At 52.0% G+C, this 55,149-nt stretch carries 60 protein-coding genes (1 of these 60 cut by a window edge); 31 read left to right on the top strand and 29 right to left on the bottom strand.

Features of this window, described 5'->3' with window-relative positions:
* Positions 1-53 precede the first annotated feature (53 nt).
* The 3 genes from purD to L3K52_00595 all read left to right on the top strand — a co-directional run bounded on the left by purD (position 54) and on the right by L3K52_00595 (position 2,150).
* Complete coding sequence (purD, locus tag L3K52_00605) at positions 54-1,343, top strand: phosphoribosylamine--glycine ligase (protein ID UOG92249.1); 1,290 nt, start codon at positions 54-56, stop codon at positions 1,341-1,343.
* Positions 1,344-1,446: 103 nt separating this feature from the next.
* Positions 1,447-1,995 carry a GTP cyclohydrolase I FolE gene (gene folE / locus L3K52_00600; protein ID UOG92248.1) on the top strand — a complete coding sequence of 183 codons (549 nt, stop codon included), beginning with the start codon at positions 1,447-1,449 and terminating at the stop codon, positions 1,993-1,995.
* Positions 1,992-2,150, top strand: coding sequence for a hypothetical protein (locus L3K52_00595; GenBank protein UOG92247.1), 159 nt, complete (start codon positions 1,992-1,994; stop codon positions 2,148-2,150). The genes folE and L3K52_00595 overlap by 4 nt, the downstream gene beginning before the upstream one ends.
* Positions 2,151-2,219: 69 nt before the next feature.
* Here the strand turns inward: L3K52_00595 and L3K52_00590 are convergent, their stop codons facing one another.
* Positions 2,220-2,942 (bottom strand): DUF4214 domain-containing protein, encoded by a 723-nt coding sequence (locus tag L3K52_00590; protein ID UOG92246.1) that lies wholly within the window; start codon positions 2,940-2,942, stop codon positions 2,220-2,222.
* A 108-nt stretch (positions 2,943-3,050) separates the two neighbouring features.
* Complete coding sequence (gene typA, locus L3K52_00585) at positions 3,051-4,901, bottom strand: translational GTPase TypA (protein ID UOG93949.1); 1,851 nt, start codon at positions 4,899-4,901, stop codon at positions 3,051-3,053.
* Positions 4,902-5,045: 144 nt separating this feature from the next.
* On the opposite strand from typA, the gene L3K52_00580 reads away from it, so the two are divergent.
* Together L3K52_00580 and L3K52_00575 are read left to right on the top strand one after the other, a co-directional pair.
* Positions 5,046-5,438, top strand: a complete 393-nt coding sequence (locus tag L3K52_00580) for a group II truncated hemoglobin (GenBank protein UOG92245.1) — start codon at positions 5,046-5,048, stop codon at positions 5,436-5,438.
* Positions 5,439-5,528: 90 nt separating this feature from the next.
* Positions 5,529-6,152, top strand: coding sequence for a porin family protein (locus L3K52_00575; GenBank protein ID UOG92244.1), 624 nt, complete (start codon positions 5,529-5,531; stop codon positions 6,150-6,152).
* An 89-nt stretch (positions 6,153-6,241) separates the two neighbouring features.
* Here the strand turns inward: L3K52_00575 and L3K52_00570 are convergent, their stop codons facing one another.
* The 5 genes from L3K52_00570 to rph form a co-directional block, all read right to left on the bottom strand.
* Entirely contained in the window at positions 6,242-6,565 is a 324-nt protein-coding gene (locus tag L3K52_00570; protein UOG92243.1) for a hypothetical protein, read from the bottom strand.
* A gap of 145 nt (positions 6,566-6,710) precedes the next feature.
* Positions 6,711-7,460 carry a 1-acyl-sn-glycerol-3-phosphate acyltransferase gene (locus tag L3K52_00565; protein UOG92242.1) on the bottom strand — a complete coding sequence of 250 codons (750 nt, stop codon included), beginning with the start codon at positions 7,458-7,460 and terminating at the stop codon, positions 6,711-6,713.
* Entirely contained in the window at positions 7,457-8,002 is a 546-nt protein-coding gene (gmhB, locus tag L3K52_00560) for a D-glycero-beta-D-manno-heptose 1,7-bisphosphate 7-phosphatase (GenBank protein UOG92241.1), read from the bottom strand. Before gmhB ends, L3K52_00565 begins: the two co-directional genes overlap by 4 nt.
* A complete protein-coding gene (gene rdgB, locus L3K52_00555) occupies positions 7,999-8,601 on the bottom strand; it encodes an RdgB/HAM1 family non-canonical purine NTP pyrophosphatase (protein ID UOG92240.1) in 603 nt (200 codons plus the stop codon). Before rdgB ends, gmhB begins: the two co-directional genes overlap by 4 nt.
* Complete coding sequence (gene rph, locus L3K52_00550; GenBank protein ID UOG92239.1) at positions 8,598-9,314, bottom strand: ribonuclease PH; 717 nt, start codon at positions 9,312-9,314, stop codon at positions 8,598-8,600. Before rph ends, rdgB begins: the two co-directional genes overlap by 4 nt.
* A gap of 342 nt (positions 9,315-9,656) precedes the next feature.
* On the opposite strand from rph, the gene L3K52_00545 reads away from it, so the two are divergent.
* On the top strand, positions 9,657-10,424 hold the full coding sequence (locus tag L3K52_00545; GenBank protein UOG92238.1) for a hypothetical protein: 768 nt from the start codon (positions 9,657-9,659) through the stop codon (positions 10,422-10,424).
* 92 nt (positions 10,425-10,516) lie between these two features.
* Here L3K52_00545 and L3K52_00540 read toward each other — a convergent pair whose 3' ends face one another.
* From L3K52_00540 to L3K52_00525, 4 genes are all read right to left on the bottom strand, one after another.
* Positions 10,517-10,819: a hypothetical protein gene (locus L3K52_00540; protein ID UOG92237.1), complete on the bottom strand. Its 303-nt coding sequence runs from the start codon at positions 10,817-10,819 to the stop codon at positions 10,517-10,519.
* A 129-nt stretch (positions 10,820-10,948) separates the two neighbouring features.
* Positions 10,949-11,284, bottom strand: a complete 336-nt coding sequence (locus L3K52_00535; GenBank protein ID UOG92236.1) for a hypothetical protein — start codon at positions 11,282-11,284, stop codon at positions 10,949-10,951.
* Positions 11,281-11,997 (bottom strand): response regulator transcription factor, encoded by a 717-nt coding sequence (locus L3K52_00530; protein UOG92235.1) that lies wholly within the window; start codon positions 11,995-11,997, stop codon positions 11,281-11,283. Before L3K52_00530 ends, L3K52_00535 begins: the two co-directional genes overlap by 4 nt.
* Before the next feature lie 121 nt (positions 11,998-12,118).
* Complete coding sequence (locus tag L3K52_00525) at positions 12,119-12,805, bottom strand: DUF3108 domain-containing protein (protein ID UOG92234.1); 687 nt, start codon at positions 12,803-12,805, stop codon at positions 12,119-12,121.
* A gap of 144 nt (positions 12,806-12,949) precedes the next feature.
* On the opposite strand from L3K52_00525, the gene trxA reads away from it, so the two are divergent.
* Together trxA and rho are read left to right on the top strand one after the other, a co-directional pair.
* Positions 12,950-13,276, top strand: coding sequence for a thioredoxin TrxA (gene trxA, locus L3K52_00520; protein ID UOG92233.1), 327 nt, complete (start codon positions 12,950-12,952; stop codon positions 13,274-13,276).
* Positions 13,277-13,577: 301 nt separating this feature from the next.
* Positions 13,578-14,837, top strand: coding sequence for a transcription termination factor Rho (gene rho, locus L3K52_00515; protein UOG92232.1), 1,260 nt, complete (start codon positions 13,578-13,580; stop codon positions 14,835-14,837).
* A 55-nt stretch (positions 14,838-14,892) separates the two neighbouring features.
* On the opposite strand, the gene hflX is transcribed toward rho, so the two are convergent.
* The 5 genes from hflX to L3K52_00490 all read right to left on the bottom strand — a co-directional run bounded on the left by hflX (position 14,893) and on the right by L3K52_00490 (position 21,239).
* Positions 14,893-16,173 (bottom strand): GTPase HflX, encoded by a 1,281-nt coding sequence (gene hflX / locus L3K52_00510; GenBank protein UOG92231.1) that lies wholly within the window; start codon positions 16,171-16,173, stop codon positions 14,893-14,895.
* A gap of 34 nt (positions 16,174-16,207) precedes the next feature.
* Positions 16,208-16,438 (bottom strand): RNA chaperone Hfq, encoded by a 231-nt coding sequence (hfq, locus tag L3K52_00505; GenBank protein ID UOG92230.1) that lies wholly within the window; start codon positions 16,436-16,438, stop codon positions 16,208-16,210.
* Positions 16,439-16,594: 156 nt separating this feature from the next.
* Positions 16,595-17,521, bottom strand: a complete 927-nt coding sequence (gene miaA, locus L3K52_00500) for a tRNA (adenosine(37)-N6)-dimethylallyltransferase MiaA (GenBank protein ID UOG92229.1) — start codon at positions 17,519-17,521, stop codon at positions 16,595-16,597.
* Entirely contained in the window at positions 17,521-19,359 is a 1,839-nt protein-coding gene (gene mutL / locus L3K52_00495; GenBank protein ID UOG92228.1) for a DNA mismatch repair endonuclease MutL, read from the bottom strand. The genes miaA and mutL overlap by 1 nt, the downstream gene beginning before the upstream one ends.
* The gene (locus tag L3K52_00490; GenBank protein ID UOG92227.1) at positions 19,359-21,239 is read right to left on the bottom strand and encodes a trypsin-like peptidase domain-containing protein; all 1,881 of its coding nucleotides are present in this window, start codon (positions 21,237-21,239) and stop codon (positions 19,359-19,361) included. The genes mutL and L3K52_00490 overlap by 1 nt, the downstream gene beginning before the upstream one ends.
* A 194-nt stretch (positions 21,240-21,433) precedes the next feature.
* Between L3K52_00490 and ileS the strand changes: the two genes are divergently transcribed.
* Positions 21,434-24,253 (top strand): isoleucine--tRNA ligase, encoded by a 2,820-nt coding sequence (gene ileS / locus L3K52_00485; GenBank protein UOG92226.1) that lies wholly within the window; start codon positions 21,434-21,436, stop codon positions 24,251-24,253.
* Entirely contained in the window at positions 24,246-24,767 is a 522-nt protein-coding gene (gene lspA, locus L3K52_00480; GenBank protein UOG92225.1) for a signal peptidase II, read from the top strand. Before ileS ends, lspA begins: the two co-directional genes overlap by 8 nt.
* 44 nt (positions 24,768-24,811) lie before the next feature.
* Here the strand turns inward: lspA and argH are convergent, their stop codons facing one another.
* The gene (gene argH / locus L3K52_00475) at positions 24,812-26,212 is read right to left on the bottom strand and encodes an argininosuccinate lyase (GenBank protein ID UOG92224.1); all 1,401 of its coding nucleotides are present in this window, start codon (positions 26,210-26,212) and stop codon (positions 24,812-24,814) included.
* A gap of 249 nt (positions 26,213-26,461) precedes the next feature.
* Here argH and L3K52_00470 point away from each other — a divergent pair, with 249 nt between their 5' ends.
* Positions 26,462-27,496: a histidine kinase gene (locus L3K52_00470; protein UOG92223.1), complete on the top strand. Its 1,035-nt coding sequence runs from the start codon at positions 26,462-26,464 to the stop codon at positions 27,494-27,496.
* A gap of 7 nt (positions 27,497-27,503) precedes the next feature.
* Entirely contained in the window at positions 27,504-28,250 is a 747-nt protein-coding gene (locus L3K52_00465; protein UOG92222.1) for a LytTR family DNA-binding domain-containing protein, read from the top strand.
* A 44-nt stretch (positions 28,251-28,294) separates the two neighbouring features.
* Here L3K52_00465 and L3K52_00460 read toward each other — a convergent pair whose 3' ends face one another.
* Positions 28,295-28,786 carry a thioredoxin fold domain-containing protein gene (locus tag L3K52_00460; GenBank protein ID UOG92221.1) on the bottom strand — a complete coding sequence of 164 codons (492 nt, stop codon included), beginning with the start codon at positions 28,784-28,786 and terminating at the stop codon, positions 28,295-28,297.
* A gap of 217 nt (positions 28,787-29,003) precedes the next feature.
* On the opposite strand from L3K52_00460, the gene L3K52_00455 reads away from it, so the two are divergent.
* From L3K52_00455 to L3K52_00415, 9 genes are all read left to right on the top strand, one after another.
* Positions 29,004-29,345: an ATP synthase subunit I gene (locus tag L3K52_00455; GenBank protein UOG92220.1), complete on the top strand. Its 342-nt coding sequence runs from the start codon at positions 29,004-29,006 to the stop codon at positions 29,343-29,345.
* Positions 29,346-29,407: 62 nt separating this feature from the next.
* Complete coding sequence (gene atpB / locus L3K52_00450) at positions 29,408-30,283, top strand: F0F1 ATP synthase subunit A (GenBank protein ID UOG92219.1); 876 nt, start codon at positions 29,408-29,410, stop codon at positions 30,281-30,283.
* Positions 30,284-30,342: 59 nt separating this feature from the next.
* On the top strand, positions 30,343-30,627 hold the full coding sequence (atpE, locus tag L3K52_00445; protein ID UOG92218.1) for a F0F1 ATP synthase subunit C: 285 nt from the start codon (positions 30,343-30,345) through the stop codon (positions 30,625-30,627).
* 34 nt (positions 30,628-30,661) lie between these two features.
* Positions 30,662-31,132, top strand: coding sequence for a F0F1 ATP synthase subunit B (locus tag L3K52_00440; GenBank protein UOG92217.1), 471 nt, complete (start codon positions 30,662-30,664; stop codon positions 31,130-31,132).
* Between the two features lie 11 nt (positions 31,133-31,143).
* Complete coding sequence (locus tag L3K52_00435) at positions 31,144-31,680, top strand: F0F1 ATP synthase subunit delta (protein UOG92216.1); 537 nt, start codon at positions 31,144-31,146, stop codon at positions 31,678-31,680.
* Between the two features lie 27 nt (positions 31,681-31,707).
* On the top strand, positions 31,708-33,249 hold the full coding sequence (gene atpA, locus L3K52_00430; GenBank protein UOG92215.1) for a F0F1 ATP synthase subunit alpha: 1,542 nt from the start codon (positions 31,708-31,710) through the stop codon (positions 33,247-33,249).
* A gap of 15 nt (positions 33,250-33,264) precedes the next feature.
* Positions 33,265-34,122, top strand: a complete 858-nt coding sequence (gene atpG, locus L3K52_00425) for a F0F1 ATP synthase subunit gamma (GenBank protein UOG92214.1) — start codon at positions 33,265-33,267, stop codon at positions 34,120-34,122.
* 40 nt (positions 34,123-34,162) lie between these two features.
* A complete protein-coding gene (atpD, locus tag L3K52_00420) occupies positions 34,163-35,539 on the top strand; it encodes a F0F1 ATP synthase subunit beta (protein UOG92213.1) in 1,377 nt (458 codons plus the stop codon).
* A gap of 9 nt (positions 35,540-35,548) precedes the next feature.
* The gene (locus L3K52_00415) at positions 35,549-35,974 is read left to right on the top strand and encodes a F0F1 ATP synthase subunit epsilon (protein ID UOG92212.1); all 426 of its coding nucleotides are present in this window, start codon (positions 35,549-35,551) and stop codon (positions 35,972-35,974) included.
* 256 nt (positions 35,975-36,230) lie between these two features.
* Here the strand turns inward: L3K52_00415 and L3K52_00410 are convergent, their stop codons facing one another.
* Together L3K52_00410 and L3K52_00405 are read right to left on the bottom strand one after the other, a co-directional pair.
* Complete coding sequence (locus L3K52_00410; GenBank protein UOG92211.1) at positions 36,231-39,017, bottom strand: S8 family serine peptidase; 2,787 nt, start codon at positions 39,015-39,017, stop codon at positions 36,231-36,233.
* Positions 39,018-39,153: 136 nt separating this feature from the next.
* Positions 39,154-39,474 (bottom strand): DUF1840 domain-containing protein, encoded by a 321-nt coding sequence (locus tag L3K52_00405; GenBank protein UOG92210.1) that lies wholly within the window; start codon positions 39,472-39,474, stop codon positions 39,154-39,156.
* A gap of 423 nt (positions 39,475-39,897) precedes the next feature.
* Here L3K52_00405 and speA point away from each other — a divergent pair, with 423 nt between their 5' ends.
* The 4 genes from speA to L3K52_00385 are packed head-to-tail and all read left to right on the top strand — an operon-like array spanning position 39,898 to position 44,035.
* Positions 39,898-41,799 carry a biosynthetic arginine decarboxylase gene (gene speA, locus L3K52_00400; GenBank protein UOG92209.1) on the top strand — a complete coding sequence of 634 codons (1,902 nt, stop codon included), beginning with the start codon at positions 39,898-39,900 and terminating at the stop codon, positions 41,797-41,799.
* A gap of 22 nt (positions 41,800-41,821) precedes the next feature.
* Positions 41,822-42,535 carry a hypothetical protein gene (locus L3K52_00395; GenBank protein UOG92208.1) on the top strand — a complete coding sequence of 238 codons (714 nt, stop codon included), beginning with the start codon at positions 41,822-41,824 and terminating at the stop codon, positions 42,533-42,535.
* 4 nt (positions 42,536-42,539) lie between these two features.
* Positions 42,540-42,788 (top strand): YcgL domain-containing protein, encoded by a 249-nt coding sequence (locus tag L3K52_00390; protein UOG92207.1) that lies wholly within the window; start codon positions 42,540-42,542, stop codon positions 42,786-42,788.
* A complete protein-coding gene (locus L3K52_00385) occupies positions 42,788-44,035 on the top strand; it encodes a type II toxin-antitoxin system HipA family toxin (protein ID UOG93948.1) in 1,248 nt (415 codons plus the stop codon). Before L3K52_00390 ends, L3K52_00385 begins: the two co-directional genes overlap by 1 nt.
* Before the next feature lie 19 nt (positions 44,036-44,054).
* Here L3K52_00385 and L3K52_00380 read toward each other — a convergent pair whose 3' ends face one another.
* From L3K52_00380 to L3K52_00370, 3 genes are all read right to left on the bottom strand, one after another.
* Positions 44,055-44,264 (bottom strand): BrnA antitoxin family protein, encoded by a 210-nt coding sequence (locus tag L3K52_00380; GenBank protein ID UOG92206.1) that lies wholly within the window; start codon positions 44,262-44,264, stop codon positions 44,055-44,057.
* Positions 44,257-44,553 (bottom strand): BrnT family toxin, encoded by a 297-nt coding sequence (locus L3K52_00375; GenBank protein UOG92205.1) that lies wholly within the window; start codon positions 44,551-44,553, stop codon positions 44,257-44,259. The genes L3K52_00380 and L3K52_00375 overlap by 8 nt, the downstream gene beginning before the upstream one ends.
* Positions 44,554-44,693: 140 nt before the next feature.
* Positions 44,694-45,680: an HNH endonuclease gene (locus L3K52_00370; protein UOG92204.1), complete on the bottom strand. Its 987-nt coding sequence runs from the start codon at positions 45,678-45,680 to the stop codon at positions 44,694-44,696.
* 259 nt (positions 45,681-45,939) lie between these two features.
* Between L3K52_00370 and L3K52_00365 the strand changes: the two genes are divergently transcribed.
* From L3K52_00365 to cobS, 6 genes are all read left to right on the top strand, one after another.
* Positions 45,940-46,521, top strand: a complete 582-nt coding sequence (locus L3K52_00365; protein ID UOG92203.1) for an NUDIX domain-containing protein — start codon at positions 45,940-45,942, stop codon at positions 46,519-46,521.
* Between the two features lie 514 nt (positions 46,522-47,035).
* Positions 47,036-47,560 carry a DUF4143 domain-containing protein gene (locus L3K52_00360; protein UOG92202.1) on the top strand — a complete coding sequence of 175 codons (525 nt, stop codon included), beginning with the start codon at positions 47,036-47,038 and terminating at the stop codon, positions 47,558-47,560.
* Complete coding sequence (locus L3K52_00355; GenBank protein ID UOG92201.1) at positions 47,557-48,093, top strand: gamma carbonic anhydrase family protein; 537 nt, start codon at positions 47,557-47,559, stop codon at positions 48,091-48,093. The genes L3K52_00360 and L3K52_00355 overlap by 4 nt, the downstream gene beginning before the upstream one ends.
* Positions 48,094-48,100: 7 nt before the next feature.
* Positions 48,101-48,634 (top strand): bifunctional adenosylcobinamide kinase/adenosylcobinamide-phosphate guanylyltransferase, encoded by a 534-nt coding sequence (gene cobU, locus L3K52_00350; protein UOG92200.1) that lies wholly within the window; start codon positions 48,101-48,103, stop codon positions 48,632-48,634.
* A complete protein-coding gene (cobT, locus tag L3K52_00345) occupies positions 48,618-49,673 on the top strand; it encodes a nicotinate-nucleotide--dimethylbenzimidazole phosphoribosyltransferase (GenBank protein UOG92199.1) in 1,056 nt (351 codons plus the stop codon). The genes cobU and cobT overlap by 17 nt, the downstream gene beginning before the upstream one ends.
* Complete coding sequence (gene cobS / locus L3K52_00340) at positions 49,673-50,413, top strand: adenosylcobinamide-GDP ribazoletransferase (protein UOG92198.1); 741 nt, start codon at positions 49,673-49,675, stop codon at positions 50,411-50,413. The genes cobT and cobS overlap by 1 nt, the downstream gene beginning before the upstream one ends.
* Positions 50,414-50,418: 5 nt before the next feature.
* On the opposite strand, the gene L3K52_00335 is transcribed toward cobS, so the two are convergent.
* The 6 genes in view from L3K52_00335 to L3K52_00310 are tightly spaced (at most 1 nt apart) and all read right to left on the bottom strand, a layout consistent with a single transcriptional unit that may run on beyond the window.
* Positions 50,419-51,966 carry a cobyric acid synthase gene (locus L3K52_00335; GenBank protein ID UOG92197.1) on the bottom strand — a complete coding sequence of 516 codons (1,548 nt, stop codon included), beginning with the start codon at positions 51,964-51,966 and terminating at the stop codon, positions 50,419-50,421.
* Positions 51,954-52,949, bottom strand: a complete 996-nt coding sequence (cobD, locus tag L3K52_00330; GenBank protein UOG92196.1) for a threonine-phosphate decarboxylase CobD — start codon at positions 52,947-52,949, stop codon at positions 51,954-51,956. Before cobD ends, L3K52_00335 begins: the two co-directional genes overlap by 13 nt.
* Positions 52,933-53,838 carry an adenosylcobinamide-phosphate synthase CbiB gene (gene cbiB, locus L3K52_00325; protein ID UOG92195.1) on the bottom strand — a complete coding sequence of 302 codons (906 nt, stop codon included), beginning with the start codon at positions 53,836-53,838 and terminating at the stop codon, positions 52,933-52,935. The genes cobD and cbiB overlap by 17 nt, the downstream gene beginning before the upstream one ends.
* Positions 53,835-54,485: a 5,6-dimethylbenzimidazole synthase gene (gene bluB / locus L3K52_00320; GenBank protein ID UOG92194.1), complete on the bottom strand. Its 651-nt coding sequence runs from the start codon at positions 54,483-54,485 to the stop codon at positions 53,835-53,837. The genes cbiB and bluB overlap by 4 nt, the downstream gene beginning before the upstream one ends.
* Positions 54,482-55,135: a diphthine--ammonia ligase gene (locus L3K52_00315; protein ID UOG92193.1), complete on the bottom strand. Its 654-nt coding sequence runs from the start codon at positions 55,133-55,135 to the stop codon at positions 54,482-54,484. Before L3K52_00315 ends, bluB begins: the two co-directional genes overlap by 4 nt.
* Before the next feature lies 1 nt (position 55,136).
* Positions 55,137-55,149 carry the final stretch of a hypothetical protein gene (locus tag L3K52_00310; GenBank protein ID UOG92192.1) on the bottom strand. Its footprint extends 551 nt past the window's final position, so 13 of the gene's 564 nt are visible here — the last part of the coding sequence; the start codon falls outside the window, past its right edge; its stop codon occupies positions 55,137-55,139.

Raw genomic sequence — 55,149 nt, 5'->3', positions numbered from 1 at the left:
CTACCTAATCCCGCTTTAATGGTGCGTTTTTCAGGATGCAACGGGAGTAACACATGAAAGTGCTGGTAGTAGGTGGCGGTGGGCGTGAACATGCGCTGGCATGGAAAATTGCACAGTCTGGGCGGGTAAGCGAGGTGTTGGTTGCTCCCGGTAACGCGGGCACGGCGTTAGAACCCAATATGCGCAATGTGCCGATTGCGGCGGAAGACGTGGATGCTTTGCTGGCATACGCGCAGCAACACGCGATTGAGCTGACGGTGGTTGGCCCCGAAGCACCGCTTTCCAAAGGCATTGTGGATAAATTCCGGGCGGCAGGTTTGCGTTGTTTTGGCCCGACTCAGCAAGCGGCGCAATTGGAATCGTCGAAAGCCTTTGCCAAGGATTTTCTGGCGCGGCATCACATTGCCACTGCCGAATACGCGAATTTCACCGAGGTTGAACCGGCGATTGCCTACATCCGCAAAATGGGTGCGCCGATTGTGGTGAAAGCCGACGGTTTGGCGGCGGGCAAGGGCGTGATTCTGGCGCAAACCGAGGACGAGGCGATTGCAGCGGTACAGGATATGCTGGCAGGCAATGCCTTTGGTGCGGCGGGTAGTCGCGTGGTGATTGAAGAGTTTTTGCTGGGTGAAGAAGCCAGTTTCATTGTGATGGTGGATGGCGAACACGTGTTGGCAATGGCAAGTTCGCAAGACCACAAAGCCCGTGATAACGGCGATAAAGGCCCGAATACTGGCGGTATGGGGGCGTATTCCCCCGCGCCCGTTGTTACCCCGGCGATGCACGAACGCATTATGCAGGAAGTGATTTACCCCACCGTACGCGGCATGGCGGCAGATGGCATTCCCTACACCGGCTTTTTGTACGCGGGCGTGATGATCAATGCGCAAGGCGTGCCGAAAGTGCTGGAATTCAATTGCCGTTTTGGTGATCCCGAAACCCAGCCGATTATGGTGCGCTTGCAGTCTGATTTCGTCGGTTTGCTGGAAGCAGCGTTGGATGCGCGTTTGGATAAAGTGACCGCCGAGTGGGATAGCCGTGCGGCATTGGGCGTGGTGTTGGCGGCGGGTGGCTACCCGGATGCTTACCGCAAGGGTGACGTGATTGCGGGCTTGGAAGTGGCGGCAATCCTCGATGGCAAGGTGTTTCATGCGGGTACGGCGTTTCAAGATGGCAAGGTTGTGACCAGCGGTGGGCGGGTGTTGTGCGCGGTGGGTTTGGGCAGTAATGTCACCGAAGCGCAGAAAAATGCTTACAAACTGGTTGAGGCGATTGACTGGCAGGGTGTGTATTACCGGCAGGATATTGGGCATCGGGCGATTGCCCGTGAGCGCAATGCTTGATTGCAACGGCTGTCAAACCTCAGCATTTCCTGCCCTACTTGTCATCGGTGGGTAATCAGCTTAACGTTGTTGTCACACTTAATTACCCAGCAGGACAATAACAATGACAGATGCCAGCCAACTCTATGCCGAGCTGATTACCAGCATAGGTGAAGACATTACCCGTGACGGGCTGCAAAAAACCCCGGAACGCGCCGCCAAAGCCTTCGGTTTTTTGACTCAAGGCTATCAGCAATCGCTAGAAATCATCGTGAATGGCGCGGTGTTCGATTCTGACAACGATGAAATGGTGGTGGTGAAGGACATCGAATTCTATTCCTTGTGCGAACACCATTTGCTGCCCTTCGTGGGCAAAGCACACATTGCGTACTTGCCTAAAGGCAAAGTGCTGGGGCTGTCGAAAATTGCCCGCATTACCGATATGTATGCCAGACGCTTGCAGATTCAGGAAAACATGACCAAGCAGATTGCCGACGCGATTCAGCAAGTAACGGGCGCGGCAGGGGTTGGCGTGGTGCTAGAAGCGCAGCATTTCTGCATGATGATGCGTGGGGTGCAAAAGCAGCATTCATCCACAGTGACGTCGATGATGTTGGGGGAATTCCGCGATAACAGCCGCACGCGGCAGGAATTCCTGCACTTAATTAAGTGAGTGGTTTAGTTGCCGCTGACCACATCAACGACAGCGCCGCCGACTTGGAATGGCACTTTCGCTACGCCAATTGCCGTGCCAGCCACGACGCCCACGGCAGAACTTGCCATTTGTACGGCACAGCCTTGCAGAAGTCCAGCTACTATCAGAGTTAAAAATATTTTGTTCATGCTTACCATCTTGTTCGTTTGTGTAGATTTTCTAGAATTGCCGATGTGATTTTATCAAAAACTATTAACAATATTTATGCGATTATATTCATCACTGGCCTGCAAGTTTTTTAGAACGGATTCACGAGGAATCTTGTCTTTCTGAATTAAATCAAGATAATACTCCAAACCTTCAGGATCAGCTTGCCTTTTTAAAATCGAGATAAATGCGTGATTAATAAAAATCTCATCATCTTCTATGCGCAATATTTCATCGGGTGGATAATGATGAACCTTAATTGATGTGGCTTCCAACATCCATTCATCAATTATTTTTATTTCAATGGCTTTAAATCCAGCCTGTTCTAAATGAGATTTTAGCGTGGTTTTTGTGAAGCCATTAAGATGGAAATCACCATTATAATGTTGCGTACCAAAAAGATTCTGTATAAGAATTTCTTGTTTTTCAAATGGTTGAAAGTCAGGTTGGTTGAGGAGGTTTAATAAATGAATCAAACTGGGTACTCGAATAATCAATTTTCCATCAGGCATCATTATCCGATTCCATTCTCTCAGAGCCGTTTGACATTGATCTCTTGATATATGTTCAAGGACATCTTGAGCAATGATTTCTATAGCAATTTTATCTTCTAGCGGTTTTAGCCAAGTAACATCCGATACAATATCAACTTTATGTGAAGAATTAAAATCAATGTTGATATATCCTTCTTTATAATCGTGACCGCAACCTAAATTTAGTTTTTTTTCAAACTTATTCTTCGCTTCGTTTGTTACCATCGGTGTATACCTCGAATGGTCAGCATATGATATGCAGTAAGGTTATTAGATCACCAGATTGCTTGTCGTAAAAAACCCGCCGATTGTGGCGGGTTTTTTACGCGCGATTTACGACGCCAGATCTTTCTTCGCCGCGCCCGCCCGTTTGCGGTCGTTTTCCATCAGGAAACGCTTGCGGATACGGATGTTTTTCGGCGTGATTTCAACCAATTCGTCGTCGTCGATGAACTCCATCGCCTGTTCCAGCGTCATGCGGATAGCAGGGACAAGGATCAGGTTTTCATCTGTACCGGAAGCACGAATATTGGTCAATTGCTTGGCTTTCAGCGGGTTGACCACCAAGTCGTTGTCACGGGTATGGATGCCGATGACCTGACCTTCGTACACTTCTTCGGTGTGGCTGACGAACAATTTGCCGCGTTCTTGCAAGCTGAACAGGGCGTAAGCCAAGGCTTTGCCGGTGCCGTTGGAGATCAATACGCCGTTGTGACGGTTGCCAATCGCGCCCGCTTTGAACGGTGCGTAGCTGTCAAATACGTGGTAAATCAAGCCAGTACCAGAGGTCATGGTCATGAAGTCAGTTTGGAAACCGATCAAACCACGCGCAGGCATCAGGTATTCTAAACGCACGCGACCTTTGCCATCCGGTGCCATGTCTTTCAGTTCCGCGCGGCGTTCGCCCAGCGCTTCCATGACTTTACCTTGGCTGGACTCTTCGATGTCAACGGTCACGTTTTCAAACGGTTCCATTTTTACGCCGTCGACTTCACGGATGATAACTTCAGGGCGGGAAACCGCGAGTTCGTAGCCTTCACGACGCATGTTTTCGATCAGAATGCCTAAGTGCAATTCGCCACGACCGGAGACTTTGAATTTCTCAGGGTCATCGGTTTCTTCGACGCGCAAGGCGACGTTACTGAGCAATTCTTGATGCAAACGCTCGTTCAAGCGGCGTGACGAGGTGCCGGTTTTAACTTCTTTGCCCGCAAACGGTGACGTATTAACTTGGAACGTCATGGTGACGGTCGGTTCATCAATGGTCAACGCTGGCAGTGCAACCACGCTTTCTGGATCACACACGGTGTCGGAAATGTGCAGCTCGTCCATGCCGGAGAACGCGATAATGTCGCCCGCTTGCGCTTCGTTGACTTCGACGCGATCCAAGCCGTTGAAGCCGAGGATTTTCAGCACGCGCCCGTTGCGGATTTTACCGTCGATGTCGATGACTTTGACTTGGGTATTGGTTTTGACGCGACCTTGTTTGATACGCCCGATCCCGATAATGCCGAGGTAGGAGTTGTAGTCCAATTGGCTGATTTGCAATTGGAACGGTGCATTCGGGTCAACGTCAGGTGCGCTGACTGAACCAATGATGGTCTGGAACAATGGCGTCATATCGCCGCTGTTGACGGTTTCTTCCAAACCTGCGTAGCCGTTGATAGCTGACGCGTAAACGACGGGGAAGTCGAGTTGTTCGTCAGTCGCACCGAGATTATCGAACAGTTCAAACACCTGATCCATGACGCGGGTGGGGTTTGCGCCCGGGCGGTCGATTTTATTGATGACCAGAATCGGTTTTAAACCGTGGGAAAACGCTTTTTGGGTCACGAAACGGGTTTGTGGCATCGGGCCATCTACCGCGTCAACCAGCAGCAATACGGAGTCAACCATGGACAGCACGCGCTCAACTTCGCCGCCGAAGTCCGCGTGCCCTGGGGTGTCGACGATGTTGATGCGGTATTCGATACCATCAGCGGGGTTAGTCCAACGCAGAGCGGTGTTTTTCGCCAAGATGGTAATGCCGCGCTCTTTCTCCAGCGCGTTAGAGTCCATCATCCGTTCGGACACTTCAGCGCGTTCGCCTAAAGTGCCGGATTGTTGTAGCAGTTTGTCAACCAAGGTGGTTTTTCCGTGGTCAACGTGGGCGATGATGGCGATGTTTCGCAGGTTCTGGATCACAGCTAAGGTACTCAAATGAATTCATGAAAGACGCGATTATACTGACAATGTGTTAATTTTCTAATGTATTTGCGAAATTACATGCGAATCGGTTTAAAAACGCCTTAGACTTTCAGCTTTATCGCTTGAAACACAAGGTTACGTATGGAATTACCGATCACAACCCACTATGACATGCTCGGCGGCGAAGCCGGTATTTCGCGCTTAGTGAACCGCTTTTACGACATTATGGATGAATTGCCGGAAGCGTGGGAGTTGCGCAAAATCCACCCGCAAGATTCGCAACCCGCCCGCGATAAATTGTTTAAGTTTTTGTCGGGCTGGCTAGGCGGGCCGGGTTTGTATGAAGCAGAATACGGACACCCGCGTTTGCGGATGCGGCACGCGCCATTTCCGGTGGATACCCAAATGCGTGATCAGTGGTTGCTGTGCATGAATATGGCATTGGATGAGCAAGTGACCGACGAATTATTGAAAATGCAGTTAAAGGCTTCCTTTGCGAATGTGGCTGACCACATGCGGAATCGGGCGGGCTGATAAATATTCAATCTCATAAAAACAATAAATAACGATTTCTTTCATTTCTGCTAAATTCATTAGAGCATAAACACAAATGAGGAAACGTAGATGAATAAATATTTGCCTTTGGTGAGTGTCGCGGTTGTATTGTTCAGTGGTGTAGCAATGGCAGGCTCGCCAAAAGCGCCTTATGTGGGCGTGGGGTATGGCATTAATACGTCGATTGATGATAACGATCTGAGTTCAGATTGTGGGGTTGGGGGCGTTGCGTGCCGTGAAGTGTGTGACACTGACCGCGCTGTCAATGGGTATGCTGGGTATCCGCTTAGCCCTAATTTGGCCGTGGAAGCAGGTTACACCGATATGGATTATACCGCCCGTATTGAGCAAGACGGCGGTGCAGTGCGCGGCGATCAACAGTCCAAAGCGTTGACGTTGAGCGCGGTCGGGCGTAAGCCCTTGAGTGCTAATGCGGGTTTGTTCGGCAAAGTCGGTGCGGCCTATTGGGACAGCGAAGTAGAAACCACCGCAGGTAACACCGATGACTCCGGTTTCACCCCCGTTGTTGGCGTGGGTGCAGAATACAACTTCAGCGAACACATGGGCGTGCGGGCTGGCATTGACCATTTCGTGAGCATGGGTGAGCAGTCTAAAATCATTGAATCGGGCGTGGTTGGCACGGCGGACACCGGTGTTACCACCGCAACGGTTGGGTTGCACTACAACTTCTAAGCGCTCTAGTTGCGTTGATTTTAGTCTTTAATGTTGAGCCGGATAATGGATGTTATCCGGCTATTTTTATGCCTTTACAATTGCCAATCTTAATGACCGGCACACTCAATCACCACGTTATGGAAGGGCGTTACTATATCAAACGGTCGTTCGTAATTCCTGCCGTCACAGGTGAGCTTAGCGATGTATTTACCCGGCGGCAGTTCAGCGGTAAACGTATGGCGTTTATCGTGTTGTAAGCTGTGGCTATCCAGCCCGACAATTTCCCATTTGACTTCACGCAAAATAGCCTTGCCATTATCGACAGCACTAAACAGCACTTCGCCATTGACGGCGTATGCGTAATGGCTGCTTAAGATGAGGGTGGTAACAAACGTTGTGACGGCGTTACGTATTAGCTTCCTTGCTGACATGGGCGCACTCCTTGGGTAATCTGAGACTGTGAACAAAACCTACTCTATAGATTAAATAGTAGTCTAGTTTTGACAGAAGTGAACCCTGAATGCACGATTAATGTTGATGAAATTATTTATAATAGGTCATAAATAATTCAGCACGTTATGGGGTGGTCGCAATCGCAGGCAAACGCGCCTTTTCAGCTTCAATCCAGCGTTGCGCCTGTTGGTTAATGGCATCGGTTTTTAAGCCTTGGGTGGCAAATGCCGGGCCGATGCTGACGGTAATCGTGCCGGGTTTTTTGATCCACGCATGGCGTTGCCAGCTTAACCCCGCATTGTGTGCCACAGGAACCACCGGAAAGCCGGAGTGAGAGGCGAGGATTGCGCCGCCAATTTTAAACGGTACGTTGGCATCCGGTGCGACGCGAGTGCCTTCGGGGAAAATAACCACGCTGATACCTTCCTGTAACAAAGCTTTACCTTGGTGAGAGATTTGTTTGACGGCCGCTTTCCCAGCATTGCGGTCAATCGCAATCGGGCGAATCAGCCGCAAACCCCAGCCAAAAAACGGAATCTTCAACAGTTCGCGTTTCATCACCCAGCTTAATTGTTGCGGAAAAATACAGGGGATAGCGAAGGTTTCCCACGTTGATTGATGATTAGCCATAATGATGAAAGCGCTATCGGTGGGGATGTTTTCACGCCCGATCACTTGGTATTTCACCCCGCAAGTTACCTCCAGCCACCAACGGTTGAAACAGTTCCACAAAGTAGTCGCGGGGTAACGGTATTTGAGCGGAAACAACCAAGCCAACGGGGTTAGCAAGCCTGCCAAGAGGGTGCTGATCGCAAAGCCTACCCAGAAAATCGCGGCACGAGTGCCAAGCCAAAGCGTGTTAAGTGCATTCATGCTGAAGTGGTTCCCAAAAGTGAATCGGCATAATCTGCCAAATTATCAAACACAGGTAGTGCGGCGGGAAGCTTGCCCTCTGCCAGCGTGCGCAAGCCTTTGCCGGTACGGACTTGGGCATAGCTTGCACCCACCGCAGCGGCGGCTTGCCAGTCGCGTAGCGAATCACCGACGACGTGGGCTTGCGCGGGATTTGTGCCGAAATGTTCTGCAATGGTGAGCAGCATCCCCGGTTTCGGTTTGCGGCACTCACAATGATCGCTGCTAAGGTGCGGGCAATAGGCGATGTAAGCGACTTCACCGCCGTGCGCGGCTAATAAGTGGCGCAGTTTGGCGTGCATCGCATCCAAGGTCGCAACGTCGTAATAGCCACGCGCAATGCCCGATTGGTTGGTGGCAATCGCCAGCGTGTATCCGGCGTGATAGAGCCGCGCCATCGCTGCAATGCTACCGGGGATGGGAATCCATTCGTCCACCGTTTTGATGAACGCATCGGAATCTTCGTTAATCACGCCGTCACGGTCGAGGATGATGAGTTTCACCCGGCGTTCTCCAGTAGCAATTCATGCAATTTACGCAAGGCTTGCCCGCGATGGCTGATGCGATTTTTTTCATCTGCTGGCAGTTCGGCGGACGAGCAGCCGTGGGTTGGTACGTAAAACAAGGGGTCGTAACCAAAGCCGTTCACCCCGCTCAAGCTGTGCAGAATACGACCTTTCCAACTGGCTTCGGCAATGATCGGCAATTGGTCTTCGGCATGGCGCAAGTAAACAATGCAGCAATAGAAACGTGCGGTGCGTTGCGCGTCCGGCACGTCTTTGAGCGCTTCCAGCAATTTAGCGTTATTGGCAGCATCGTCGCCGTGTTCGCCAGAATAACGGGCGGAATACAGCCCCGGTGCGCCGCCGAGAGCATCGACCACAATGCCGGAATCGTCTGCCATCGCGGGCATTCCGGTGTGTTGAGCGGCGTGACGCGCTTTGATTAAGGCATTTTCGACGAAGGTTAAGCCGGTTTCATCGGCATCTTGCACCCCCAATTCGCTTTGGCGTACAAATTCAATGCCTAAATCCGCCAGCATTGCGTTGAATTCGCGCAGTTTTCCAGCATTGCCAGAGGCTAACACCATGCGTTGACTCATGATTCCAATGCCTGTTGTTGTGCTTGCATGATTTCCCGAATGCCTTTTTCTGCCAATACCAGCATGGCGTCGAGTTCGTCGCGGCGGAAGGCGTGACCTTCGGCAGTGCCTTGCAATTCGATGAATTGTCCGGCTTCGTTCATCACCACGTTCATGTCGGTTTCAGCCGTGGAATCTTCGGTGTAATCCAGATCCAGTACCGGCACGCCTGCAAAAATGCCGACGGAAACCGCTGCGATTTGCCCGTGCAAGGGGTTTTTCTTCAGGCGGCGATTTTGTTGCAGCCAAGTAATCGCGTCACACAAGGCGACGTAAGCGCCGCTGATTGAAGCCGTGCGCGTGCCGCCATCGGCTTGAATCACGTCGCAGTCGATGGTGATTTGGAATTCGCCGAGGGCTTCGAGATCGACTACCGCTCGCAGGGAACGCCCGATCAAGCGCTGGATTTCCATGGTACGCCCGCCTTGTTTGCCTTTGGCGGCTTCGCGAGCGGTGCGTGAACCCGTGGCACGCGGCAACATGCCGTATTCCGCCGTGACCCAACCTTGACCTTTGCCTTTGAGCCAGCCGGGTAAACGGTCTTCGACGGTGGCGGTACACAGCACTTTGGTCTTGCCGAACTCCACTAATACTGAGCCTTCCGCGTGGCAGGTGTAATGGCGGGTAAATGTAACCGTTCGCATTTGCTCAGGAGCGCGTTCGCTGGGTCTCATGGGGAATCCTTTTATCGCTTAGAGGGGAGAGCGGGGATTATACCCATGATTGGCGTGGGTTTCACGGTTATGGTGCGGCAATGTGTGGTAGCCAGCGTTCCAGCATCACCTGCATCGTGGCGGGTAGCGCCTGAGCCGCTAAACTGATGAGCATACCGCCAATTAGCAATAAAATAGTGCGAAACAAGCGTGCAGGATTCCTTGATGATTAAAATTCACATTTACATGCCGTGTAACTGTGTGAATATAATGTATTTTATTTGAACACTCCGTATCTTTTTTGCGTCATTCAGTGGGATAATTTACGCCGTTTTTTGTCTGTTTTTCCATTGCGAGGGTGTTATGTTAAAAGGATTTTTGCCGGGTTCATGCGGCATTTGTGCGTTAATGTTTGCGATGCAACCGGCTGGAGCCGGTACCGCGACCACGGGTATGCCCTTGAAAGCACGCGGTGTGGGTGTCGAGCTGTATACGCAAAACCAAGATGTTAAAATTACTGACATTGTGATTAAAAATCCAATGGTAGCGGCGTTATTGCCTGCGAATGCCAAAGATTTAGTCACGATTAATAATGATCTGAAAATGGTAGGCGCTAAGCTGGATTATCAGGTGAACCCGCACCTGACGGTATTCGGGGGTATTTCACAAGTCAGTGGGGAATCGACGGCTAATTTGTCAGCGCTTCCGGGCTTAGGCTTAAGCGATTTGGTGTTTGATGCCGACGGCACTTTATACAACGCGGGGGCAACGGTCGCGCAGCAGCAGGGGCGTTATTTTGGCGCATTGACTTACATTTACACCCATGCAGACGGGGATGCAGGCATTAAAGATGGTGCGGTGAATACGCTGATACCGAGTGTGGGCGTGCTGACTGGCGTCGGTGCATTCAATGCGGGGTTGATTTATCAGCAGGCGGATGTTGATTACGCCGGAACGCTGGTATTGCCGGGGTTGGGCGAGGTGGCAACCGAGGTGCGCGGCGAAACGGCTGACACTTTGGCGTATCGTGTCGGTTATCAAACCCAAGTAGGCAAGGATTTGTATCTGGATGCGAGTACCGGATTCGGCGGTTGGGAAGATGCGCGGTTGGAATTGAACCAACGTTTTTGAGCCAAAAAAACAGCCCTAACTACAGGGGAGTAAGTAGGGCTGTCAAAAACTCACCAATTTTGGCGCAGTTTGGTGAGATGAGTAAGGCGGTTCTACGATTTTTTTATCATGTGTTCTTCCCACAGCGCTTCTATCACGCCCTGCAAGGTGATGAATTGATCCGATTGCAATAAATACAAATACAACGACGAACCCATTAATTCAGGCAAAAAATTATTCAAGCTGGCCGAATGCGTTGATAAATCAGCAGCCTCCTGTGCTTCGTCGGTGGTGATATTGTGATCGAGCTGTTTTAGAGCGCTAGTGGCTTTAGTCGACAGCGCCATCACTGGCTGCGCCACTAAGCAGCCCAGCAGCAAACATAGCCCTGCCGCGCCATGTGTTCTTTTCATCATTTGCCTTATCCTTCATAAGTTTTTATTGGCTTGAACAAGCTTGATCAATTCACCGAACCCAACCTTAACGAACATCAGCAGATTTGTAACGCTAAAAATTGTAAAAAAATGTAACAACAGCGAATTTTATCAATGTTTATCCGCAACAAACTGTTGGATATTGGCCTGAATCTGTTGAAATGTTTGCCTGAGGGTGGCGATGAAAGCGGGGTGTTGCAAGGCTACTGAATCTTGCGCGTTTATCGTGGCAAGTGCGTGTTCCAAGGCAGCGGAATCATACAAATGCGCGGTGGCCGAGAGTTTGTGCGCCAGCAGTGCCGCTGCTTGGTAGTCTTGCTGTTGCAAGCTATTGAGTAATGCTTGTTGGGAGCATTGCAGTTCTGATACCGCCAAATTCAGAAAGCGCTGTGTGGCTTCTTTGCCTAAGATATTGGTCAATGTGACAAATAAAACAGTCTGTGTCATAAGGGGAGTGTCAAACGGTAGCCTTTGCGCCAAATGGTGCGCAAGTGTTGGGGGGCTTGCGCATCATCGCCCAGTTTCTTGCGTAAGCGGTTAATGGTCATGTCGATGCTGCGGTTGAGGGGTTGGTGTTCGTTGCCGTTAAGCGCGTGGGAGATGGCGTCGCGGGTTAATACTTGTCCGGCATTCTGACAAAAAAACTGCAATAAGCGGGCTTCCTGCGTGGTGAGTTTTACCGTGGTACCGCCACGCGTCAACGTTTCATGCTCAACATCGAACAGATTATCACCAATCAGGAGCGTATCAGCGGGTTTGGATGGGGTGTGACGAATGATCTTTTGAATACGGATAAGCAATTCTTTGGGGTGAAACGGCTTGGTTAGATAATCATCAGCTCCCGTTTCCAGCCCAACCAAGCGTTCGTCTGCGGATTTTTTTGCAGATAAAAGCATCACTGGCAAGTCTGGATGGTGTTTTTTTATCCATTTCAGCCAGTGCAAGCCGTCTTTGCCGGGCAACATAATGTCAAGCAAAATCAAATCGGGCTGACAGTTTTGGCAAAAACCATCAATCTCTTCGCCATTGAACAGGCTATGAAGGCCATAGTTATGCGCCGTTAAATACGCTTGTAACAATGCGTGCAATACAACATCATCATCGACGAACAAGATTTGATGACCAAGTGTGCTGTGGTGTTCATGGTGATTAGCGCTCATTTTTCCAGACAATACAGGGTTGGAATACGGGTATGCCGATATTCTAGTGAGTCTGGCTGTAAAAATCTAAAGAATGTCGGTGATTGCCTGTATTATTAAGAAAATCAATGAATTTACTCCACTATTGATATTGGTTTAAACGGGTTTCGATCACATCCCCGCCTTCTTGATGGCGCACCTGCACAATGGCGTAATTCAACTGCGGTGCTAACCACAAGGTGGTTTGACGTGCATTGCTGTCGTGTATGACTTCCAGTTTTTCGCATTCGTAGCTGCCAGCGGGTACCTCAACGGTTTCTTTGCCGAGTTTACGCAAGCGGTAATCTTGAACTTTGCCTTTGCTGACCACGCGGTAATTGAGGGCTTGGTCGGTTGCCAAAGCTTCCATCAAATACAATTCCAGCACTGCCATGTCCAAAGTGCCATTGGGCACACGCAATTGATAGGCGTTATTGTCAACGCTACCTTCCACTTGCGTGGGAGTGGTGAAGCGAAATTCGTCTTTTTTATCCTTGCGCTTATTGTGGTGGTGGTGCAAATAGTTGTCGGGAACCAATTGCGCCGCTTGTTTTTTGCCAGTACTGCGTTCGGTCAGGGTGTCGCCACTGAGCAAAGCAGCCAAGCCGTTGGCTTCGGTGATTTTTTGGTAGGTATAGTTTGCCCCTTCGTAGCGCAAGCTGGCCTTCATGACCCCCATGTCTAGCCCTTTGGCGCTGACGGTATAACTGGCTTGAAACGCATCGGGTGCCGCCGCACCGGGTGACGCGGCTAATGCCAAGGCTGCTGAGACGATCCATAACAGCTTCATGAGTATTTCCTTCTGGTTAAACACTATCGACCTGATTAGACTACACCAAGCCGTATTGGTTCTTACAACGCTATACTACAAAGATGGCGCAAAATAGTAGAGAATGGCGGTCGTGAAACCTCAAAAATCAGGGAGAACCCTTCTGTGAGCAACAACATTACTTACCTTTCCGATGCAACTTTCGAGCAAGAAGTGCTGAAATCCACCGTACCTGTGCTGGTTGACTACTGGGCGGAATGGTGCGGGCCGTGCAAAATGATTGCCCCGCTGCTGGATGAAATTGCCAGCGAATTCGACGGCAAGCTGAAAGTGGCTAAATTGAACATTGATGAAAACAAGACTGTTCCGCCACGTTACGGTATCCGGGGTATTCCTACCCTGATGCTGTTCAAAGACGGCGAAGTGTCTGCGACCAAAGTCGGAGCATTGTCTAAATCACAGTTGACTGCATTTCTGACCTCAAATCTCTAAATAGCCTCATTCCTGCACCCCTTGGCGATTTTTGGTTTCCTTGGGGCTTGCGGGGATATTTTGCTGGACTCCGTAAAATTGGCGTGCTAGTTTAACTGTACTTGAATCTGCATCCAGATTCATTCCTGAAAATCCTGTCTCGTTTTCTTAATCACTAGATTCATGCACAGACTGTAACGGGCGATAGCCGCGATTACGGCAATAGCAAGGCACTCAGCCACGCTTCCCGATTGAGAAACACAGCACGAGCAGGGGCTTCCTGATTGTTTACTCCTACTATCTCCATCAAATTCATCACTATATGAACCTGTCTGAACTCAAAAAGAAATCCGCCGCCGAAGTCTTTGAAATGGCGCAAGCCATGGGGATCGAGAGCATTTCCCGCACCCGCAAACAAGACATCATCTTTGCCTTGCTGAAAGCCAATGCAGCCAATAACGTCGACATCCACGGGGATGGTGTGCTGGAAATCCTGCAAGACGGCTTTGGTTTCCTGCGTTCCGATGATTCCAGCTACCTCGCTGGGGCGGATGATATTTACGTTTCGCCAAGCCAGATTCGCCGCTTTGGGCTGCGCACCGGCGATACCGTATCGGGCAAGATTCGCCCACCGAAGGACAGTGAACGTTACTTTGCGCTCCTGAAAGTCGATACCATTAACTTCGAGCCGCCCGAAAGTGCGCGTAACAAAATTGCCTTTGAAAACCTGACTCCGCTGCACGCCGATGACCGGATGCGCATGGAACGGGGCAACGGCAGCCGTGAAGACATTACCGCCCGCGTGATCGACATCGTAGCGCCGTTTGGTAAAGGTCAACGTGGCTTGATTATCGCGCCACCAAAGGCCGGTAAAACCATCATGCTGCAAAACATCGCACAGAGCATTGCCTCCAATTACCCGGAAAGTTACTTGATCGTATTGCTGATCGACGAACGCCCGGAAGAGGTGACAGAAATGTCGCGCATGGTGCAGGGCGAAGTGGTGTCGTCGACCTTTGACGAACCGGCAGCGCGTCACGTTCAAGTCGCGGAAATGGTCATTGAAAAAGCCAAGCGTTTGGTCGAACACAAGCGCGATGTGGTGATTTTACTCGACTCGATTACCCGTTTGGCGCGGGCTTACAATACCGTTGTGCCGTCGTCTGGCAAAGTATTGACGGGTGGTGTGGATGCCAATGCCTTGCATCGCCCCAAACGTTTTTTCGGTGCGGCACGTAATATCGAAGAAGGCGGTAGCTTAACGATTATTGCCACCGCGTTGATTGATACCGGCTCGAAAATGGACGAGGTTATCTACGAAGAATTCAAGGGGACGGGCAATATGGAAATCCATCTGGATCGCCGTATTTCTGAGAAGCGCGTGTTCCCGGCAATCAACATCAACCGTTCCGGCACCCGTCGTGAAGAGTTGCTGACCACGCAAGACGAACTGCAAACCTTGTGGGTATTGCGTAAATTCCTGCACAGCATGGACGATCTGGATGCGATGGAATTGCTGTTTGATAAGCTGTCGAAGACCAAAACGAATAGTGAGTTTTTTGACGTGATGCGTCGCGGGTAATTTTGCCATATCATCGTTATCGGTAGGGGCGGTTCATGAACTGCCCCTACAACCGCTACAAATCGTCTAGCGCCAAGCCTTCTTCCCGCAAACATTGTTCAAGTCTGCGCTGATCAATCAGCACTTTTAAGCTGAAATTGCCTTCATCCGTAATGCTTTCTTGCTGTATGGCTTTGTCGGCGTACAACCTGGCGCGTAAGCGGGCGTGTTGGGGTTTGAGTGTCAAATCGCCTTGGAACATGTGTCCGGCAAAGTAATTCCCCAAGTATTCCAGCAATACATCCAGCCCCAGATTATTCTGGGCGGATATGTAAATGCGGGTAGGGGTGGTGCCGGTGCTTTCCTCAATGTGTGGGGTAGTGCCACCGAGGTCGATTTTATTCATGACTTCGATTTGTGGCACACGCTCCGCGCCAATTTCGGCGATGACGTTATTCACTTGTTCGCGGAACAATTCTAGCTGGTCGTCGTGGCTGTCGATAACGTGCAGCAGTAAGTCGGCATCAACGGTTTCCTGCAAGGTCGAGCGGAAGGCAGCAACCAAATCGTGGGGCAGATAACGAATGAAACCAACGGTATCGGCGAGAATAATTTCTTGCTGATTCGGCAATTGCACTTGGCGCAACGTCGGGTCAAGGGTGGCAAACAGTTGGTCAGCCACGTAAACGCCCGCTTGGGTCAGCGCATTGAATAGCGTGGATTTGCCAGCATTGGTGTAGCCGACCAGTGAAACGGTAGGGATTTCGGCTTTTTTGCGCGATTGACGCCCTTGCTCGCGCTGGTTTTGGACTTTTTCCAAACGGCGGTCGATTTGTTTAATGCGTTCGGCAATTAAGCGCCGGTCAGTTTCTAACTGCGTTTCGCCGGGGCCGCGCATCCCGATCCCCCCTTTTTGGCGTTCAAGGTGAGTCCAGCCACGCACGAGTCGGGTAGAAAGGTGTTTGAGCTGTGCGAGTTCGACCTGAAGTTTACCCTCATGGCTGCGGGCGCGTTGCGCGAAAATATCCAGAATCAAGCCGGTGCGATCAATCACACGGCATTCCAGCAATTTTTCTAAGTTGCGTTCTTGGGCAGGGGAAAGGGAATGGTCGAAAATGACCAGATTGGCGTCACGCAATTCACGTAATTGGCGAATCTCTTCGGCTTTGCCTGTGCCCACAAAATAACGTGGGTCAGGGCGTTGGCGCGAACCATTAACGAATCCGACTACTTGAGCGCCAGCCGAATCCGCTAATTCGACGAATTCCTTTTCGTCTTGTGCTGTCTTTGCCGAATTGAAACTGATTTGAACGAGTACGGCATTTTCGCCACCGCCAGGGCGTTCAAATAGTTCCAATCGGCAACCTTTCTGATGATTTCAGTAGAATGACTTATTCTTCTGGTGCTAAGGCTAACTTGATCGGGCGAGCAGGCACAATCGTAGAAATAGCGTGTTTGTAGACTAATTGGCTGACAGTATTCCCCAGCAGGACAACGAATTGGTCGAATGATTCGACATGACCCTGTAATTTGATGCCGTTGACCAAATAAATCGAGACCGGAATCCGTTCCTTTCTCAGAGCATTAAGGAAGGGTTCTTGTAATGTGTGCCCTTTCGACATGAGCTTCTCCTAAAAATATTCTTGGGTTTGTGGTTGTTATGGTCTCACACCTAAAGCTAGGGGGTGGTCGTGAGCCAGTCGCTTGTTTCCTTCGACGCCTAAAAGCTTATCAGTTATATCGTCTCACCAAAATGCCAGTCTGTCGGAGATATCCGTTCATCTGCCAATAAACGTTGAAACGTTGCTGATGACCGATGAAAGGTTGGGTTCTTGGGGGTCATAGCGAATAATACCTTTCTCGGATCGCAACCACGTCATTTGACGTTTAGCAAGCTGCCGTGTTGCGACAATAGCACGATCGCGCATTTGATTGTAGTCTATTTCATTAATTAAATAATCCCAAATTTGTCGATAACCCACCGCTCTTATGGCGGGAAGGTGGGTATTCAGATCGCCACGTGTCAAGAGTTGGCGCACTTCATCCACCACGCCTTGGGTCAGCATCTGGTCGAAACGTTGTTCCAGACGTGCGTGCAACCATGCCCGGTTTTCGGGGATCAAGGCAATTTTAAATAGCGCGTAGGGGCAAGCATCGTGCCAAGTTGCTTGCTGCAATTCGGTCAGCGATTTCCCTGTCAGTTCAAAGACTTCCAGAGCGCGTTGCAGGCGTTGCGGGTCGTTGGGGTGGATGCGGTGTGCCGCCACTGGGTCAATGCGGGCTAAACGCTCATGCAGCGCTTGCCAGCCGTGTGTGACGGCTTCCGCTTCCAAGCGGGCGCGGATGGCAGGGTTGGCTTCCGGCAAGGCCGACAAGCCGTATTCGAGTGCGCGGAAGTAGAGCATGGTGCCACCCACCAGCAGCGGAATACGCCCAGCAGCGCTAATCTCTGCCATTTCGCGCAACGCATCGGTGCGAAATTCGGCGGCGGAATAGGGTTGTGCAGGGTCGAGAAAGTCAATCAGGCGGTGCGGTGCTTGTGCCAAGGTTACGGCGTCGGGTTTGGCACTGCCGATGTCCATGCCTTTATACACCAGCGCCGAGTCGACACTGATAATTTCGACTGGAAAATGCTTGCGTAATGCTACCGCAAGGTCAGTTTTGCCCGTGCCGGTCGGCCCCATAATGCAAATGGCCTTGTGCATCAGCGACCTCGCAGAAACAGTTTGTCGATTTGTTCCAGCGCCATTTGTGTCCAAGTGGGGCGACCGTGGTTGCATTGCCCGCTGCGTTCGGTGCTTTCCATGTCACGTAACAGTGCGTTCATTTCGGGGATACTGAGTTTGCGGTTGGCGCGGACTGAGCCGTGGCAGGCCATCGTTGCGAGGATTTCATTCATGGCATTCTGAATGCGATTGCTCGCGCCGTGCGTGATCAAGTCCGCGAGTACGTCACGTACCAGTGCTTCGGTGTCAGATTCTTTCAGCAAACTGGGAACCGCGCGGATGGCGAGCTTTTCCTGCCCCAAGCGATCCAGCTCAAAGCCGAGTGTGCGGAAGGTATCAGCGTGTTGCTCGGCGTAATCGGCTTCCTTGCGGCTCACGTTGAGGCTGGCAGGCACGAGCAGCGGTTGCGAGCGCAGCGCGTCGGCTGCCATGCTTTGCTTGAGGTATTCGTAAGTAATGCGTTCGTGCGCGGCGTGCATATCGACCACCACCAAGCCATTGGCGTTTTGTGCGAGGATGTAAATGCCGTGGAGTTGTGCGATGGCGTAGCCGAGTGGTGGCATATCATTTTCATGGGGGGGGATTGGTTGTAGGTCGGGCTTCAGCCCGACAGCTTTATCCACGTTTTCCAATGGCACAACCGGCTGGTATAACTGCTGATATGCCGCCATCTGTTCCCGCACCGGCATTTGCAAGCGCTGCTGCTGGTATTGCGATTGATAAGTAGGGCGATAAGGTTCTGGTGCTGACTGTTCTTGCTCCTTCCCCCCCTGCGGGGGAAGGTTGGGATGGGGGTCTTTTTCCGCTTCATCCCCCGGTCGAATATCCGCCAACGCCTGATGCAAGGTGCGGAACAAAAAATCATGCACCAGCCGTCCTTCCCGAAACCGTACTTCTTGCTTGGTGGGGTGCGCATTCACATCCACCCATTGCGGATTCAATTCCAGAAACAGCACGAACGCGGGGTGTCGCCCCTGGTACATCACGTCCTGATACGCTTGTTTCACCGCGTGGGTAATGAGCTTGTCGCGCACGTTGCGAGCATTAACGTAGAAATATTGCAAGTCCGCTTGCGAGCGTGAAAACGTAGGCAAGCCAACCCAACCCCACAAGCGCAAACCGGCGGCTTCGTAGTCCAGATACACGCTTTGCTCGACAAACGCGCTGCCGCAAATCTCGGCAATGCGCCGTTCTGCGCCGCTGCGATCTTCCGCCGGGCGTAAGCGTAGGGCGTTTTTTTGATTGTGGTTGAGTTCAAAGCTGACATCGAAGCGGCTCAGGGCGATTTTACGCACCGTGTCTTCGATGTGACCAAATTCGGTTTTTTCGGTTTTGAGAAATTTGCGCCGTGCGGGGATGTTGAAAAATAAATCAACCACATCCACGGTCGTGCCGGTGGCGTGTGCCACGGGTTCGGGCGCGTCGAAAACTTCTTGTCCGTCACCAAACAGTTGCCACCCTTGGGTTGCATCAGTATGACGAGAGCTAAGAATTAAGCGCGAAACCGAGGCGATACTGGGCAAGGCTTCGCCGCGAAAACCGAGGCTGCGCACTTGTTCCAGATCGTCAAGGCTGGCAATTTTGCTGGTGGCGTGCCGACTCAGGGCGAGGGCTAATTCCTCGTGTGGAATGCCGCCGCCGTTGTCGCGGATGCGAATGCGTTTGCTGCCACCTTGTTCAATGTCGATCTCGACACGGGTTGAGCCCGCATCGAGCGCATTTTCCAGCAATTCCTTGACCACCGACGCAGGGCGCTCAACCACCTCGCCCGCCGCGATTTGGTTAATGAGGTGGTTAGGAAGCTGGCGTATCGGCATTAGGGTTGCGTACCGCCTACCGCTGGTGGGATTTGCGGCATGATTGGCTGGGATGGCGGTGGCGGCATAACCAGCGGCGCAGCAGGAATAGTAACCGGAGGCGGCATCACAATCGGCGCGGCTGGTACCACTGCCGGTACGGGTTGCAGCACTGCTGTCGCGGGTGCGGGGGCGGTGGGAGCAGGTATCACTGCCGTCGCTGGTGCGGGGGCGGGTTCTGCTACCGGCGTTGCTGGTGGTTGAGCGATGGCTTGCAGTTCTTTGGAACGATCGGCATTTACCCCGTATTGCGCCAGAATTTTGGGCTGACGTTCGATGGCTTCTTTACGATCAATCACTAATTGGTAGTGGTCGGAGGTTTCCAACGTAATGTAATCGGTGCTGGATGATTGCACTTTCTGGTAGAAGTCATTGAAATCACGGATGCTTTCGCCGTTGACTTTTTCGATCAGTAAATTGCTATCGTGGTGGTAATCTTTGTTAATATCCGCCGGTAAGACTTTGGTGAGGATGACCGCTTCGCTGCGTTTTTCATCGGGGGATTCGTAGGTCAGGGCGCCGATGCGGGCAGGCGTGCCGTCCATGCTGTCAATCACGTCTTGGTTCAACGGCATGAATACCAGCCCGCCGAAGATGAAGTAGGTGGGCTGTTTGTCGTACTGGTTCGGTTTCACCAGCAGGTATTCTTTGCCGGGTTTGTCGAGCGGTAAATTAACAAGTTGCTCTTGACCATTGCGCAGGATTTTGAAAGCGATGCTTTCGCCGATCTGGTGCATGTCGATGTAGTGCGTGTGGTCAATGAATTCACCGGGGCGGAATTCTACCGTGCCATTGTTTTCGATTTTGTGCCCGTCAATTTCGGTCACAATGTCGCCGATTTGCACTTTGCCATCCGCCGGGGAATTTTTGTAAACCTTGTGTACTAACATGCCGGTTTGGGTGTCACCCAAGCCGTATTTACGCCGCATTGCGGGGTTTTCCATCGACTGGGCGAGGAAGCCGTGGAAGCCGTAGCCATCCACTTTGCCGTCTTTTACGTCAGCCAATACGTGGCGAATAATCGGGGTGGGAATCATGTAGCCGATATTTTCGGTCAAAAATCCTGATTGCATCGCGACCCCAATGACCTTGCCGTTGGAAATAACCGGGCCGCCGCTGTTGCCGAAGTTAATCGCAGCATCCACTTGCACGGCCATCAGGTTTTCGCCGGTATGCACGTAGTTTTGCTTCTCAATGCGTGATACGACCCCACGGGTAACGCTGAGGGTGTTGCCGCCAATCGGGAAGCCGTACACTTCGACGGATTGCTGCATTTTAGGCAAATCGCCGAGTTCCAGCGGGGTAACATCCTTGTAAGCATTGGCTTCTTTGGTGCGCAAAATCGCCAAGTCGGACTCGTGTGAAATGTACACGACTTCCGCTTCATAACGCTTGGTTTCGCTATGGCGTTGAATTTCCAAGAAAGTTGCGTCAGAGGCAACGTGCGCATTGGTTAAAATCAGATTGTCAGCAATGATCAAGCCAGAGCCAGAACCTTTCTGCGAGTCGGAGTTCCAAGGGGAGAGCGTATCGTAAGTGTGCTGCACGACGTGAACTTTAACGACCGCATCTTTGATTTTAGCGCGTGGGTCGGAACCATCCGGTGTGGTGACTACTTCGTCTTCGAGTGGTGCACTGCTGACGCTGGCTTCAACTTCATTAGCAACGGGGGCGGGTGCTTCTGATACGGCTGGTTCAGCGGGTACTGCCGGTACAGGCGTGACGGCTTGCGTCGCAGGGGGGGAAAGCGGTGGGTTGATGCTGATTTCAGCCAATAAGCTAGGTGAGATGGCTAAACCAAGACACAGGAAGGTGCGGGTAATAAGGGTTGTTTGGCGCATTTTTTTGAGTCCCATATTGAAAATAATAACAGCCCAAGGCGAGAGGCATAAATAATTAAAGGACTATAGCGTATCCGTCGGTCACGTGAAAAGACTTTAATCTGACGGTAATCTATCGGTTTTTAAGGCAAAACTTGGTATTCTTCGGCACTTACGGCATGGCACACGCCTCAAGAAGACAATAGGATTGAACGATGACGGACTACAAGCACACTCTCAACCTGCCCAATACGCTATTTCCGATGCGCGGCGACTTGGCAAAGCGTGAGCCGGGGATGCTGGCAGACTGGGAACAGCGCCAGCTTTACCAACAATTGCGTGCCAAGGCGCAAGGTCGCCCGAAATTCATTCTGCACGATGGCCCGCCGTATGCGAACGGCACGATTCACATTGGTCATGCCGTCAATAAAATCCTCAAAGACATTATTGTGAAAAGCAAAACCTTGGGTGGTTTTGATGCGCCCTACGTGCCGGGTTGGGACTGCCACGGCTTGCCGATTGAGTTAAAAGTCGAAGAAAAACTCGGTAAGGCGGGCACTAAAGTCGATGCGTTTGTGTTCCGCAAGGCGTGCCGTGAATACGCGGCGGAACAGATTGATTTGCAACGTAAAGACTTCAAGCGTCTAGGCGTGCTGGGCGATTGGGAAAACCCGTATTTGACGATGGATTTCCAAACCGAAGCAGACATTGTGCGGGCGTTGGGGCGGATTGCGGCGAACGGGCATTTGCTCAAAGGTGCAAAGCCGGTGCATTGGTGTACCGATTGCGGCTCGGCGTTGGCGGAAGCGGAAGTGGAATACGCTGACAAAACGTCGTTTTCGATTGATGTGCGCTTTACCGTGGCGGATGAGGCGGCATTGTTGGCGCGTGTGCCAGACGCGGCGGGGCAGGGCGATTTGTCCGTGGTGATTTGGACAACTACGCCGTGGACATTGCCTGCCAACCAAGCGGTGGCACTAAACCCGGAATTGGAATACGTGGTGCTGCAAACCGCTACCGAGCGTTTGATCGTTGCGGAAGCCTTGTTGGAAGCGGTGTTGCAACGCGCTGAGATTAGCGAACACACGATTCTGGCACGTTGCACGGGTGACAAGTTAGAAGGCTTGCTGCTGCAACACCCCTTTTATGCGCGGCAAGTGCCCGTGATTCTGGGCGAGCACGTCACCACCGAAGCGGGTACTGGCGCGGTGCATACTGCGCCCGGTCACGGTCAGGAAGACTTTGTGGTAGGTTTGAAATACGGCTTGCCGGTGGATAACCCTGTGGGTAACGACGGCTGTTTCTTGCCGAATACCGAATTGTTTGCGGGTGAATCGGTTCACAAAGCCAATCCGCACGTATTGGAAGTGTTGACCGAGCGCGGCAAGTTGTTGAAAGCGGATAAATTGCGCCATAGCTATCCGCATTGCTGGCGGCATAAAACGCCGTTGATTTTCCGTGCAACCCCGCAATGGTTTATCAGCCTTGAACAGAATGGCTTGCGCACGCAGGCGATGGCGGCGATTCAGGGTGTGAAGTGGATTCCCGATTGGGGCAAAGCGCGGATTGAGGGCATGGTGCAAAACCGCCCCGATTGGTGTATTTCACGCCAGCGTACTTGGGGCGTGCCGATTGCCTTGTTTATCCACAAGGAAACCGGCGCATTGCACCCGCAAACACCTGCATTGATTGAAGCGGTGGCGCAGCGGATTGAGCAACACGGTATTGATGCGTGGTTCAGTTTGACGGCGGAGGAATTGCTGGGGTCGGATGCGCTGCATTACGATAAAGTGGGCGACACGTTGGACGTGTGGTTCGACTCGGGTGTTACCCATGCGTCGGTGCTGGAGCGTCGTGCTGATTTGCAATTCCCAGCGGATGTGTATTTGGAAGGGTCTGACCAGCATCGTGGTTGGTTTCAGTCATCCTTGCTGACGGCAATCGGCACTCGCGGCACTGCACCTTTCCGCACCGTGTTGACCCATGGTTTCGTGGTGGATGGTAAGGGCGAGAAAATGTCCAAATCCAAGGGCAATATCGTCGTGCCGCAAAAGGTGACGGATTCCTTGGGCGCGGACATTCTGCGTTTGTGGGTGGCCTCGACCGATTACAGCCGCGAAATGTCGGTTTCCGATGAAATCCTCAAACGCACGGCGGATGCGTATCGGCGGATTCGTAACACCGCGCGTTTCTTGCTGGCAAACTTGAACGATTTTGATCCGGCAACCGATCTGGTTGCTGCTTCTGAGATGCTGCCGTTGGATCGTTGGGCGGTGGATCAAGCGGCGCAAGTGCAAGACAAAGTGCTGGTGGCTTACGATCATTTTAATTTCCATTTGATTGCGCAGGAAGTGTTGAACTTCTGTACCGTTGAGTTGGGCAGTTTGTTCCTCGATATTACCAAAGACCGTCAGTACACCATGCAGGCGGGTAGCCTTGGGCGGCGTTCGGCGCAAACGGCGGCCTGGCATATTTTGAATGCGCTGGTGCGTTGGTTGTATCCGGTGTTGAGTTTTACCGCTGAGGAGATCTGGCAGAGTATGCCGGGTGAAAAATCCGAAGACTTCGTGCTGTTTACGCAATGGTATGACGGGCTGTTCCGCTTGGATGCCAGCGATAAATTGTCCGCGAGTGAGTGGAGTTACGTGTTTGCGCTGCGCGAATTGGTTAGTAAGCAGTTGGAAGCGGTGCGGGTTGCCGGTCAGATTGGGGCGAGTTTGGATGCGGAAGTGGCGATTTATTACCGCAAAGGCAGCCCCGAAGTGAGTTCAGATTCGCTGTTGAAATTGGGCGATGAATTGCGTTTTGTGTTCATCACATCAGCGGTGCATTTGCACGATTTGGGGGCAGTGCCAGCCGATGCGGTGGAAATTTTGGAACACGTTTTTGTGCGCGTTTCCCGTTCTGAGTATGGCAAGTGTACGCGCTGCTGGCATCACCGTGAGGATGTCGGCAGTCATACCGAGCACCCGGAATTGTGCGGGCGGTGCATTGATAATGTCGACGGGGCTGGGGAGGTGCGTCATTATGCGTAGTTTTCGTTCCCTTTCCTCTGACACGGGGATGTTGACTTGGTTGTGGTTATCCGCCGTCGTGATTGCGGTCGATCAGTTGACCAAGTGGATGGCAGAAGCCAATTTGGAAATGGGTGAGTCGTTTGCGGTAATTCCGCATTTGAACATGACTCTTGCGTACAATACCGGCGCGGCTTTTAGCTTTTTGTCTGATTTGGGCGGCCTTCAGCGTTGGTTGTTTGCGGCTTTAGCCATTGTGGTGAGTGTTTTTATTGTCAATTGGCTGCGTAAGCTGAGAAAAACCCGGATTTGGGCGGCAGTGGGGCTAACCCTTGTGCTGGGCGGTGCGATTGGCAATTTAATAGACCGCTTGTTGTACGGCAAGGTCATTGACTTTATTGACGTGTATTTCGATATTCCGTTTGTGATGGAAAATTATCACTTTGCGGTATTTAACGTGGCGGATATTGCGATCACCTGCGGCGCGGTTCTGCTAGTGTTTTTGAGCTTGTTTGCGTCCGATCAGATCGAGTAAGAATATTGAACAGAGGGCGCACCCGGGAGTGCGCCCCTACGAGATCAGGCGATGAGTTCGCGGGCAATAATAACTTGTTGTTTTACTTGAGCAGGTGCTGTGCCCCCTAAATGGTCACGGGCAGCGACCGAACCTTCCAAGGTCAGGACAGCAAATACATCGTCGGTAATGGTGTTGGAAAATGCTTGCAGTTCCTCCAAGCGCATTTCACTGAGGTCACGCTCGGTTTCTACACCCAAGGCCACTGCTTTGCCGACGACTTCGTGCGCATCGCGGAAAGGTAAGCCTTTGCGCACCAAATAATCCGCTAAGTCGGTAGCAGTGGAGAAGCCTTGCATCGCGGCTTTGCGCATTTTTTCTGGCTTGGGCTGGATGTGCGGCATCATATCAGCGAATGCACGCAAGCTGCCCAATAGTGTATCCACCGTGTCAAACAGCGGTTCTTTGTCTTCCTGATTGTCTTTATTATAAGCCAGTGGTTGGCCTTTCATCAGGGTCAATAGGGCGAATAAATGCCCGAATACCCGCCCGCTTTTGCCGCGCACCAATTCCGGTACATCAGGATTTTTCTTCTGCGGCATGATGGAGGAGCCGGTGCAAAAACGATCCGGGAGGCGGATGAAGTCAAATTGCGCGGATGTCCACAGTACCAATTCTTCCGAGAAGCGTGATAAATGCATCATAATGAGTGCAGCGGCGGAGGTGAATTCGATTGCGAAATCACGGTCACTGACGGCATCCAGTGAATTACGGGCCGGGTGGTCGAAGCCCAATAATTCAGCCGTATACAAGCGGTCGATGGGGTAGGTCGTGCCCGCTAACGCGGCTGCACCCAACGGCATGACATTGATGCGTTTGCGGCAATCTTGCAGGCGCTCGAAGTCGCGTTGCAGCATTTCAAACCATGCCAGCATGTGATGCCCAAATGTGATTGGTTGTGCTACTTGTAAATGCGTGAAGCCGGGGAGAATGGTGTCGGCTTCGCGTTCGGCAAGGTCAACCAAGGCGTGTTGCAGACGGCGCAATTCGTGGCTGATGCCGTCTACTTGGTCGCGCAACCACAAGCGCACGTCGGTGGCTACTTGGTCATTACGTGAGCGTCCGGTATGCAGTTTTTTACCCGCAATGCCGATGCGATCGGTGAGGCGGGCTTCGATGTTCATGTGAACGTCTTCGAGGGAAATCTTCCACTCCAATTCACCCGTTTCGATGGATTGTTCAATTTCATCCAAGCCGCTCAGGATTTGTTCAACTTCAAAGGCGTTTAATAAGCCTGTTTTACCCAACATGCGGGCATGGGCGCGGGAACCTTGGATGTCGTGCCGGTACAAGCGCTTATCGAAAGGGATGGATGCAGTGAAGGCTTCAACGAAGGCATCGGTGGATTCGCTGAAACGTCCGCCCCAAGGCTTGTCCTTGGCTTGGTCTGATGGGTGTTGGCTCATGAGTTAATGTTGAATTTTCATCAAGTTGTTAAAAGAAGTTGCTAAACATTATCACATTGTGGAAGAATAAAAAAACGCAATTCTTAATGTCGTATGCGTGCAACACAGGTTGCCGTTAGTATACAAGGAAATGCTCAGCCTGCTATGTCAGGTCAGGGAATTATAAAAAATATAAATTATTACAACTGGATCAGGGTAAAGCGTCACAATGTTCGAGTCATGTGCCGTGCTGCTGATTGAGAGCAAAAAATGCCGTCATTCAATGGAAAAATCTTAAATTACTTGCCCAATCTCTGCGCTCACGAAGCGTTGTTGCGTGTGGTATTGGCTGCTGAGTTATTGGCCATGGTACTGGCTTTAGTGGTGACAACCGATTTGCGCGGTTTTTTTGTCAGCTTGGGGTTGTACTCGCTGTTTGTGCTTTGGGTAACGTTGGCTTCTATTTTTACCCTGTGTTTTGTGAGTCGCTTATTGAGTAAACCAACGGTTTTTAACGCTTCTGTTATTGTGCTGACAACTGTCACCGGCTTTACCCTGCTGGCTTCGGTACTGGGTCTGTTGTTGTTTAATAATAACGATGACGCGTTAGGTAGCATCCTATTTATATTTAAAAATTTGGTGATCAGTTTGGTGATTACCGTGGTGGTGCTGCGGTATTTTTACATTCACGGTCAGTGGGAGGAAACCGTCGAGGCGGATTCCGCCGCTAAATACGATGCGTTGCAAGCGCGGATGCGCCCGCATTTTTTATTCAATAGCTTGAATACGATTGCGCATTTGGTACACATTGATCCGAACAAGGCGGAAGCGGCGTTGTTGGATCTAGCCGATATTATGCGGCTTACGCTCGACAAACGGTCGCGGATTGCGCTCAAAGAAGAGTTAGAGTTGACACTGGCATATTTGCGTATGGAAAGTTTACGCTTGGGTGAAAAACGCTTGCACATTAAGCTTGATATGGATCAAAACAGCTTGCCGCTGGATATGGATATTCCGCCGTTCTTATTGCAGCCATTGGTCGAAAATGCGGTGTATCACGGTATCCAGCCGCGTCAGGATGGTGGTCTGCTGACGGTCAGTTTGTATGACGCTGGTACCACATTGGAGGTTTGTGTGACGAATCCATTACCGCCTTCCGGTATGAGCACGCACACCAAGGGGAATCACATTGCTCAGGAAAATATGGTGAATCGCTTGCATCTTGCTTATGGCGACCGCGCCAACCTGAAAATCCAGAAAAACGTCCAACAATACCGGGTTTCATTTTCCATCCCCAAGGAGTAGAAAAATTATGACATTGAAAATTTTAGTCGTTGACGATGAGGAATATGCGCGTGCTCGCATTAAGGGCTTATTAGCCAGTCAAGTCGATTATACAGTTTTTGCAGAAGCCGAAAACGGGGTGGATGCAGTGATTATGACCGAACGTTATCAGCCCGACATCGTGCTCATGGATATTTCCATGCCCGGTATGGATGGGCTGGAAGCAGCGCGGCATATTTCGGGCATGGATAGCCCGCCAGCCGTCATATTCACCACAGCGTATGGTGAATATGCTTTAGAAGCCTTCTCAACAAAAGCAACAGGGTATCTTATGAAGCCTATTAGACAAGAACAATTATTACAAAGTCTGGAACAAGCCCGTTCACTGAACCGTGCCCAACGTATGGAGGCATTGGAAAACCGTGACGGTCGCAATCTGCTGTCACGGAAGCACATTTGTGCGCGGATGCGCGGCAACCTTGAGTTGATTCCCATTGAAGATGTGGTGTATTTCCAAGCCGACCAAAAATACGTGACGGTGCGTCATAAAAAAGGCGAGGTTATCATCGAAGAGTCACTGAAATCACTGGAAACCGATTTGGCTGACCGTTTTATCCGTATCCATCGCAACGCGTTAGTGTCTAAAAGTGCAATTGCGGGGTTGTCAAAATCTTCCGTTGGGCGCACGCAGATTGTGCTGGATAACGTCAACGATCAATTGGAAGTGAGCCGCCGCCATTTGGCGGAAGTGCGTCGATTCGTGCGTAACCGTTAAGTTCTCCTGTTTGGGGCGTGACGCTATCACGCCCCTATTTTTGTTTATTTTTTGACTGCTTGTTGTGCGGTACTAATCGCTTGTTCCAAATAAGCACCGTAAAAATCGGGACTGTTATAGCCAAGCAGACGTTCTGCCACTTCTTTGCCTTCTGCGTCTAAAAACAGCAGCGTTGGTGTCAGCGATGCCTGATAGCGCTCCGCAAACGCCTCAGCACTGATGTTATTGCTGTTAAAATCAGTCACTGTCTGGTCACTGCCTACATCAAAGCGCCGAATGAGGATGCGTGTCGCATACTGACCATCGCGCACCATCGGTTCGAGATGCTCTGTCTCCAATTTCCGACAAAATCCACAATAATCCGCCCGAAATGCCAGCAATAGTGGCAGATTTTGGTGCCGCATCTCTTGTTGCAAAGCGTTGAAGTCAGATGCCAGCGGTATAATGCTTTCAGCCCATGCTACAGGCGCTAGAAATACCCAACTCCACACCCAATTTAATAACAAGCGCGTGATGATATGCTGTTGTTTTTTCATAAAATTCATTTCTCCCAATTGATTAGCACCATTATTTTACGTAAGCAATCAAGCATAAGGCATCCGGTTGCTGCGAGATATACCAAAAGAGATATATAATTCAACATCGCTGCTCAATGGGTCAGGGTGAGCCCTAGTGGTTGACCGTATATTACTATATATCTATACTCCGTTTCGTTTGTGAACACCGCATAACCACTAACGCACTAAGGAACGGATGCGCAATATACTTATTATTCAAGCGATCTTAATATTGGCTGGTGTAGTGGTGTCGCGATTTTACCACGGTGATGAAGCCGTTTTGCCCGCTTTGTACGGTGGCAGCATTGCATTGGTCAATACCATGCTGTTGGTTAGCCGTTTGAAACGCGCTGGCGAAGTAGCGAAAGAAAGTGCATATCAGGGCGTGTACATCATAGCGATGGGTGCGGCACAACGTTTTTTGTTTGTGCTAGTAGCGTTAGGCTTTGGGTTACAATATTTGGCGTTATTGCCTGTTCCGCTCTTAGGGACATTTGCAGTGGCGCAAGTGGCATACTGGTTCGCGGCGGAAAAATAAGTAAGTATAAATTGACGTCGATAGCCCATAACGATTTTTTAACTTTGTGTACGGGGTGAATTGTGAGCGAATCTAATGCGCCAGCAATCTCAAATCCTGTTGAGTATATCCAGCACCATTTGACCAACTGGAGTGTCGGTGTTGAACACGGTGAAGCAGTCAGCATTGTTGACTTCAATGTGTTCCACGTTGATGTCTTTTTGTTCACGGTGTTACTCGCAGGTTTGTTTGGCTTTTTTGCTTGGAAAGTGGGTAGAAATCTTGATCCGAATCGACCTTCGGGTTTCCAAAATGTAGTTGAAATCGTGGTTGAGTTTGTTGATCAGCAGGTGAAAGACATTTTCCCTGGTGCTGACCGTATGGTTGGCCCGATTGCGATCACGATTTTTGTGCTGGTTTTGTTGATGAACTTGATGGACTTGATTCCAGTGGATTTGTTGCCAGCGTTGTGGTCCGGCATTTACGGCTTATTTGGTGGTGACCCGCATCAAGCGTATTTGAAAGTAGTGCCCACGACCAATTTAGACACAACTTTTGGTTTGGCTTTGTCAGTATTTGTCTTGATCATTATCTACAATATCAAGAGCAAAGGGCTGTTCGGCTACCTCATGTCATTTTTCCTTCATCCTTTCGCTGCCAAAAATCCTGTAGTGAAGGTGATTCTTGCCCCCATCAATCTAATGATGACATTGATTGAAGAAATCGCGAAGCCTGTCAGTCTTGGCTTGCGTCTTTTCGGAAACATGTTCGCGGGTGAATTATTATTCCTGTTGATTTCTTTACTGGCGTTTTCTGTATGGGCGATGCCTGCGCAGATCGCGTTGGGATTACTGTGGTCGATTTTCCACTTGTTGGTTATCCCATTGCAGGCGTTCATTTTCATGCTGTTGACTATCGTTTATTTGGGTTTGGCTACTCAAACGCACGATGATCATTAATGCTTATTGACAAAGTTTTTCCGTTTTTTGTTTTTTAATTTTTATTTAGGAGTTCTCTCATGAATCCAACTGATATTGCTATGATCTATTCCAACACTGCTATCGTAGTGGGCATCATCTTGGCTGCGGCAGCTTTCGGCTCTGCACTGGGTTGGGGCTTGATTTGTTCTAAGTTTATCGAAGGCATTGCTCGTCAGCCTGAAGTTCGCGCGCAATTGACTGGTCAAATGCTGTTCACTGGTGGTTTGATGGAAGCATTCCCAATGATCGCGCTGGGTATTGCTATGTGGTTCACGTTTGCTAACCCGTTCATTGCAGGTGCTAAAGCGGCTCTGGCTGGTTAATCCTTCCTGACTTTATCCAAAGAGGAGATTAATCATGAACGTAACAGCAACGCTAATCGGACAAATGCTGGTTTTTACCGTATTGGTTCTGTTTATTAAGAGCGTTCTGTGGGAACCGATGACTCAAATGCTGGCAGACCGTAAAGCACGTATCGCTGATGGTCTTGCTGCTGCCGAAAAAGGCAAGCATGAAGAAGAGTTGGCTCGCCAGAAGGCATTGGATGAGCTGAAAAAAGCAAAGGCAGAAGCTGCCGAAATCGTCGCACAAGCCCAAAAGCGTGCGTCCGAAATCGTCGATGAAGCCAAGAATGCTGCTGTGGATGAAGCGGGTCGCGTCAAAGTGGCTGCTCAGGCGGACATCGAGCAGGAAGTTTCCCGCGCTCGTGAAAGCTTGCGTTCACAGGTTTCTGCGCTGGCAATTGCCGGGGCTGAAAAAATTCTTGGTCGCGAAGTGGATGCCAGCGCTCACGCTAAAGCATTGGATGAATTGGCTGCGCAAATTTAAGGTGGTGAACCATGTCTGATTTGACAACCGCTGCCCGTCCTTATGCCCGTGCGGTATTTGAGATGGCGCAGGAAGCCGGGAAGCTGACCGAATGGTCAGCACAACTGGCAGCCATGTCTGCGGTCGTCGCGGCTGACGGTTCATCTGCTTTGTTGGCTCATCCTCGTATGACCAAAGAGCAGAAAGCGGACGTGCTCGGCGAGATTGCAGGTGATGCACTCGATGAGCAAGGCCGCAATCTGCTCAAGGCATTGGCAGAAAATGACCGTTTTAGCTTGTTGCCCGATATTTCTACCCTTTATGAGCAAATGAAGGCAGAAGCGGAAGGCGCAGTTGAAGCGGAAATTATTTCTGCTCAAGAAATGAGCGATGACCAGCAGCAGGCACTTGCTGCGGCACTCCAAAAACGCTTGGGACGTGAGATTAAGCTCGTCACTAAAGTTGACCCGGCTCTAATGGGCGGTGCGGTAATTCGCGCGGGTGACTTGGTGATTGACGGCTCAATCCAAAGCAGGCTGAAAGATATGAAGGCGGCGTTGGCGCGTTAAGCCCAGCCGATAATTGAGGAATAGCATATGCAACTTAACCCAACTGAAATCAGTGACCTGATCAAAAAGCGCATTAGCAGCTTTGAGTCCGGTGCTGAAGCTCGCACTGAGGGTACGGTTGTCTCCGTTACGGATGGTATCGTCCGCCTTCACGGGCTTGGCGATGTAATGTCTGGCGAGATGATCGAATTCTCTAACGGTTCTTACGGTCTGGCATTGAATCTGGAGCGCGATTCTGTCGGTGCGGTTGTCCTTGGTGATTACAAAGGTATCACTGAAGGCGACACCGTAAAATGTACTGGTCGTATTTTAGAAGTACCACACGGTCGTGGTCTGCTGGGTCGCGTCGTTGACGCACTGGGCAATCCGATTGATGGTAAAGGTCCTGTTGACAACGACGGTTTCTCGCCGATTGAACGCATGGCACCGGGTGTTATCGAGCGTAAATCGGTTGACCAACCGATGCAAACCGGTGTGAAAGCACTGGATGCGATGGTACCTGTAGGTCGTGGTCAACGTGAGTTGATTATCGGCGACCGCCAAACGGGTAAAACGGCGGTAGCGGTTGATGCGATCATCAACCAGAAAGGCAAAAACGTAAAATGTATTTACGTGGCTATCGGTCAAAAAGCCTCTTCCGTGGCTAACGTGGTTCGCAAACTGGAAGAATACGGCGCACTGGAATATACCATTATCGTCGCAGCAACTGCGGCTGACCCTGCCTCCATGCAATACCTCGCGCCTTACGCGGGTTGCACCATGGGCGAATACTTCCGTGACCGTGGCGAAGACGCCTTGATCGTGTATGACGATTTAACCAAGCAAGCTTGGGCTTACCGTCAAGTGTCCCTGTTGCTGCGCCGCCCACCGGGTCGTGAAGCCTACCCAGGTGACGTTTTCTACCTGCACTCCCGTTTGCTGGAACGCGCTTCCCGCGTGAACAAAGAGTACGTTGAAGAATTCACCAAAGGTGAAGTGAAAGGCCAGACAGGTTCATTGACCGCGCTGCCAATCATCGAAACCCAAGGCGGTGACGTTTCCGCGTTCGTTCCAACCAACGTAATCTCGATCACTGACGGTCAGATTTTCTTGGAAAGCGACCTGTTCAACGCGGGTATCCGTCCTGCGATCAACGCCGGTCTGTCAGTATCCCGCGTTGGTGGTTCTGCACAAACCAAGATCATCAAGAAACTTGGTGGCGGTGTGCGCTTGGCACTGGCGCAGTACCGTGAATTGGCAGCCTTCTCACAGTTCGCCTCCGACCTCGACGAAGGCACGCGCAAGTCGTTGGCACGTGGTCAACGTGTAACTGAACTGATGAAACAGCCGCAATTCTCTCCGCTGTCCGTAGCAGAAATGGCGTTCTCTTTGTTTGCGGCTAACGAGGGTTTCCTCGATGACGTAGACGCGAAGAAGGTTGTGGATTTTGAAGCAGCGATGCTGAGCTATCTGCGTTCTTCCGAGAAAGCACTGCTGGATAAAATCAATGAGAAAGGTGATTTCAACGACGAGATTGCTGGTGCGATGAAAACCGCGCTGGAAACTTTCAAGTCGAAAAACACTTGGTAATGGGAGGTTATTCCTATGGCAGGTGGTAAAGAAATACTAAGCCAGATCAAGAGTATCGGCAATACCAAGAAGATCACTAAAGCAATGGAGATGGTTGCTGCGTCCAAAATGCGCCGTGCGCAAGAACGGATGAAAGCCAGCCGTCCCTATGCTGACAAAATGCGCCAAGTGGTTGGTCACTTGGCCGCAGGTCATCTTGAGTACAAACACCCTTATACCCAAACGCGTGAAACCGTGAAGCGGGTCGGCTACATCATTATGTCCTCTGACCGGGGCTTGTGCGGTGGTTTGAACGTCAACGTGTTTAAGAAAGCATTGCAAAGCATGGCGGAATGGAAAAAGCAGGATGTCGAAGTTGACATTTGCGTTTTCGGTGCCAAAGCTTCTGCGGCTTTCCGTCGCTATGGGATTGTCGCTCAGAAAACCCACATGGGCGATGCCCCAAAAGTGGCGGATATGATCGGCTCGATCAAGGTGATGTTAGATGCTTACGAAGAAGGCCGCATTGATCGCCTTTTCTTGGTTGAAAATGAATTCGTGAATAGTATGACGCAACGCCCGCAGGTGACGCAGCTCATCCCGGTAGTCGCCGATTCAACGGATTCCATTAAGTACCATTGGGACTATCTCTACGAACCTGAATCGAAAGAAGTCATTGACGCATTGATGCAGCGGTACATTGAATCGCTGGTTTACCAAGGCGCTGTTGAAAACGTTGCTTGTGAAATGGCAGCGCGGATGGTGGCGATGAAAAGCGCATCCGACAACGCGGGTAAAATGATCGGCGATTTGAAGCTGATCTACAACAAGGCGCGTCAGGCGGCAATTACTCAGGAAATTTCCGAGATTGTTGCGGGTGCTTCAGCGGTCTAAGGCTGTTACGGATTTTACAATTTAGTGAGGTGCCAGGCACATGAGTACTGGAAATATCGTTCAAGTAATCGGCGCGGTCATCGACGTGGAATTTCCACGCAATGCCGTGCCAGCGGTCTACGATGCATTAATCGTAGCCGACCAAAGTTTGACTTTGGAAGTCCAGCAGCAGTTGGGTGATGGCGTGGTTCGCGCTATCGCGATGGGTACGTCTGACGGCGTAAAGCGCGGCATGGTTGCGACCAATACCGGCGCACCGATCTGTGTTCCAGTCGGCGCAGGCACTTTGGGGCGTGTCATGAACGTTCTGGGTGAAGCGATTGATAACGCTGGCGACATCGTTCACGACAAGAAAATGCCAATCCACCGTGCGCCACCGGCGTATGATGAATTGTCATCCGGTATCGACATTTTGGAAACCGGCATCAAGGTTATCGACCTGATCATGCCGATTGCCAAAGGTGGTAAAGTCGGTTTGTTCGGTGGTGCGGGTGTTGGTAAAACCGTTACGCTTATGGAGCTGATCAACAATATCGCCAAGCAACACAGCGGTTTGTCCGTGTTTGCGGGTGTTGGTGAGCGGACTCGTGAAGGGAATGACTTCTACCACGAAATGACTGAAGGCGGCGTTATCGACAAGGTAGCACTGGTTTACGGTCAGATGAATGAGCCACCCGGCAACCGTCTGCGCGTCGCGTTGACTGGTCTGACGATGGCGGAACATTTCCGTGACGAAGGCCGTGACGTTCTGATGTTCGTTGACAACATCTACCGTTACACGCTGGCGGGTACGGAAGTATCCGCACTGTTGGGGCGTATGCCATCAGCGGTAGGTTATCAGCCAACACTGGCGGAAGAAATGGGCGCACTGCAAGAGCGTATCACTTCCACCAAGACTGGCTCGATCACCTCCTTCCAAGCGGTTTACGTTCCGGCGGATGACTTAACTGACCCATCCCCAGCCACCACGTTCGCCCACTTGGATGCGACACTGGTATTGTCACGTAACATCGCAGAATTGGGTATTTACCCGGCGGTAGACCCACTTGACTCCACCTCGCGTCAGCTTGACCCGTTGGTTGTTGGTCAAGATCACTACAGCGTCGCGCGTGGCGTGCAAGGTATCCTGCAACGTTACAAAGAACTCAAGGACATCATTGCGATCTTGGGTATGGACGAACTCTCTGACGAAGACAAACAAGTCGTCGGTCGTGCGCGTCGTATCCAACGCTTCCTGTCCCAGCCGTTCTTCGTCGCGGAAGTGTTCACGGGCGCACCGGGTAAGTACGTTACCCTGAAAGATACGCTGGCGAGCTTTAAAGCGATCCTCAACGGTGAATACGACCACTTGCCAGAACAAGCGTTCTACATGGTCGGCGGCATCGACGAAGCTGTTGAAAAAGCTACGAAGCTCTAAGGGGGCATCATGGCGATGACATTTCATTTGGATGTGGTGACAGCAGAACAGTCCTTGTTTTCTGGCACGGTCGAAGAAGTGATTGCACCGGGTGTAATGGGTGAATTGGGTATCCTTCCACGTCACTCACAGTTGATTTCCAAGCTGCGTGCAGGCGAATTGCAGTACAAAACCTCAGATGGGATGGCATCGCTGTTCGTCTCCGGTGGTGTGCTGGAAGTTCAGCCACACGTTGTAACCGTATTGGCTGATACCGGGATGCGTGCGGAAGACCTTGACGAGTCCGCTGCACGTGAAGCGATGAAGCAAGCCCAAGACGCGCTGCAAGGCAAAGACCCGGAAGACCTCGATTATGAGGCGATCCAGACTGAGCTAGAATCAGCGAAGGCGCAGATCGAAATGCTGCACCGGATTGGTAAGCTACGCGGTCACTGAGTTTCGACGCAAGTCCGCAAAAACAGAAAGGCTCCTTCGGGAGCCTTTTTGCTATAGGGGGAATAGACTTAATGTCCTATCTGGAGATGGGGTTCTTATAGGGAAGCAGTATTGTACTGTTCTAATAGGTATTTTAGGCTATAGCGCACTTCGTTGAAGTCCGCGAGAGTGCTAATGCCGATAGGTAATTTTTTCATGTGCCGTGCCTGTAGTGTGTGATAGGGACATTATAGCGGGTTTCGCGACTGATAACGCTTTAACGCACGCGCACATTGAACGCGCCGGTGCGTCCTGTCAGATACGTGGTGGCTTCCAATGTATAAGTACCGGCGGCGAGGCTGCGGGTAATTTGTGAATTACTGGTGCCGTTGCTGTCGTCGTTGCTGGTAATGACTGCTCCTTGTTGGTCGTTGCCACTCAGCAAATACAGGTAAGTGTCTTGCGCACTGGAATCCAAGCTTAGGGTGACTTCCGCCGGTGTTGCCAGCGTAAACGTGTAATACGCTGCGTAATAAGCGCTGCCACGATGCGCCGCGATGCACGCGCTTGACCATTCCCCTGCGACACTGCTGCCTAAGTCGATGCGCTGCGAGGTGCAGGCACTGGTGTCCGCTTGTGCGTCAACTTTGATCGAAAACGCACCAGTGCGTGCTGTTTGGTAGGTGGTGGCTTCGAGCGTGTAAGTTCCGGCGGCAAGTCTGTACACAATGCGTGAGTGAGTGTCACCGTTACTGTCGTCGTTGGTGGTCAGGACATTGCCTTGTTTGCCTGCGCCTTCCAGCAAGAACAAATAGGTGTCTTGCTGACTGGATTCCAACGCGATGCTGACTTCTGCCGCTGTTGCCAGCGTGAATGTGTAATAGCTGGCGTAGTAGGCGTCACCGCGATGCACCGAAGTACAAGTACTGCTCCATTGTCCGCTGGCGCTCTGCCCAGCGGTCAGTGCTTGCAAGCCACAGCTATCACTGGGTGGGGCGACTTGTTGCGTAACATTGATGCTGAAATCACCGTCACGGCTGGCGTAATAGGTGGTGGCTTCCAGTGTATAAGTGCCTGCTGGCAGGGCTTGCACGATTTGAGAATTGGTCGAGCTGCCGTTGTCATCGTTGCTGCTTAGCAGTGTCCCCGTTGTGCCGTTGCCTTGCAGCAAATACAAATAAGCGTCTTGTTGTGTAGAGGTTAGGTTGGCGGTGATGGTTGCAGGGCTATTCAAGGTGAAGGTGTAGTAGCGAGCGCGATGATTCACGCTGCGATGCGTTGAGGCACAATCGCTGCTCCAACGCCCGGTGGCATTGTTGCCGAGCGCTAGATTACTGGGGTCGCAGGTAGTGGTGGATGCGCTAGCGGTAACAGTAACGTTACTGTAGCTGCTACTGCTTAAACCAACATTGTTGGTAACGGTGAGGCGGAAGGCGAGTGTTCCGGCTTCGGCTGGTGCCACAAAAGTGGGGTTGGCGCTGCTGCGGTCAGACAACGTGACCGGGGTGCCAGCGGTTTGTTCCCAGCGGTATTGCGCAATGGCACCGGCGGGGGTGCTGTCGGTGCCAGTGCCATGCAGGGTTACACCGGCGCCGATTTGCACGCTTTGATTACTGCCTGCATTGGCAACGGGTGGCGTTTTAACCGCCATGACTGCACGGTAGGCGTCCAAGGCACCCGCGCCGCACGTAACGTCGGTGCAGTCGCTGCCGGTGCCGGTTGGGAATGTCCGAGTAGCGGCCTTGAGTTTTTGCTCTAACAGGCCAGGGCGGGCGGCGGCAGGGATGCTGCCATCGGTCAAGTGTTCGTTAGCCGCTAACATTAACGCTAACACGCCTGAAACGTGCGGTGCTGCCATGCTGCTGCCTTTGTAGCTGGCGTAGGCGTTGTCGTTAAGTGGCGTGGTTTTGCCGCCGTCCAGTGTGGAATAGATGCTGACACCGGGGGCGGCAATATCGACCACTGTGCCGCTGTTAGCAAAGTCGGCCTTGCCGCCGGTTTGCGTGAGCGCGGTCACGGCGATGACATTCTGGCAATTGGCGGGGCGGTGGTTGCTGGCATCGGTGCTGGTATTGCCCGCCGTGCTGACCACGGTTGTGCCGCGTGCGGTAGCGGCGTTGATGGCGTCTTGATACGTAGCACCACACGCACCCGTACCGCCCAAGCTGAGGTTGATAATGTGGGCAGGGGTAGGGTTGGTGATGCCGTTGACAGTTTCGCCCGCTGCCCAACGGATGGCGTCGCTAATGTCGGATAAATAACCGCCGCATTTGCCCATGGCGCGGGCAACCAACACGCGTGAATGCCAATCCACCCCGGTGACGCCGATGGCATTATTGCTGACCGCACCGATCGTGCCTGCGACATGCGTGCCGTGCCAAGAGCTATTGTGCAGGCTGCAAGTGCTGAATTGGCTGGTGGCAATATCGTCGCTGCTGATCCAGTCACCGGCATCAGAAGGATCGCTGTCGCGCCCGTCACCGTCATTGCCATTGATGGCATTGCTAATGAAATCATAGCCAGCCAATGCCGCCGTGCCGCCGCTTAAACGTGGGGCAAGGTCGCGATGACTGAGCACGCCGGTATCCACCACTGCGACCACCACATTGGCTGAACCCGTGGTTTCACCCCACGCCGTCGGTAAATTGGCGGAACCGGGATACAGGCTGGGGGAGGCGTATTGCCATTGGCGATCAAACGCGGTGTCATTGGGGGTGAGTTCCGCGTCCAAAAACATTAATTGGTCAGGTTCGGCGTATTCCACCGTGGGGTCAGCCCGCAAGATCGTGGCGTAGTCGCTGGCTTCTTGCAAGGTCATTGGCGCGGGGAGTTGGATAATGTGCGCCCCGTTAGCCATGCTGCGTTTGTAAGTGGAACGAATACCCATGCCGACAGCATCGACGGCGGTTTGCACAGCGCGGCGCGTGCTGCTGACATTGGGTTTCAGTTTGACAATGATTTGATCGGTGGTTGGCAGCGGCGGTAGCGGTGCAGGCAGTGTTACCGCCACCGCACTCGATGCGAGGCAGGACAAAAACAGGCTGGGCAGAATCTTCTTTAGCATGGTTATCACCCTTTGGGAGAAGTTATCATGCATACAGCATAAGAATGCCGTGTGAAGAAGTATTGCCCGTTATGGATAACTGAGTTTTATCCGCTGATCAGCCACTCTGACGTATAAAAAAAACGGATGAACGGTTTTAGAGAAATGAATGATCGTGTTCCCACATGACGTTCTTTTGTGTGGCTAGGGCGGTTTTAAGCAATTGCAGCAGCGGATAAGCGCGGACATTGGTGGTGATCACGGGCTCCTCGGCTTCCTCTGGCAGTTTGTTGGGAAGTTCTGTTTGCGCGGCTTCGGTTTTCAAGGCCGCATCCAAGTGTTGCAGGGCGGTGGCAACATCTTCGGCACGGATGGCGCTGGGAATGGCACCACTGTGCCCCATCATGCGAATCAGGGCTTTCGCGTCTTTTTCAAACATGGAAACGCTGGCGGCGGCAGGGCTGGTAAAGCGAATCATGGCTGGCTCCTCGTCAAATCAGAAAAATCATGCACCAATTATATACCCAAAGCGCGTGACACTGGCAGGTTTGTCAGCCCCTGACGCGCGGCCTGTCGTTTTCTGACAGTATTGCTAGGGTCGTTGTTTGATTGGTATGCAGTGAAAGCCAATAAAGTCAGCTTTATCAGTTGCTTAAATTTTTTCGAGGGGTTGGCATAGCGGTTGCAATAGTTCTTTCAGTCAGAACAGCGAAACAACAACAAGTATTTATCAGCAAGCCCCAAGAGGCAGTGAGTAGGCTTAATCATTAATAATAACAAGACGCCTGACCATGCTTCGACTCCTCTAACCCCCGTTCCGAAAGCGGGGGTATTTATTTTGGCGATTTTTCTAGTATCCTGCACACCTTGAAACCGTGCCATCCACGCCAGCAGGAATACCATGTACACCCACAACACTTGGAACATTGAAGCAGCCCGTCGCCTATACAGCATCCAGCATTGGGGTGATGGCTATTTCGACATTAACGCCGCAGGCAACGTCGCCATGTGCGTTCCCGGCAACCCGGCGCAGCAAGTCGATTTGCACGCCCTCGCGATGCGCGTCCATAACGAAGACGGAATGCGTTTCCCGCTATTGGTACGCTTCGTCAATGTCTTGCATGATCGGGTGCAACGCTTGCAAGGCGCTTTCAACCAAGCGATTGCCGATTGCGGGCAAAGCAGCCAGTACACCGCGATTTACCCCATCAAAGTGAATCAGCAACGCAGCGTCGTTCAAGAAATCCTCAAAGGTGGCGGCGCACAAGTCGGCTTGGAAGCAGGTAGTAAACCCGAACTCATGGCGGTGCTCGGCTCAGCGCCCACTGGTAGCACCATCATTTGCAACGGTTACAAAGACCGTGAATACCTGCGCCTCGCCTTGATTGGGCGACAAATGGGACACCGCATTTTTATCGTCGTGGAAAAACCCTCGGAACTCGCCGAAACGCTGGAAGAAGCTGCCAAACTCGGCATTGAACCCTTACTCGGCATCCGCACCCGTTTGTACACCCTCGGCAAAGGCAAGTGGCAAAACACCGGCGGCGAGAAGTCCAAATTCGGTCTGTCAGCCGCGCAAGCCTTGTACATGATTGAGCAATTGCAAGCCGCTGGGAAACTCGATTGCCTGCAATTGCTGCACTTTCACATGGGGTCGCAGATTGCCAATATCCAAGACATTCAACGCGGGATGCGTGAAGCCAGCCGTTATTTCGCGGAATTGCATCGTTTGGGTGCCAACATTCGCGTGGTCGATGTCGGCGGCGGGTTGGGCGTGGATTACGACGGCTCCCGTTCGCGCAACGAATGCTCGATCAACTACAGTTTGCAGGAATACGCCAATACCGTCGTGCGCAGCGTGCAAGACGTGTGCGAAGAATACGAACTGCCGTTTCCCGATTTCATCTCCGAATCCGGGCGCGGTTTAAGCGCCCATCACGCGGTATTAATCACCAACGTTATCGACACTGACCCGGAACAGCCGGAAGTGCAGCCTACGCTGAGCGAGCCGGACGATGAAGAGCCGATGATCTTGCACAACCTGTTTCGCCTGTATCACAACCGCAAGCGCTTGCCGCCGTCGGAAATCTACCACGACGCGGCGTATTGGTTGGACGAGGCGCACGGCATGTACGCGCACGGTTCGATCGACTTGAATCAACGGGCGCGGGCGGAAGAGTTTCACCGCGCGATCTGCCGCAAACTGCTCAGCCAACCGGAGCTGTTTGAGGTGTTAGAGCCGGAAATTCAAACCAGCTTGCAAGAAAAATTGGCGGATAAATATTTCTGCAATTTCTCGCTGTTCCAGTCGATGCCGGATGCGTGGGCCATCGAGCAGATTTTCCCGATCATGCCGCTGCACCGCTTGCAGGAAAACCCGGATCGGCGCGTCACCATGCAAGATTTAACTTGCGATTCCGACGGCACGGTGTCGACTTATGTGGAAAGTGGGCGGCTGGCAAGCACGCTGGCGCTGCATTCGCTGCAAAAAGGCCAGCCGTATTTGCTGGGAATTTTCATGGTGGGCGCGTATCAGGAAATTCTCGGCGATTTGCATAATCTGTTTGGTGACACCGATTCCATCAATGTGGAATTGTTACCGGATGGCAGTTACCAGTTGTCCGAGCCAGAGCGCGGTGACACCATTGATGAGTTGTTGCGCTACGTGCATTTCGAGCCGAAAGATTTGTTGGCGCAATGTCGCCGCAAACTTGCCGCAGCGGTCGATGATTCTGAGCGCCAAAAAATGCTGTTGCGTGAAATAGAAGCAGGTTTAATCGGTTATACTTACCTCGAAGATTAATTCGGGGGCGAATGGAAAGTTTATGGAATACGTATTGTTAGGTGTGCTGCTGTTAGGTGCGGTGTTGTTTTTGCTGGGTTGGTTGGTGATGGCGGGGATTTGTTTCCAGCGGCATCCGGTCACGGGGGTGGTGGCACTGATTCCGGGGGTGAATCTGCTGACATTGCCTGCGATGTGGCATCGGGTCGGCGGTTGGGTCATTACCAGCTTTATCGGCGTGTTATTGGCAGCGGTAGCTTGGTTTGCGGGTGCAAATCAGCACGTTTACCGTCAGGCGCAAGCGATGGGGATGAATGTGTCTGCGCCGGTGAGTGCTGCACCGCCAGCGGTGGAAATACCCGCCGCCGCCGCGCCGGTTACGCATACCATCGACATTCCAGCTAATGTGCGTATTGAGCAGCCAGCAGTTGTTGCCGCTGCCGTAACGCCCGCACCCGTTCCTGCACCCCCGCCTAAACCGGCGGATGTGTTGGCAGGGGCGAAAAGTTTACCGGCTAACGCTTTATACCACGTGGTGTTCAAGCCGATTGAACTGGGTAAATTGTCGGAGAATAGCGGGCAATACGTGCGCATTACGCAGAAAGACGGGCGCAAGCGTGAAGGTAAACTTATCACGACTTCTGCCAGTGAAATTGGTTTGGAAGAGCGCTTGGAGGGGGGCACGGTGACGCGCACTTTGAAAATTGCTGACATCCGCGAGGTGGCTGTGATGACACACGAACAAGGCAAGGAGTAACGCCATGCAATGCTACGTTTACCGCAGTCGGCGCAAACAGGGGTCATTCCTGTTTCTGCCGGAAAGGGATAATTTTGCGCGAGTCCCTGAGGTTTTATTGACGATTTTTGGCGTGCCTGAATTTTCGTTCGAGTTTTTTCTGGACGATGAGCGCCAGTTGCAATTTAACATTGCTGCCAGCGAAGTGCGGCGGGTGATGCAGGCGAATGGGTTTTTCTTGCAATTGCCGCCGAATGAAGAGTTGTCTTGTTGATGCAAGTGCTACCGGGTAATGAGTTAGCGGTTTGGAGTTTGACTGATCCGCAGACTCCCGTGCGGGTGGGTACGGCATCGCTGGCATTGGGCGGGCGCGGTGTGGCATTTACCTACGAGCGTAGTTGGTTGGCAAATGGCTACCCGTTGTCGGGCGATATGCCGTTGCAACGCGCTGTGCTGACCCCCACGGTACGTGATCGGTTGTTTGGCGCGTTGGATGATGCAATGCCTGACCGTTGGGGTGAGCGGGCAATCCGTTTCATTGATAACCCGCCACGGGCAACGGCTTTGGACTTTTTGTATTACGCGGGTGATCACCGTTTCGGGGCGTTGGGGTTTTCGGTTGATCAATCCCGTTATGTGCCGCATCGGGGCGAGCCATTGCCGAGTGCTGATTCGATTCACGCTTTACAGGCATTGATTGAGCGGATTGATGCGAATGAACCCCTGACCGAGCAGGAAAAGCTGATGGCGGGAACGACCAAAACGATGGGCGGGGCGCACCCCAAAGCCTTGGTGACGATGGCGGGCAAGGACTGGATTGCCAAATTCCCGCGTGGGGCAAACATTGATCTTGGGTTGATTGAACATGCGTCGCTGAGATTGGCGGCGCAAGCGGGTATTACTGTGGCGCATTCGGTGGCACTGCCCGGACTCTTTGGGCATGTGGTGGCGGTTGAACGCTTTGACCGACGGGCAAACCAGCGTTTGCGTACCCTTTCTGCCAAAACGGTGTTGTTGGCGGGGGTGGGGTTTGGTGCGCCGCTGGATGAGTTGAGCTATGGGGCAATGGCAGCGTTTTTGTTGCAAGCGGGGGCGGCGGATGTGCAAGCGCAGCAGCGGGCGGAGTTGTTTCGGCGGATGGCGTTCAATATCTTGATTGAGAATTCTGACGATCACGAAAAGAATCATGCGTTTGTGTTTGAGGCGGGGTTTTGGTCGCTTGCGCCTGCTTTCGATGTGTTGCCGAATACGTCAAACGCGGGTTATCAGCAGATGGGGGTTGGCAAGCAGGGGGCGCTGGGGACATTGGCTAACGCGCTGTCGGAATGTGGTTTGTTTGGGTTGAGCCGTGAGCAGGCGATTGAAGAGTGGTTCAAGGTGGCGGCGGTGGTGGCGGAATGGGATCAGGTTTTCGCGAGTCTTGGGGTGTCGGGTAAAGATATTGGGTATTTGCGGACATTCATTGACCAGCCGGAGCGTAAGGCGATGCGGTTACGCTCGGCTTTCGATGGGATTCGCTAATCTTTGCTCGTTGGGATTTTCACGCCCACGATATATCCAATTGTTTGTGTGTGTTTGCACAGTCACGCAGGTACAAATTGATAAGGCTCTGATAAGGAATGCCTTTATCGTCAGCCATTGCTTTAAAGTAATCCACGGTATCTTGGTCTATACGGATGGTGATTTGTTGCTTCATCCGTTTAGCGTAGGGATTTTTGATGGCGTTTGAAAAATCATAAGTTTCACGCATGGCGACCACCTTCATATTGCCGTCGTTCAAATTTGTCTGCTTTTCGTGCGGAAATGATACGGATTGTGTCGTGATCGCGTTCACAGTGGCAGACAACTAACAGCCGTGAATACGCACTGACTCCCATCAAGATGAAGCGTTCTTCGCCTTCCGAGTGATCTGGGTCGGGGATAAGAAGACCAAAATCATCGGCAAACACAGATTCCGCCTCTTTGAAGGAGATACCATTGTGCTTTTTCTGGTTTAGGATGTTTTTGCGTTCATCCCACTCAAATTTCAGGCTGCTCATGACCTTATGATATAATTACATTGTAGTGCAGCGCAAGAGCGGATTTTAGATGTTCCCGTCTAAATTTACGGGAGCATCGGGGAGTAGATTGGACAAAGATGCGGGCTTTTACATCATCCATTATAAAACAAAATTGCAGTTTATTTTTTGTGATTTCCAATCAAACTTTGCAGTTGCTTTGCTGAAAGTGGTGGATTTGATCGGTGCAACATTCGATGGCAATTAGAACATAAAGCAATCAGATCAGATGGTGACATTTTAGTTTGTTCCGTAAGTGTAGCAATCGGGATTATATGATGTGCTTCTATAAAACCATATCCTAATGTTCCATAAGTGTCTTCAAAGGAAAATCCACAAATAGAGCATGAATAATTGGTTAGTTTACTTTTGAAATCTTTAATAAGTTTTTTCGAGCGTTCTTTTTCAAGATGTTGTTTAAGCTGTAATTTTCCTTCAAAATCCCAACTTCCTTCAACTGAGTCAGTTTCTTCAACTGGGTTAAAAGAATCAGTTGCTTTTCTGCTGGTTTTATCTATTTCAGTATTTAGCTCTATTAAGAACTCTGTTAGCTCATTATTTTCTTTGTAATTGCTAGGATAGAAAATAGAGTTCATTCCCGGAAATCCTTTTCTTTTTTTACTAGGATTTATTATCAAATTTCTTTGATCCTCAATCATCATATGTATATCTTCTTGTTTTGCTGTAATTCTATAACTACTAACTTTATCTCTTTCATGTTGTTTTGTCGGATATTTATTTTTATTATGATGTTGTCGCTCTCGATAGACTCTGGCATTTTTGTACCATCCTATAACTCGCCGTCCCCCCTCTTGATGAGTTGCTATCCAAATCACATCTACCCCATCAATATATGTATCATTTTTATCAGCCCCTAAATTTTCAATTCTGATTTGAGCATCATAGCCATTTTCATCACCTTTCCATGTTTCAACATGTCCATAAACAATTCCACGTTTGTCTTCTAAAAAGTTACAGCATTCGTGAGCTTCTCCATGAGTATCAACGTAGCTTCCACCTCTTTTAGGCTGATCAATTTCTTGACAGTCAATTCTATAGTGACCTCTATATTCACGCATCCAAGAAATATTACAAAATAGTAATGGCATTTAGTAACCTCCAAGTTTTTGTATTCTAAGCGTTTTAGCAAATAAAAGCTGATTTTAACAAACTTTTCTTGTTCAAAAAGTGATCGCTATCACAAGAGTTATTTTTAACGCCTAAAAATTGTCAAAATGATCGTCTACCCAAAATTACGTCATGCCCACCATAAGCCCCACTGCCAGTGCCCATTACACCGCCCAAAAAATTGCAATTCCCTCCCCCCTGTTCCACACTGCCCATTCCACAAACCACCATCAAGATCCCATGAAATTCGACATCCTCTCCCAACAAAATCTGTACAAAGGCTTTTTCCGTGTGGATGCCTACGAATTCCGCCACGAGCTGTTTGCAGGCGGTTGGTCGGGGACGGTCAGGCGGGAAATTTTCGAGCGCCGCAATGCCGTTGCCGTGCTATTGCACGATCCCGTCGCCGATACGCTGTTGGTGATCGAGCAATTCCGCCCCGGTGCTGCCTTGCGGGATGCCCAAGGCGCGTGGATGGTCGAAATCGTCGCAGGCATCGTCGAAGACGGTGAAAGCAACGAAGACGTGGCACGCCGCGAAGCCCAAGAAGAAGCCGGTTGCACCATCGACACGCTGGAACACATTATCGACTTTTACCCCAGCGCAGGCGGCTCCACCGAAATCGTCAGCCTGTATTACGCCCCCGTCGACTTATCCGCTGTACCCACCGGCATCCACGGCTTGCCCGAAGAACACGAAGACATTCGCGTATCCGTCATCCCGCGCCACACCGCGCTGGCATGGCTCAAAGCCGGTAAAATCCAAGCATCCTTAGCAATCATTGCCTTACAATGGCTGGCATTGGAAAAACCACCCCGTTAATGCGCTTGTTGGCGCGATTGATTCTATGCAAAAATGAAGTACTACTTCAGATTTGCAGGGTGCGTCATGATTCAACGCCACATACTCCGTTATTCTGAACCTATACAAACCTACTCATGATAGATTTATTGTCAGATTTCTGCTTCATCGAGGTTGCCCAGAGGAACGGCTTGGTTATTGCCATTAAAACTCCCACAGCAGGGGGCTTTACGCTGATGAGGCGACCGCTTGCTCCCCCAGGTCTCACGACCTCTCCACAGACTTTACATCCGGCGTAACTCGCCGTAGATGATTGTGCCAAAGCAACCGGACTTACCTCCCAAAACAGGTTTGAGAAAACCGTCAATCACTCAATCAACATAGTAGATATTGCGCTATTTCTCCACATTGATGACGACAAAGTTACCCATTTTGGTGATACTTGGATAATTAGGCACAACATTTATGCTAACTGTTATCAACCCTGCTGTGGCGTTGGGTGATTACTTTGAAACCTACGTGCAGCGCGATTTGCGTGAATTGGTGCAGTTACGTGTTTCGCCTGCCGCCTTGGTTCAGCAATGGCAGCAAACGCCTGATCAAATCGCCCAAGCTCTATTTTTACGACGTGGGGCTTGCCGCATGGCTAATAGGGATTACCCAGCCCGCGTATCTACCCACACACCCGCTGCGGGGCAACTTGTTTGAAAATCTCGTGGTGTTAGAAGTGCTGAAAACGCTACATAACGCAGGTGCAAAACCCAACCTGTCTTTCTACCGCGATGCCAATCACAACGAAGCCGATTTGCTACTGGAAACCGGCGATAAATTGCAACTGCTGGAAATCAAGTCCGCGCAAACGGTTGCCAGCGATGCCATGCAAGCCGCCACACGGGTAAAAACTGCCTTGGGTGAACGGATTGCCGGTATGACATTGGTGTACGGCGGGGCGGAAGCACAACGGCGCAGTGCGTTTACGGTATTGCCGTATACGCAGGTGCAGGCGTGGCTGGTACAATCGCTTGCGTTAGAAAAACCACCCCTAGGATGCCATTCATGACCGTCAAAGCCTTTGAAAACCACACCCCAACGCTGCACCCGACCGCCTACGTCGACCCGATGGCGTATGTCAGCGGGCAAACCACCTTGGGCGAAGGTTCGTCGGTGTGGCCGATGGCGGTAGTGCGCGGCGACATCAACCACATTCGCATTGGCAACTTGACCAATGTGCAAGACGGCGCGGTGCTGCATGTCACGCACGGCGGCCCGTATTCCTCGCCTGAAGGTCGCCCGCTGCTGATTGGCGATGAAGTCACGATCGGTCACAAAGCCGTGTTACACGCTTGCACCATCGGCAACCGCTGTTTGGTGGGCATGGGCGCTATCGTGCTGGATGGCGCAGTGGTCGAAGACGAGGTAATGATCGGTGCAGGCAGTTTAGTTCCACCGGGCAAGCGTTTGGCAAGCGGCTATTTGTACGTCGGCAACCCGGTCAAACGAACGCGGGCGCTGACCGAAAAAGAGCGGGCATATTTCAGCTATTCGGCGAATTACTATGCAAAGTTGGCGCTAAGAACGGCTGCCTCGGAGTGAAAACAGTATGCAAGCTTTGATTCTCGGCGGTGCACGTTCTGGTAAAAGCCATTATGCCGAAACGTTAGCGCAACAGTCCGGTCACGAGGTTATTTATATCGCGACTGCGCAAGCGCATGACGCTGAAATGCAAGAACGCATTACCCATCACCGCGCTACTCGCCCTGCACATTGGCTGACAGTAGAAGAGCCATTAACACTTGCCGCCACCCTGCAACATCATGCTGCTTCACACCGGCTGTTGCTGGTGGATTGCCTAACACTGTGGTTGACCAATTTGCTGTGTTTGGAAGACGAGCAACGTTTGCAAACGGAAACCACCGCATTGTTACAGACACTCCCGCGTTTGCCGGGGCATACCCTGTTGGTCAGTAACGAGGTGGGGTTGGGCGTCGTGCCATTGGGCGAATTGACGCGCCGTTACGTTGACAGCGCAGGGCGCTTGCATCAGCAATTAGCCGCACAACTGGAAACGGTGGTGTTCATGGTGGCAGGTTTGCCACAGGTATTAAAAGGACATTTCAATGGATTGGCTGAATGAACCCTGCGCGAGCGCGACAGAACATTACCGAGAATTTGCTTTACAACGTCAGCAACAACTCACCAAGCCTAGCGGCGCGTTAGGCAGGTTGGAAACGTTGGCAGTGACATTGGCAGCGCTGCAAGGCCGTGAAAACCCCCGTGCCGATAGGGTTCACATCAGTATTTTTGCCGCCGACCACGGTGTGGCGGAAGAGGGTGTATCCGCCTTCCCGCAAGGGGTGACTGGGCAAATGGTGCACAATTTTCTCAACGGTGGTGCCGCTATCAGCGTACTGGCACGAGAGCTGGGTGCAACGCTGGAAATCATCGACGTCGGTGTCAAAGACCCGCTAAACCATGCAGGGCTGATCAGTCAACGTGCCGGTGCGGGTACGGCAAACAGTGCGCAAGCCCCCGCGATGACCCACAGCCAGCTCAATCTTGCACTGCAAGCAGGCTACGCCGCTGCCGAACGCGCCTATGCGAATAAAGCACACCTGTTTATTGGTGGTGAAATGGGCATCGGCAATACCACCGCCGCGACCGTGTTGTATTGTGCCTTGCTGGATGTTGCACCAAGCGTCGCCACCGGCGCAGGCACAGGGCTTGATGCTGCCGGTATTGCGCATAAAGTGAATGTTATTCAACGCATTCTTGATGTGCATCGCCATCACCTGAATGCGCCGTTGGAGGCATTGCGTTGCGTCGGTGGGTTTGAAATTGCCGCATTGGTCGGGGCGTATTGGCGGGCGGCTCAACGGGGCATTCCCATTGTGGTGGATGGTTTTATCAGCACCGCCGCCGCATTGGTGGCAGTGCAACAGCAGCCGAATGTGCAGCAATGGTTATTGCTCAGTCATGCGTCTGCCGAACCGGGGCATGTGTTGGCAACCGATTTTCTGGGTTTGCAGCCGTTGTTGGATTTGCAAATGCGGTTGGGGGAGGGCAGTGGCGCGGCGCTGGCTGTGCCGTTGTTGCGCATGGCGTGCGCTTTACATAATCGCATGGCAACGTTTGCTGAAGCAGCGGTGGCGGGTGAAGCGGCAGCGCGATTGTGATGCATAATATACCCCGCTATTTTTTCCTTGCGCTGTCATTTCTGACCCGTATTCCAGTGCCGGATTTGGGGAAGCTGGAAGCAGTGGATTTTGGGCGGGCAGCTTTATTTTATCCATTGGTGGGCTTGCTGATTGGTGCTTTGTTGTGCCTCCCGCTGGTATTGTTTCCACACGCACCGGCGGTATTGCTGGCAGCAATAGTGACCGTGTTATGGGCGGCTATTACTGGCGGGCTGCATCTGGATGGGCTGGCAGACAGTGCCGATGCGTGGCTTGGCGGTTTCGGCGATGTGGAAAAGACGCACCGCATTCTCAAAGACCCGTTGATCGGTGCGGCGGGTGCAATCGCGCTGGTCGGGTTGTTATTGCTGAAATTCGCCGCGCTGGTGGTGATCCTTGAAAACAGTGTGTGGTGGGTGGTCTTGCTGGCTCCGGTATTGGGACGGGCACTGGTATTGTTACTGTTTCTGACGACACCTTACGTGCGGGCGGGCGGCTTAGCCAGTGCAGTTACCGCGCATTTACCGCGTACCATGGCGTGGTGGCTCACACTGGCAACGTTGCTGCTGGTGGCACTGGTTTCCTTGCACGGTTTGGGGGCGGTACTGCTGGGATTTTGGTTGTTGCGGCGGATGATGGTACAGCGCTTGCGAGGTTGTACCGGTGATACCGCCGGTGCAACACTGGAAAGTGGTGAAATGTTGTGGCTGCTGGGGGTGGCATTGGGCTTGCCAGCGTAAGGTGGCTATGGCGCTTGGAGCAGTGCCATCACAACCGGCATATTCAAGTGTGTTTCCAGTGTATCCGCCAGCCGTTCGAGTTGTTGTTCGCGCACAGCATTGATGTCGAATGTGTCTGCCTCGCGTAAACCTGACCATTCCAACAATGCTTGCAATGCTTCCGGCGCGTCAAATAGCCCGTGCAAATACGTCGCTAATATCTGCCCATCGGCAGAGATTGCGCCATCCGGTTGTCCATCCAAATATACCGCTGGCGCTTCCAACGCTTTACCCGTGCTAATGCCGCAGTGGATTTCATAGCCGTGAAGAAAATCCTCCCCTAACCCCGCCCAGCCGCTACTCGCGGCGCTTGCGCCCTTTTGCAAAGGAGGGGCAAGAGTGCCTCTGCGGTTAGTGAGTTGTTTTTCGGGGTGCAGGGTCGTTTCCAATTCAAGTAAACCCAGCCCCGCATAACTACGCGGTTCCCCCTCCATCCCGTGCGGATCGTGAAGCGCTTGCCCCAACATCTGCAAACCGCCGCACACCCCGATCACCTTCCCGCCGTAACGCAAATGGCGCTGAATTGCGGCTTCCCAACCTTGCGAGCGCAACCACGCCAAATCAAACCCAACATTCTTACTCCCCGGTAGAATCAGCAAATCCGCCGCCGGAATGCTTTCCAAGTGCCCCACATACTGAAAATCCACCTGCGGATGCAAGCGCAACGGCTCAAAATCCGTATGGTTACTAATATGCGGCAAGCGCGGCACGATGACGCGAAATTGTTCCCTTCGACTCCGCTCAGGGAACGGGACATCCCGGTGGCTGAGCGTAGTCGAAGCCAGCGTAGTCGAAGTCTCCGGCACGGCATCCTCCGCATCCAAATGCAGCCCATGCAAATACGGCAACACCCCCAACACTGGCTTGCCCGTATACGCTTCCAACCAATCCAGCCCGCCTTGCAATAACGCAATATCGCCACGAAACCGATTGATCACAAAGCCTTTCACCCGCGCCTGTTCGGTTGCCGAGAGCAACGCCAACGTCCCCACCAAATGCGCGAATACTCCGCCTTTGTCGATGTCAGCAATCAAAATCACGGAGCAATCCGCGCGTTCCGCAAAGCCCATATTGGCAATATCGCCCTCACGCAAATTGATTTCCGCTGGGCTGCCTGCACCTTCCACCATCACGTAGGTGTATTCCGCACACAGCCGCGCATAGGAATCGAACACCGCCACCGCTGCCTTGGGTTTATAACTGTGGTAATCGAGGGCTTCGAGATTGCCAATGGAATGCCCTTGCAGGATAACTTGCGCCCCCGTATCGGTATTCGGCTTGAGGAGAACGGGATTCATGTGGACACTGGGGACAACGCCAGCCGCCTGCGCTTGCAAGGCTTGCGCCCGCCCGATTTCGCCGCCATCGGGGGTAACGGCGCTATTCAATGCCATGTTCTGCGGTTTGAACGGCACGACGGATAAGCCGTGCCGTTTGAAGACGCGGCACAGCCCCGCGACTAATGTGCTTTTACCCGCATCCGATGTACAGCCTTGCACCATCAAGGTTGGCATGATTGAATTCCTTGTTCCAGACGTAACCAGTCTTGTTCCGTAGCAGGCAAGCCGAAGCGTAACGCCGCAGGCTCGGTGAATAAACGGGTGAGGATTCCCTGCGCTGCCAAGGCTTGATGAATGGTTGCGGCGTGGGGTGAGGGCAGATAGCTAAACAATGGTGTACTTTGCACCGCATCACCGTAATAACGTTGCAATAAGGTGTGTAAACGTTCACCCGCCTGCACCAACCGGGAACGCTGTTGCTGCTGCCATGCCTGATCCGCCAATGCCTGTTGCCCTGCCCAGCGTGCCGGATGGCTCACCGACCAATCACCCTGCAAAGCAGCGATAGCCTGCAAAAGCGGGATTTCCGCCCAGACAAAGCCTAAACGCACGCCTGCCAAGCCGAAAAATTTACCCACCGAACGCAATACCACCAGCCCTGCCTGCGGCTCATGGGTAATCAGGCTTTGCGTCGGGGTAACATCCATGAACGCCTCATCCACCACCAAACAGCCACCGTGTTGCAGCAAGGTTTGCTGCCAGTGGCGTAAGGTTTCCGCTGAATAACACTGCGCGGTCGGGTTGGTTGGGTTGACCACCACTAGCACATCCAGCGTAGGCATCACTGCTGCTACTTGCGTCGGGTTTAACGCTTGTACAGTGTGACCTTGTGCCGACCATGCGTGCTGATGGCTGTGGTAGGCAGGGCTGATAATCCCGACGCGGCGGTTGGAGGGAAAGCATTGTGGCAACAGCTTGATCGCTTCCTGAGAACCGCTGACGGGTAACACACAGGAGCTACCGTAATAATCGGCGGCAACGCTTGCCAGCCCATCATCGCTTTCCGGCAAACGTTGCCAGCACGCGGATGGAACAGGCGGCAAAGGATAAGCCCACGGGCTAATGCCAGTGGACACATCCAGCCAATCCGCCAAGGGAATGCCAAATGTTTGGCTGAAACGCCTTAATTGCCCACCGTGATTATGCGAAGAAAACACTAATGCCTCCAATGATCAAGGTGATACCCGCCCACAGATACACACCCCGATCCAGCAAGCGGATCGCACTGGTAATCGCGGTTGCGTCCGGTATTGACCCCGCACCGAGCGGCGGGCGAGCTTTGGTTTGCCCCGCATACACCGCATCGCCGCCGAGCTGCACTTGCAACGCACCCGCGCCCGCAGCCATGACCACTCCGGCATTGGGGCTGTACCAACGACTGCCTTGGGTACGCCACGCCAGCATCGCAGCAACAAAATTCCCACATAGCGCATACGTCAACGCCGTCAAGCGTGCCGGAATCCAGTTCAACACATCATCCACTCGCGCTGCCCACTTGCCGAACCGCTCAAACCGTTCACTGCGATAACCCCACATCGCATCCAGCGTGTTACTCAAACGGTACAGCACCACCGCAGGCGCACCACCGATCATCAGCCAGAATAAGGGGGCAAACACCGCATCGCTGCCATTTTCCAGCACCGATTCGATGCAGGCACGGCTTACTGCTGTTTCATCCAGTTGGGAAGTATCGCGGCTGACCAGCCAACCGACTTTTTGGCGGGTTTGCGGTAAATCATCCGCCAGCAGTGCTTGTTGCACCCACTGGGCGTGTTGGCGCAGGCTTTGCCAGCCAATCGCGAGCCAACCACCGAGAATACCCATCCAAACACCGCCGAGCAGGGTATCCAGCCACCAAACGGCAATGCTGAAAGGCAACACCGCCAAGCACCACGCCAGTATGCCGTAGTGAATGCTGCGGTTATTGAGGTGGAATTCCAGCCAATCCGCCAGCTTGCCAAAGCCGACCAGCGGGTGAAAACGCGGGGGTTCGCCCAACAGCCGATCAAATAGCAGCGCAGGAGCAAGGGTTAGGGCTGAAATCATGCAAAAAATCCATCATCCAACGTCCGCCCATACCGCCAGCCTTCTGCTTCCAGCATAGGAACAGAATAAAAAGCATCCACCTGCCCAATACACAAAATGGCAATCGGCTGACTGCCTGCGGGTAAGGTCAACCATTCAGCCAATGCCAGCGGATCAAACATCGACACCCAGCCCATTCCTAAATTTTCAGCACGGGTCGCTAACCACAGATTTTGAATGGCACACGCCACGGAACACAACGCCATTGCTTGCGGCATTGTGCGCCGCCCAAATAACGTACCGTCGTCTGGTGCAACGCTTACCACCCACAGTTCAGCACAATCGCGGATACCTTCCACTTTGAGGCGTAGGAATTCTTCACCCCGTTCCCCTAACGCATTCGCCGTCGCCGCCCGTTCTGCCATCACCAATGCCGCAATACCCTCACGTTGCTGGGTAGTGCGGATACGTTGGAAACGCCAAGGCTGCATCAGCCCCACCGACGGGGCTTGATGGGCGGCTTGCAGTAACCGCTTAATGGTCGCGTCATCAATACGGGTGTTTGGGGTGAAGTGCCGCATATCGCGCCGTGCGGCGATAACGCGGTAAAGGGTATCGCGTTCTTCCGCTGAGAAATGCGGCACATTAGGTGTAGAAAGCTCGCTCATGTTGCCAGCGTGAAATCAAGGAAGGTGTAGTTATATTCGCCAGTGAAACTGCCCAATGCCTGTATTTTCAGTGGGTATGAAAACAACGGCCCATCGGTCACAAAAGTATGGAATTCGCCGCCTTCACCGCAAACATCCACACCCATAGCCTCCAATTCCTGTATGGCAGCAACATCAAGCTTGCGCCCTAACCAGCTTTCATCCAACACGCCCTGCTTGACAGCAATGATGTGCGTGGTGAAACCAACAGCATGAAATTCCGCCAGTAGTGCCGAGTGTGCGTCTTCCCACAACGGAAATAGCACAGCTAGACCCACCTCTTCGCCCACCTGTTCCAGCCATTCGCGGTGTGCCTGAAGGTCAATGTCCCCCGAAATCAGAGCTTCAGCCCCTTGCTGTTTGGCTTCGCTCAAGGCTTGTACGTACACCGGGCGATACCCTTCCCACGTCACCGACGGCGTGATCAAAGGCAAGCCCATTGCCGCCGCCTGTTGCTGCAATACTTTTGGACGTAGGGCATGAGCGCGGGTGCGCAAACCATCCGCTTCCAGCATGGTCAGCAATGCTTGGGGCTGATGCCCTGCCTGCATCGCGCGATACAAGGCGAGGCAAGCATCCTTGCCCCCGCTCCATGAACTGATCAGTTTCATGTTACTTGCCGTGT

Origin of the sequence: Candidatus Thiothrix sulfatifontis, from assembly GCA_022828425.1 — a bacterium.
In the GTDB taxonomy this organism is placed as follows: Bacteria; Pseudomonadota; Gammaproteobacteria; order Thiotrichales; family Thiotrichaceae; genus Thiothrix; species Thiothrix sulfatifontis.
This window is presented reverse-complemented; position numbering and strand designations above follow the sequence as displayed.

What these genes read in the sequence shown, in the direction of transcription:
- cobU (UOG92200.1), top strand. Translation starts at nt 48,101, where the DNA reads ATGCAAGCTTTGATTCTCGGCGGTGCACGTTCTGGTAAAAGCCATTAT.
- rho (UOG92232.1), top strand. Translation starts at nt 13,578, where the DNA reads ATGAACCTGTCTGAACTCAAAAAGAAATCCGCCGCCGAAGTCTTTGAA.
- hfq (UOG92230.1), bottom strand. Translation starts at nt 16,438, where the DNA reads ATGTCGAAAGGGCACACATTACAAGAACCCTTCCTTAATGCTCTGAGA.
- ileS (UOG92226.1), top strand. Translation starts at nt 21,434, where the DNA reads ATGACGGACTACAAGCACACTCTCAACCTGCCCAATACGCTATTTCCG.
- L3K52_00335 (UOG92197.1), bottom strand. Translation starts at nt 51,966, where the DNA reads ATGCCAACCTTGATGGTGCAAGGCTGTACATCGGATGCGGGTAAAAGC.
- L3K52_00535 (UOG92236.1), bottom strand. Translation starts at nt 11,284, where the DNA reads ATGACACAGACTGTTTTATTTGTCACATTGACCAATATCTTAGGCAAA.
- L3K52_00530 (UOG92235.1), bottom strand. Translation starts at nt 11,997, where the DNA reads ATGAGCGCTAATCACCATGAACACCACAGCACACTTGGTCATCAAATC.
- L3K52_00355 (UOG92201.1), top strand. Translation starts at nt 47,557, where the DNA reads ATGACCGTCAAAGCCTTTGAAAACCACACCCCAACGCTGCACCCGACC.
- cbiB (UOG92195.1), bottom strand. Translation starts at nt 53,838, where the DNA reads ATGATTTCAGCCCTAACCCTTGCTCCTGCGCTGCTATTTGATCGGCTG.
- L3K52_00565 (UOG92242.1), bottom strand. Translation starts at nt 7,460, where the DNA reads ATGAATGCACTTAACACGCTTTGGCTTGGCACTCGTGCCGCGATTTTC.
- L3K52_00580 (UOG92245.1), top strand. Translation starts at nt 5,046, where the DNA reads ATGGAATTACCGATCACAACCCACTATGACATGCTCGGCGGCGAAGCC.
- L3K52_00405 (UOG92210.1), bottom strand. Translation starts at nt 39,474, where the DNA reads ATGATTCGCTTTACCAGCCCTGCCGCCGCCAGCGTTTCCATGTTTGAA.
- atpD (UOG92213.1), top strand. Translation starts at nt 34,163, where the DNA reads ATGAGTACTGGAAATATCGTTCAAGTAATCGGCGCGGTCATCGACGTG.
- miaA (UOG92229.1), bottom strand. Translation starts at nt 17,521, where the DNA reads ATGCACAAGGCCATTTGCATTATGGGGCCGACCGGCACGGGCAAAACT.
- L3K52_00380 (UOG92206.1), bottom strand. Translation starts at nt 44,264, where the DNA reads ATGCGTGAAACTTATGATTTTTCAAACGCCATCAAAAATCCCTACGCT.
- rdgB (UOG92240.1), bottom strand. Translation starts at nt 8,601, where the DNA reads ATGAGTCAACGCATGGTGTTAGCCTCTGGCAATGCTGGAAAACTGCGC.
- L3K52_00435 (UOG92216.1), top strand. Translation starts at nt 31,144, where the DNA reads ATGTCTGATTTGACAACCGCTGCCCGTCCTTATGCCCGTGCGGTATTT.
- L3K52_00575 (UOG92244.1), top strand. Translation starts at nt 5,529, where the DNA reads ATGAATAAATATTTGCCTTTGGTGAGTGTCGCGGTTGTATTGTTCAGT.
- purD (UOG92249.1), top strand. Translation starts at nt 54, where the DNA reads ATGAAAGTGCTGGTAGTAGGTGGCGGTGGGCGTGAACATGCGCTGGCA.
- L3K52_00395 (UOG92208.1), top strand. Translation starts at nt 41,822, where the DNA reads ATGGAATACGTATTGTTAGGTGTGCTGCTGTTAGGTGCGGTGTTGTTT.
- atpE (UOG92218.1), top strand. Translation starts at nt 30,343, where the DNA reads ATGAATCCAACTGATATTGCTATGATCTATTCCAACACTGCTATCGTA.
- L3K52_00390 (UOG92207.1), top strand. Translation starts at nt 42,540, where the DNA reads ATGCAATGCTACGTTTACCGCAGTCGGCGCAAACAGGGGTCATTCCTG.
- L3K52_00365 (UOG92203.1), top strand. Translation starts at nt 45,940, where the DNA reads ATGAAATTCGACATCCTCTCCCAACAAAATCTGTACAAAGGCTTTTTC.
- L3K52_00590 (UOG92246.1), bottom strand. Translation starts at nt 2,942, where the DNA reads ATGGTAACAAACGAAGCGAAGAATAAGTTTGAAAAAAAACTAAATTTA.
- L3K52_00465 (UOG92222.1), top strand. Translation starts at nt 27,504, where the DNA reads ATGACATTGAAAATTTTAGTCGTTGACGATGAGGAATATGCGCGTGCT.
- L3K52_00455 (UOG92220.1), top strand. Translation starts at nt 29,004, where the DNA reads ATGCGCAATATACTTATTATTCAAGCGATCTTAATATTGGCTGGTGTA.
- cobS (UOG92198.1), top strand. Translation starts at nt 49,673, where the DNA reads ATGCATAATATACCCCGCTATTTTTTCCTTGCGCTGTCATTTCTGACC.
- L3K52_00415 (UOG92212.1), top strand. Translation starts at nt 35,549, where the DNA reads ATGGCGATGACATTTCATTTGGATGTGGTGACAGCAGAACAGTCCTTG.
- rph (UOG92239.1), bottom strand. Translation starts at nt 9,314, where the DNA reads ATGAGACCCAGCGAACGCGCTCCTGAGCAAATGCGAACGGTTACATTT.
- cobT (UOG92199.1), top strand. Translation starts at nt 48,618, where the DNA reads ATGGATTGGCTGAATGAACCCTGCGCGAGCGCGACAGAACATTACCGA.
- L3K52_00370 (UOG92204.1), bottom strand. Translation starts at nt 45,680, where the DNA reads ATGCCATTACTATTTTGTAATATTTCTTGGATGCGTGAATATAGAGGT.
- bluB (UOG92194.1), bottom strand. Translation starts at nt 54,485, where the DNA reads ATGAGCGAGCTTTCTACACCTAATGTGCCGCATTTCTCAGCGGAAGAA.
- L3K52_00375 (UOG92205.1), bottom strand. Translation starts at nt 44,553, where the DNA reads ATGAGCAGCCTGAAATTTGAGTGGGATGAACGCAAAAACATCCTAAAC.
- L3K52_00570 (UOG92243.1), bottom strand. Translation starts at nt 6,565, where the DNA reads ATGTCAGCAAGGAAGCTAATACGTAACGCCGTCACAACGTTTGTTACC.
- L3K52_00440 (UOG92217.1), top strand. Translation starts at nt 30,662, where the DNA reads ATGAACGTAACAGCAACGCTAATCGGACAAATGCTGGTTTTTACCGTA.
- L3K52_00470 (UOG92223.1), top strand. Translation starts at nt 26,462, where the DNA reads ATGCCGTCATTCAATGGAAAAATCTTAAATTACTTGCCCAATCTCTGC.
- L3K52_00545 (UOG92238.1), top strand. Translation starts at nt 9,657, where the DNA reads ATGTTAAAAGGATTTTTGCCGGGTTCATGCGGCATTTGTGCGTTAATG.
- mutL (UOG92228.1), bottom strand. Translation starts at nt 19,359, where the DNA reads ATGCCGATACGCCAGCTTCCTAACCACCTCATTAACCAAATCGCGGCG.
- L3K52_00540 (UOG92237.1), bottom strand. Translation starts at nt 10,819, where the DNA reads ATGATGAAAAGAACACATGGCGCGGCAGGGCTATGTTTGCTGCTGGGC.
- folE (UOG92248.1), top strand. Translation starts at nt 1,447, where the DNA reads ATGACAGATGCCAGCCAACTCTATGCCGAGCTGATTACCAGCATAGGT.
- atpG (UOG92214.1), top strand. Translation starts at nt 33,265, where the DNA reads ATGGCAGGTGGTAAAGAAATACTAAGCCAGATCAAGAGTATCGGCAAT.
- L3K52_00490 (UOG92227.1), bottom strand. Translation starts at nt 21,239, where the DNA reads ATGCGCCAAACAACCCTTATTACCCGCACCTTCCTGTGTCTTGGTTTA.
- atpA (UOG92215.1), top strand. Translation starts at nt 31,708, where the DNA reads ATGCAACTTAACCCAACTGAAATCAGTGACCTGATCAAAAAGCGCATT.
- L3K52_00385 (UOG93948.1), top strand. Translation starts at nt 42,788, where the DNA reads ATGCAAGTGCTACCGGGTAATGAGTTAGCGGTTTGGAGTTTGACTGAT.
- L3K52_00410 (UOG92211.1), bottom strand. Translation starts at nt 39,017, where the DNA reads ATGCTAAAGAAGATTCTGCCCAGCCTGTTTTTGTCCTGCCTCGCATCG.
- L3K52_00525 (UOG92234.1), bottom strand. Translation starts at nt 12,805, where the DNA reads ATGAAGCTGTTATGGATCGTCTCAGCAGCCTTGGCATTAGCCGCGTCA.
- argH (UOG92224.1), bottom strand. Translation starts at nt 26,212, where the DNA reads ATGAGCCAACACCCATCAGACCAAGCCAAGGACAAGCCTTGGGGCGGA.
- L3K52_00460 (UOG92221.1), bottom strand. Translation starts at nt 28,786, where the DNA reads ATGAAAAAACAACAGCATATCATCACGCGCTTGTTATTAAATTGGGTG.
- lspA (UOG92225.1), top strand. Translation starts at nt 24,246, where the DNA reads ATGCGTAGTTTTCGTTCCCTTTCCTCTGACACGGGGATGTTGACTTGG.
- speA (UOG92209.1), top strand. Translation starts at nt 39,898, where the DNA reads ATGTACACCCACAACACTTGGAACATTGAAGCAGCCCGTCGCCTATAC.
- L3K52_00315 (UOG92193.1), bottom strand. Translation starts at nt 55,135, where the DNA reads ATGAAACTGATCAGTTCATGGAGCGGGGGCAAGGATGCTTGCCTCGCC.